General features: G+C 67.4%; 62 protein-coding genes, 1 tRNA gene and 1 pseudogene (2 of these 64 cut by a window edge). 38 read left to right on the top strand and 26 right to left on the bottom strand.

Annotated elements, in window-relative coordinates; genetic code table 11:
- Positions 1-777, bottom strand: partial view of an ABC transporter ATP-binding protein/permease gene (locus AC52GN_RS09450; RefSeq protein ID WP_496526864.1) — the 5' portion only. 378 nt of this gene lie to the left of the window's left edge; 777 of the gene's 1,155 nt are visible here — the first part of the coding sequence; the start codon lies at positions 775-777; its stop codon lies beyond the left edge, outside the window.
- Between AC52GN_RS09450 and AC52GN_RS09445 the strand changes: the two genes are divergently transcribed.
- The 5 genes from AC52GN_RS09445 to AC52GN_RS09425 all read left to right on the top strand — a co-directional run bounded on the left by AC52GN_RS09445 (position 761) and on the right by AC52GN_RS09425 (position 5,231).
- Positions 761-1,336 carry a hypothetical protein gene (locus tag AC52GN_RS09445; protein ID WP_496526863.1) on the top strand — a complete coding sequence of 192 codons (576 nt, stop codon included), beginning with the start codon at positions 761-763 and terminating at the stop codon, positions 1,334-1,336. The two genes, AC52GN_RS09450 and AC52GN_RS09445, sit on opposite strands and share 17 nt — an antisense overlap.
- Before the next feature lie 169 nt (positions 1,337-1,505).
- Positions 1,506-3,071: a cytochrome ubiquinol oxidase subunit I gene (locus AC52GN_RS09440; RefSeq protein WP_346521888.1), complete on the top strand. Its 1,566-nt coding sequence runs from the start codon at positions 1,506-1,508 to the stop codon at positions 3,069-3,071.
- A gap of 25 nt (positions 3,072-3,096) precedes the next feature.
- Positions 3,097-4,245 (top strand): cytochrome d ubiquinol oxidase subunit II, encoded by a 1,149-nt coding sequence (gene cydB, locus AC52GN_RS09435; RefSeq protein ID WP_496526862.1) that lies wholly within the window; start codon positions 3,097-3,099, stop codon positions 4,243-4,245.
- Positions 4,246-4,267: 22 nt separating this feature from the next.
- A complete protein-coding gene (gene cydX / locus AC52GN_RS09430; protein ID WP_024355286.1) occupies positions 4,268-4,387 on the top strand; it encodes a cytochrome bd-I oxidase subunit CydX in 120 nt (39 codons plus the stop codon).
- 190 nt (positions 4,388-4,577) lie between these two features.
- Complete coding sequence (locus AC52GN_RS09425; protein WP_496526861.1) at positions 4,578-5,231, top strand: OmpW/AlkL family protein; 654 nt, start codon at positions 4,578-4,580, stop codon at positions 5,229-5,231.
- Positions 5,232-5,295: 64 nt separating this feature from the next.
- Here the strand turns inward: AC52GN_RS09425 and AC52GN_RS09420 are convergent, their stop codons facing one another.
- Both AC52GN_RS09420 and AC52GN_RS09415 read right to left on the bottom strand, forming a co-directional pair.
- Entirely contained in the window at positions 5,296-6,036 is a 741-nt protein-coding gene (locus AC52GN_RS09420; protein WP_312219158.1) for a Crp/Fnr family transcriptional regulator, read from the bottom strand.
- 59 nt (positions 6,037-6,095) lie between these two features.
- Positions 6,096-6,521 carry a hypothetical protein gene (locus AC52GN_RS09415; protein WP_343829478.1) on the bottom strand — a complete coding sequence of 142 codons (426 nt, stop codon included), beginning with the start codon at positions 6,519-6,521 and terminating at the stop codon, positions 6,096-6,098.
- Between the two features lie 115 nt (positions 6,522-6,636).
- Here AC52GN_RS09415 and AC52GN_RS09410 point away from each other — a divergent pair, with 115 nt between their 5' ends.
- The 6 genes from AC52GN_RS09410 to rplA all read left to right on the top strand — a co-directional run bounded on the left by AC52GN_RS09410 (position 6,637) and on the right by rplA (position 9,661).
- Positions 6,637-7,167 (top strand): pyridoxamine 5'-phosphate oxidase family protein, encoded by a 531-nt coding sequence (locus AC52GN_RS09410; RefSeq protein WP_496526860.1) that lies wholly within the window; start codon positions 6,637-6,639, stop codon positions 7,165-7,167.
- Between the two features lie 137 nt (positions 7,168-7,304).
- Positions 7,305-7,380: transfer RNA gene (locus AC52GN_RS09405), tRNA-Trp, on the top strand.
- Positions 7,381-7,450: 70 nt separating this feature from the next.
- Positions 7,451-7,750, top strand: a complete 300-nt coding sequence (gene secE / locus AC52GN_RS09400; protein WP_291774119.1) for a preprotein translocase subunit SecE — start codon at positions 7,451-7,453, stop codon at positions 7,748-7,750.
- Between the two features lie 13 nt (positions 7,751-7,763).
- A complete protein-coding gene (gene nusG, locus AC52GN_RS09395) occupies positions 7,764-8,339 on the top strand; it encodes a transcription termination/antitermination protein NusG (protein WP_003168512.1) in 576 nt (191 codons plus the stop codon).
- 197 nt (positions 8,340-8,536) lie between these two features.
- Positions 8,537-8,968, top strand: a complete 432-nt coding sequence (gene rplK, locus AC52GN_RS09390) for a 50S ribosomal protein L11 (RefSeq protein WP_312219155.1) — start codon at positions 8,537-8,539, stop codon at positions 8,966-8,968.
- Positions 8,969-8,971: 3 nt separating this feature from the next.
- Positions 8,972-9,661, top strand: a complete 690-nt coding sequence (rplA, locus tag AC52GN_RS09385) for a 50S ribosomal protein L1 (RefSeq protein ID WP_312219154.1) — start codon at positions 8,972-8,974, stop codon at positions 9,659-9,661.
- Between the two features lie 96 nt (positions 9,662-9,757).
- Here the strand turns inward: rplA and AC52GN_RS09380 are convergent, their stop codons facing one another.
- Positions 9,758-10,369 (bottom strand): NAD(P)-dependent oxidoreductase, encoded by a 612-nt coding sequence (locus AC52GN_RS09380; protein ID WP_496526859.1) that lies wholly within the window; start codon positions 10,367-10,369, stop codon positions 9,758-9,760.
- Between the two features lie 90 nt (positions 10,370-10,459).
- Between AC52GN_RS09380 and AC52GN_RS09375 the strand changes: the two genes are divergently transcribed.
- Entirely contained in the window at positions 10,460-10,846 is a 387-nt protein-coding gene (locus tag AC52GN_RS09375) for a winged helix-turn-helix transcriptional regulator (protein WP_453988427.1), read from the top strand.
- Here AC52GN_RS09375 and AC52GN_RS09370 read toward each other — a convergent pair.
- Positions 10,828-12,006: an aspartyl/asparaginyl beta-hydroxylase domain-containing protein gene (locus AC52GN_RS09370; RefSeq protein WP_496526858.1), complete on the bottom strand. Its 1,179-nt coding sequence runs from the start codon at positions 12,004-12,006 to the stop codon at positions 10,828-10,830. The genes AC52GN_RS09375 and AC52GN_RS09370 overlap by 19 nt on opposite strands.
- Before the next feature lie 191 nt (positions 12,007-12,197).
- Here AC52GN_RS09370 and AC52GN_RS09365 point away from each other — a divergent pair, with 191 nt between their 5' ends.
- From AC52GN_RS09365 to phhA, 7 genes are all read left to right on the top strand, one after another.
- Positions 12,198-12,854: a DUF47 domain-containing protein gene (locus AC52GN_RS09365; RefSeq protein ID WP_312219151.1), complete on the top strand. Its 657-nt coding sequence runs from the start codon at positions 12,198-12,200 to the stop codon at positions 12,852-12,854.
- Positions 12,855-12,861: 7 nt separating this feature from the next.
- Positions 12,862-13,863: an inorganic phosphate transporter gene (locus tag AC52GN_RS09360; RefSeq protein ID WP_291774143.1), complete on the top strand. Its 1,002-nt coding sequence runs from the start codon at positions 12,862-12,864 to the stop codon at positions 13,861-13,863.
- Positions 13,863-14,309 carry an NUDIX hydrolase gene (locus AC52GN_RS09355; RefSeq protein ID WP_346521838.1) on the top strand — a complete coding sequence of 149 codons (447 nt, stop codon included), beginning with the start codon at positions 13,863-13,865 and terminating at the stop codon, positions 14,307-14,309. The genes AC52GN_RS09360 and AC52GN_RS09355 overlap by 1 nt, the downstream gene beginning before the upstream one ends.
- Positions 14,310-14,372: 63 nt before the next feature.
- Complete coding sequence (locus tag AC52GN_RS09350) at positions 14,373-14,927, top strand: DUF2059 domain-containing protein (RefSeq protein WP_496526857.1); 555 nt, start codon at positions 14,373-14,375, stop codon at positions 14,925-14,927.
- A gap of 295 nt (positions 14,928-15,222) precedes the next feature.
- The gene (rplJ, locus tag AC52GN_RS09345) at positions 15,223-15,738 is read left to right on the top strand and encodes a 50S ribosomal protein L10 (RefSeq protein WP_496526856.1); all 516 of its coding nucleotides are present in this window, start codon (positions 15,223-15,225) and stop codon (positions 15,736-15,738) included.
- A 55-nt stretch (positions 15,739-15,793) separates the two neighbouring features.
- Positions 15,794-16,174 carry a 50S ribosomal protein L7/L12 gene (gene rplL / locus AC52GN_RS09340; protein WP_125902220.1) on the top strand — a complete coding sequence of 127 codons (381 nt, stop codon included), beginning with the start codon at positions 15,794-15,796 and terminating at the stop codon, positions 16,172-16,174.
- Positions 16,175-16,363: 189 nt separating this feature from the next.
- Positions 16,364-17,239 carry a phenylalanine 4-monooxygenase gene (gene phhA / locus AC52GN_RS09335; RefSeq protein WP_346486496.1) on the top strand — a complete coding sequence of 292 codons (876 nt, stop codon included), beginning with the start codon at positions 16,364-16,366 and terminating at the stop codon, positions 17,237-17,239.
- A gap of 347 nt (positions 17,240-17,586) precedes the next feature.
- Here the strand turns inward: phhA and AC52GN_RS09330 are convergent, their stop codons facing one another.
- The 5 genes and pseudogenes from AC52GN_RS09330 to AC52GN_RS09310 form a co-directional block, all read right to left on the bottom strand.
- A complete protein-coding gene (locus AC52GN_RS09330) occupies positions 17,587-19,017 on the bottom strand; it encodes an alkaline phosphatase PhoX (RefSeq protein WP_496526855.1) in 1,431 nt (476 codons plus the stop codon).
- Between the two features lie 91 nt (positions 19,018-19,108).
- Positions 19,109-20,440 carry an N-succinylarginine dihydrolase gene (gene astB, locus AC52GN_RS09325; protein WP_496526854.1) on the bottom strand — a complete coding sequence of 444 codons (1,332 nt, stop codon included), beginning with the start codon at positions 20,438-20,440 and terminating at the stop codon, positions 19,109-19,111.
- Positions 20,441-20,611: 171 nt separating this feature from the next.
- Positions 20,612-22,036 (bottom strand): annotated as a pseudogene (gene astD / locus AC52GN_RS09320) (succinylglutamate-semialdehyde dehydrogenase); the annotation flags it as partial.
- Between the two features lie 172 nt (positions 22,037-22,208).
- Positions 22,209-23,216: an arginine N-succinyltransferase gene (locus tag AC52GN_RS09315; protein WP_346486502.1), complete on the bottom strand. Its 1,008-nt coding sequence runs from the start codon at positions 23,214-23,216 to the stop codon at positions 22,209-22,211.
- Between the two features lie 160 nt (positions 23,217-23,376).
- Complete coding sequence (locus AC52GN_RS09310) at positions 23,377-24,636, bottom strand: hydrolase (protein WP_496526853.1); 1,260 nt, start codon at positions 24,634-24,636, stop codon at positions 23,377-23,379.
- Between the two features lie 117 nt (positions 24,637-24,753).
- Between AC52GN_RS09310 and AC52GN_RS09305 the strand changes: the two genes are divergently transcribed.
- From AC52GN_RS09305 to AC52GN_RS09285, 5 genes are all read left to right on the top strand, one after another.
- The gene (locus tag AC52GN_RS09305) at positions 24,754-25,227 is read left to right on the top strand and encodes a hypothetical protein (protein WP_496526852.1); all 474 of its coding nucleotides are present in this window, start codon (positions 24,754-24,756) and stop codon (positions 25,225-25,227) included.
- Between the two features lie 20 nt (positions 25,228-25,247).
- Positions 25,248-25,778, top strand: coding sequence for a hypothetical protein (locus AC52GN_RS09300; protein ID WP_496526851.1), 531 nt, complete (start codon positions 25,248-25,250; stop codon positions 25,776-25,778).
- A 2-nt stretch (positions 25,779-25,780) separates the two neighbouring features.
- Complete coding sequence (locus tag AC52GN_RS09295) at positions 25,781-26,122, top strand: ArsC/Spx/MgsR family protein (RefSeq protein WP_496526850.1); 342 nt, start codon at positions 25,781-25,783, stop codon at positions 26,120-26,122.
- Positions 26,123-26,200: 78 nt separating this feature from the next.
- Entirely contained in the window at positions 26,201-26,632 is a 432-nt protein-coding gene (locus tag AC52GN_RS09290) for a hypothetical protein (RefSeq protein WP_452111696.1), read from the top strand.
- Positions 26,633-26,734: 102 nt separating this feature from the next.
- On the top strand, positions 26,735-27,088 hold the full coding sequence (locus AC52GN_RS09285) for an ArsC family reductase (RefSeq protein WP_496526849.1): 354 nt from the start codon (positions 26,735-26,737) through the stop codon (positions 27,086-27,088).
- 3 nt (positions 27,089-27,091) lie between these two features.
- Here the strand turns inward: AC52GN_RS09285 and AC52GN_RS09280 are convergent, their stop codons facing one another.
- Positions 27,092-27,328: a DUF2188 domain-containing protein gene (locus AC52GN_RS09280; protein ID WP_289647651.1), complete on the bottom strand. Its 237-nt coding sequence runs from the start codon at positions 27,326-27,328 to the stop codon at positions 27,092-27,094.
- A 190-nt stretch (positions 27,329-27,518) separates the two neighbouring features.
- On the opposite strand from AC52GN_RS09280, the gene AC52GN_RS09275 reads away from it, so the two are divergent.
- From AC52GN_RS09275 to AC52GN_RS09235, 9 genes are all read left to right on the top strand, one after another.
- Positions 27,519-27,902: a DUF6249 domain-containing protein gene (locus AC52GN_RS09275; RefSeq protein WP_291774177.1), complete on the top strand. Its 384-nt coding sequence runs from the start codon at positions 27,519-27,521 to the stop codon at positions 27,900-27,902.
- A 23-nt stretch (positions 27,903-27,925) separates the two neighbouring features.
- On the top strand, positions 27,926-28,483 hold the full coding sequence (locus AC52GN_RS09270) for an RNA polymerase sigma factor (RefSeq protein ID WP_496526848.1): 558 nt from the start codon (positions 27,926-27,928) through the stop codon (positions 28,481-28,483).
- A gap of 266 nt (positions 28,484-28,749) precedes the next feature.
- A complete protein-coding gene (locus AC52GN_RS09265; RefSeq protein ID WP_496526847.1) occupies positions 28,750-28,905 on the top strand; it encodes a hypothetical protein in 156 nt (51 codons plus the stop codon).
- 144 nt (positions 28,906-29,049) lie between these two features.
- The gene (locus AC52GN_RS09260) at positions 29,050-29,823 is read left to right on the top strand and encodes a tetratricopeptide repeat protein (RefSeq protein ID WP_291774183.1); all 774 of its coding nucleotides are present in this window, start codon (positions 29,050-29,052) and stop codon (positions 29,821-29,823) included.
- A gap of 24 nt (positions 29,824-29,847) precedes the next feature.
- On the top strand, positions 29,848-31,269 hold the full coding sequence (locus AC52GN_RS09255) for a PQQ-like beta-propeller repeat protein (RefSeq protein ID WP_343829500.1): 1,422 nt from the start codon (positions 29,848-29,850) through the stop codon (positions 31,267-31,269).
- A gap of 31 nt (positions 31,270-31,300) precedes the next feature.
- Positions 31,301-32,926: a ribosome biogenesis GTPase Der gene (gene der, locus AC52GN_RS09250; RefSeq protein ID WP_346486514.1), complete on the top strand. Its 1,626-nt coding sequence runs from the start codon at positions 31,301-31,303 to the stop codon at positions 32,924-32,926.
- Positions 32,927-32,992: 66 nt separating this feature from the next.
- Positions 32,993-33,715 carry an RNA polymerase sigma factor gene (locus tag AC52GN_RS09245; protein WP_496526846.1) on the top strand — a complete coding sequence of 241 codons (723 nt, stop codon included), beginning with the start codon at positions 32,993-32,995 and terminating at the stop codon, positions 33,713-33,715.
- A 54-nt stretch (positions 33,716-33,769) separates the two neighbouring features.
- Positions 33,770-34,315 (top strand): DUF4142 domain-containing protein, encoded by a 546-nt coding sequence (locus AC52GN_RS09240; protein WP_496526845.1) that lies wholly within the window; start codon positions 33,770-33,772, stop codon positions 34,313-34,315.
- Complete coding sequence (locus AC52GN_RS09235; RefSeq protein WP_496526844.1) at positions 34,305-34,655, top strand: cupredoxin domain-containing protein; 351 nt, start codon at positions 34,305-34,307, stop codon at positions 34,653-34,655. The genes AC52GN_RS09240 and AC52GN_RS09235 overlap by 11 nt, the downstream gene beginning before the upstream one ends.
- On the opposite strand, the gene AC52GN_RS09230 is transcribed toward AC52GN_RS09235, so the two are convergent.
- From AC52GN_RS09230 to radA, 6 genes are all read right to left on the bottom strand, one after another.
- The gene (locus tag AC52GN_RS09230) at positions 34,639-35,952 is read right to left on the bottom strand and encodes an O-antigen ligase family protein (RefSeq protein WP_496526843.1); all 1,314 of its coding nucleotides are present in this window, start codon (positions 35,950-35,952) and stop codon (positions 34,639-34,641) included. The two genes, AC52GN_RS09235 and AC52GN_RS09230, sit on opposite strands and share 17 nt — an antisense overlap.
- A 6-nt stretch (positions 35,953-35,958) precedes the next feature.
- Positions 35,959-36,720 (bottom strand): SDR family NAD(P)-dependent oxidoreductase, encoded by a 762-nt coding sequence (locus tag AC52GN_RS09225; RefSeq protein WP_496526842.1) that lies wholly within the window; start codon positions 36,718-36,720, stop codon positions 35,959-35,961.
- Between the two features lie 84 nt (positions 36,721-36,804).
- The gene (locus AC52GN_RS09220) at positions 36,805-37,146 is read right to left on the bottom strand and encodes a VOC family protein (protein ID WP_496526841.1); all 342 of its coding nucleotides are present in this window, start codon (positions 37,144-37,146) and stop codon (positions 36,805-36,807) included.
- A 6-nt stretch (positions 37,147-37,152) separates the two neighbouring features.
- Positions 37,153-38,658, bottom strand: a complete 1,506-nt coding sequence (gene purF, locus AC52GN_RS09215; RefSeq protein ID WP_346486522.1) for an amidophosphoribosyltransferase — start codon at positions 38,656-38,658, stop codon at positions 37,153-37,155.
- Between the two features lie 81 nt (positions 38,659-38,739).
- Positions 38,740-39,276 (bottom strand): CvpA family protein, encoded by a 537-nt coding sequence (locus AC52GN_RS09210; protein WP_496526840.1) that lies wholly within the window; start codon positions 39,274-39,276, stop codon positions 38,740-38,742.
- 35 nt (positions 39,277-39,311) lie between these two features.
- Positions 39,312-40,685, bottom strand: a complete 1,374-nt coding sequence (radA, locus tag AC52GN_RS09205; protein ID WP_496526839.1) for a DNA repair protein RadA — start codon at positions 40,683-40,685, stop codon at positions 39,312-39,314.
- A 161-nt stretch (positions 40,686-40,846) separates the two neighbouring features.
- Here radA and AC52GN_RS09200 point away from each other — a divergent pair, with 161 nt between their 5' ends.
- Positions 40,847-41,464 (top strand): Yip1 family protein, encoded by a 618-nt coding sequence (locus tag AC52GN_RS09200; protein WP_496526838.1) that lies wholly within the window; start codon positions 40,847-40,849, stop codon positions 41,462-41,464.
- Between the two features lie 46 nt (positions 41,465-41,510).
- On the opposite strand, the gene alr is transcribed toward AC52GN_RS09200, so the two are convergent.
- From alr to rpsF, 9 genes are all read right to left on the bottom strand, one after another.
- Complete coding sequence (alr, locus tag AC52GN_RS09195) at positions 41,511-42,551, bottom strand: alanine racemase (protein WP_496526837.1); 1,041 nt, start codon at positions 42,549-42,551, stop codon at positions 41,511-41,513.
- Positions 42,552-42,598: 47 nt separating this feature from the next.
- Positions 42,599-43,468 carry a DUF5694 domain-containing protein gene (locus tag AC52GN_RS09190; RefSeq protein WP_496526836.1) on the bottom strand — a complete coding sequence of 290 codons (870 nt, stop codon included), beginning with the start codon at positions 43,466-43,468 and terminating at the stop codon, positions 42,599-42,601.
- Between the two features lie 129 nt (positions 43,469-43,597).
- A complete protein-coding gene (locus AC52GN_RS09185) occupies positions 43,598-45,109 on the bottom strand; it encodes a replicative DNA helicase (protein ID WP_422388325.1) in 1,512 nt (503 codons plus the stop codon).
- A 93-nt stretch (positions 45,110-45,202) separates the two neighbouring features.
- Positions 45,203-45,604 (bottom strand): hypothetical protein, encoded by a 402-nt coding sequence (locus AC52GN_RS09180; protein WP_312219654.1) that lies wholly within the window; start codon positions 45,602-45,604, stop codon positions 45,203-45,205.
- 53 nt (positions 45,605-45,657) lie between these two features.
- A complete protein-coding gene (locus AC52GN_RS09175) occupies positions 45,658-46,023 on the bottom strand; it encodes a hypothetical protein (RefSeq protein ID WP_312219655.1) in 366 nt (121 codons plus the stop codon).
- A 185-nt stretch (positions 46,024-46,208) separates the two neighbouring features.
- The gene (locus tag AC52GN_RS09170; RefSeq protein WP_496526835.1) at positions 46,209-48,617 is read right to left on the bottom strand and encodes a TonB-dependent receptor plug domain-containing protein; all 2,409 of its coding nucleotides are present in this window, start codon (positions 48,615-48,617) and stop codon (positions 46,209-46,211) included.
- A 398-nt stretch (positions 48,618-49,015) separates the two neighbouring features.
- Positions 49,016-49,600 (bottom strand): 50S ribosomal protein L9, encoded by a 585-nt coding sequence (gene rplI / locus AC52GN_RS09165; RefSeq protein WP_291774221.1) that lies wholly within the window; start codon positions 49,598-49,600, stop codon positions 49,016-49,018.
- Between the two features lies 1 nt (position 49,601).
- Positions 49,602-49,877 (bottom strand): 30S ribosomal protein S18, encoded by a 276-nt coding sequence (gene rpsR, locus AC52GN_RS09160; protein ID WP_003167100.1) that lies wholly within the window; start codon positions 49,875-49,877, stop codon positions 49,602-49,604.
- A gap of 11 nt (positions 49,878-49,888) precedes the next feature.
- Positions 49,889-50,266 (bottom strand): 30S ribosomal protein S6, encoded by a 378-nt coding sequence (gene rpsF, locus AC52GN_RS09155; RefSeq protein WP_291776060.1) that lies wholly within the window; start codon positions 50,264-50,266, stop codon positions 49,889-49,891.
- Between the two features lie 244 nt (positions 50,267-50,510).
- On the opposite strand from rpsF, the gene AC52GN_RS09150 reads away from it, so the two are divergent.
- The 4 genes from AC52GN_RS09150 to fabD all read left to right on the top strand — a co-directional run.
- Positions 50,511-51,779 carry an Nramp family divalent metal transporter gene (locus AC52GN_RS09150; protein WP_346521792.1) on the top strand — a complete coding sequence of 423 codons (1,269 nt, stop codon included), beginning with the start codon at positions 50,511-50,513 and terminating at the stop codon, positions 51,777-51,779.
- Between the two features lie 101 nt (positions 51,780-51,880).
- A complete protein-coding gene (locus AC52GN_RS09145) occupies positions 51,881-52,867 on the top strand; it encodes a purple acid phosphatase family protein (protein ID WP_496526834.1) in 987 nt (328 codons plus the stop codon).
- The gene (locus tag AC52GN_RS09140; protein ID WP_496526833.1) at positions 52,777-53,310 is read left to right on the top strand and encodes a metallophosphoesterase family protein; all 534 of its coding nucleotides are present in this window, start codon (positions 52,777-52,779) and stop codon (positions 53,308-53,310) included. The genes AC52GN_RS09145 and AC52GN_RS09140 overlap by 91 nt, the downstream gene beginning before the upstream one ends.
- A gap of 226 nt (positions 53,311-53,536) precedes the next feature.
- Positions 53,537-53,859 carry the 5' portion of an ACP S-malonyltransferase gene (gene fabD / locus AC52GN_RS09135; protein ID WP_496526832.1) on the top strand. 622 nt of this gene lie beyond the right edge of the window, so 323 of the gene's 945 nt are visible here — the first part of the coding sequence; it begins with the start codon at positions 53,537-53,539; its stop codon lies beyond the right edge, outside the window.

Here is a 53,859-nt window from a genome sequence, read left to right as displayed (position 1 = left end):
CCAGGCGGTCAGGTCGGGGGCGTCCGACAGGCGCGCGTCGCCGACCTCGACCTCGCCGCCTGACAGAGGTGCCAGGCCCAGGAAGAGGTTCAGCAGGCTGGTCTTGCCCGCGCCGCTGAGGCCGGTCAGGGCGACGATGGAGCCGGGCGCGACCGTCAGATCGAAGCCGCTGAGCACCGGCGCGCCGTCATAGGCGATCGCCACGTCTTTGAAACGCACGGCGGGCGCCGAGGCGGGCGGAGAGAGACGCGCGCGGGGCGTCTCGTCGGCCTGATCCAGGCGGCTGAGGCTGGGGACGGCGGACTCGGCGGCCTGACGGTCGTGATAGGCGGCGGCGAGGCGGCGCATGGGCTGATAGACCTCGGGCGCCAGGGCCAGCACGAAGAAGGCCTGTGCCAGGCTCAGTTCGTCGGGCGCGGGGAAGGGCAGCAGCTTCAGCAGGTTGAAGCCGCAGTAGACGGCGACCAATGCGACGGCCAGGGCCGAGAAGAACTCCAGCACCGCCGAGGACAGGAAGGCGACCTTCAGCACCTTGCCGGTGCGGCGGGCCAGATCGTCCGAGGCGCGGGCGATGACGCGGGTCTGTTGGGCTTCGGCCTGGAAGGACAGGATGGGGGGCAGGGCGCGCACTCGGTCCAGGAACAGGCCAGACAGACGCTCTAGCGCCAGGAACTGACGGCGGCTCTCGGCGCCCGCCGCCATGCCGGTCAGGGCCATGCCCAGGACGAAGGGCAGCAGGGTGAAGATCAGGATGCCGGCGGTGAAGGGGCTGACCACCCCTGCCGCCAGGATCAGGATCAGGGGAGACGGCGGCGGCCGTTCGGGCGGGGGTGAAGCGGGCGACGTGGCCGTCCAGCGCCTCGACGCCCTCGGCGGCGGCGGTCATGGCGGCGGCGTCCGACAAACGGCCGGCGAGGGCGCCCTTGAGGGCGCGGCGACGCAGACCGTTCTTGGCGGCGCGGGCGGCGCGGGTGTTGACGAAGACCGCGCCCTGACTGAGCGCGGCGCGTACGATCAGGGCGGCGACCGCCAGAACCAGGCCGGGGACGGCCTCGGCCAGGCCGCGCGGCAAGGCGCCGACGGCCAGGGCCAATCCGGCGGCGAAGCCGACGGCCGGGACCGTGTCCGCGATCACCAGGGCTCCGCCCAGGTTCATCAGGCGACGCCAGGGGGACAGGGCGGCCTTCAGCCAGGCCGCAGGCGCAGCCGTCTCTGCGATTCTCGGGGAACTCGCCTGCTGAGGGGCGACCGGCTGGGCCGTCATCATGTCTCCAGGTGCGCCATTTTGAGAATAAGGGTCCGATCCGCCCTCATCCAGCGTGATCGACGACAATAGAGGATGGGGCAAAAAGCCTATGTGGCGAAAGGTCTTTGGGCGAAACGCCCTCTAGTTCAAGTCGCTGCCTCTGGCTTTGATCAGGATCAAGGCGCGCCAAACGACGCGGCTTTAGGTTAGAGTAGAACGCCGGTCGATGGGGGCTGGCGGTCAGGAGCCTGGAACGATGATCGACCTGGCGGTCGTAGACCTTTCACGCCTTCAGTTCGCACTGACGGCGCTATACCACTTTCTGTTCGTGCCCCTCACATTGGGCCTCTCCTTCATGCTGGTCATCATGGAGAGCATCTATGTGATGACCCGTCGGCCGATCTGGCGGACGATCACCCGTTTCTGGGGCGTGATCTTCGGCATCAACTTCGTGCTGGGCGTCGCCACCGGCCTGACGATGGAATTCCAGTTCGGCATGAACTGGAGCTACTATTCCCACTATGTCGGGGACATCTTCGGGGCGCCGCTGGCGATCGAGGGCCTGATGGCCTTCTTCCTGGAGGCGACCTTCGTCGGCCTGATGTTCTTCGGCTGGGACAAGCTGAAGCCGCACGCCCACCTGTTCGTCACCTTCATGGTGGCCCTGGGCACCAATCTGTCGGCCCTGTGGATCCTGATCGCCAACGGCTGGATGCAGAATCCGGTCGGCGCCGCCTTCAACCCCGACACCATGCGTATGGAAATCACCGACTTCATGGCGGTGATCTTCAACCCGGTGGCCCAGGCCAAATTCGTCCACACCGTGTCGGCCGGCTACGTCTGCGCCGCCGTGGTCGTGCTGGGCATCTCGGCCTTCTATCTGTTGAAGGGCAAGCACAAGGGCTTCGCCAAGCGGTCGATGACGGTCGCCGCCGCCTTCGGCCTTCTGTCGTCGCTGTCGGTGGTCGTTCTGGGCGATGAGTCGGGCTACGCCCTGACCGACAACCAGAAGATGAAGCTGGCCGCTCTGGAAGCCATGTGGCGCACCGAAGAGGCGCCGGCCGGTCTGACCCTGTTCGGCCTGCCGAACCTTGAGGACCGTCACACCCACTTCGAGGTCAAGGTGCCCTATGTTCTGGGCCTGATCTCGACGCGCAGCATCGACAAGCCGGTTGAGGGCATTCTGGAGCTGGTCGCCGTCGCCGAGGACCGCATCGAACGCGGCGTCGTCGCCTATGACGCGCTTGAGAAGGTCAAGGCCGATCCGACCGACATGGCCGCCCGCGGCCAGTTCGAGACGGTGCGCAACGACCTGGGCTACGGCCTGCTGTTGAAGCGTTATGTCGAGGATCCGCGCGCCGCGACGCCGGAACAGATCAAGCAGGCCGCCTGGTCGACGGTTCCGAACGTGCCGCTGATGTTCTGGGTGTTCCGTTTCATGGCCGGCATCGGCTTCCTGATGATCGGCCTGTTCGGAACGGCCTTCATCCTCTGCACCCTGCGCAAGCATGAGACGAAGTGGTTCCTGCGCCTGGCCGTCCTGGCCATCCCGCTACCGTGGATCGCTATCGAGTCCGGCTGGCTGCTGGCCGAGGTGGGGCGTCAGCCCTGGGCCGTGGAAGGCGTGCTGCCGACCTTCCTGGGCGCGTCCAGCCTGACGGTGGCCCACCTGTGGACCACGATCATCTGCTTCACCCTGCTGTACGGCGTGCTCGCCGTCGTCGAGGTCGGCCTGATCCTGCGCGCGGTCAAGAAGGGGCCGTTCGCCGAACAGGAAGCCCGCGAAGAAGACGCCGCTGCTGAAGGCGAGCCCGCGGTCGCCTGACCCGGTCGTTGAAGGAAAAAGAGAGATGGAACTTCCCCTCGACTACACCACCCTCCGCCTGATCTGGTGGGGACTGCTGGGCGTGCTGCTGATCGGCTTCGCCCTGACCGACGGGTTCGACATGGGCGTCGGCGCCCTGCTGCCCTTCGTCGCCAAGAAGGATGAAGAGCGCCGCATGGTGATCAACACCATCGGCGCGACCTGGGAAGGCAACCAGGTCTGGTTCATCGTCGGCGGAGCGGCGATCTTCGCCGCCTGGCCGCAGGTCTACGCCGTCAGCTTCTCGGGCTTCTACCTGGCCATGTTCGTGGTCTTGTCCGCGCTGATCCTTCGGCCCGTGTCGTTCAAGTATCGCTCGAAGCGGCCCGAGGCGCGCTGGCGCTCCATGTGGGACTGGGGTCTGTTCATCGGCAGCTTCGTCCCGGCCCTGGTGTTCGGCGTGGCCGTCGGCAACGTCCTTCTGGGCGCGCCCTTCCGCCTGACCAGCGACCTGCGCAGCTTCTATGAAGGCGGTCTGCTGGGTCTGTTCACCCCCTTCACCCTGCTGTGCGGCCTGCTGTCGGTGTCCATGCTGGTGCTGCACGGCGCGGCCTGGCTGGCGATCAAGGGCGAAGAAGGTCCGGTGCTGAAGCGCGCCCGCGCCATCGGCACCGTCGCCGGCGTGGCCAGCCTGGTGCTGTTCGCGATCGGCGGCGCCATGGCGGCCTTCGGCGACATGGGCTTCCGTATCACCGGCGTGGTGGACACGGCGGGCGCCTCCAACCCGCTGCGCACGGCGGTCGAGGCGGCGCCGGGCGCCTGGATGGACAACTACGGTCGCTATCCGTGGATGATCATCGCTCCGGTTCTGGGTTTCATCGGCGCCGCGATCGGTCTGCTGGGTATGTGGCGCAAGTCGGCGGCGCTGGCCTTCGGCGGATCGTCGGCCTCGGCGGTCGGGATCATCTCGACGGTCGGCCTGTCGATGTTCCCCTTCATCCTGCCCAGTTCGATCGACGCCCAGTCCAGCCTGACGGTGTGGAACGCCTCGTCCAGCCATACGACCCTGTTCATCATGCTGATCGTGGTGGCGGTCTTCCTGCCCTTCGTCCTGCTCTACACCGCCTGGGTCTACAAGGTGCTGTGGGGCCGCTCGACGACCGAGGCGCTGAAGACCAACCCCGACCTCTACTGATCCCGCGAAAGGAGATCATCCCATGTGGTATTTCGCCTGGATCCTGGGCCTCGGCCTGGCGGTGGCCTTCGGCGTCCTGAACGGCCTGTGGCACGAGTTCCGCCTGTTCGATGAAGGCGACGAGGGTCACTCGGAACCCTGATCCCCGTCATCTGACGGACAGACGAAAGATCCCCTTCGGCGTTGGCCGGAGGGGATTTTTCTTGGATGAAATCGACGAAATTTCTGTAGCTTGCGCTGGATCAAGGCGGAGTGAGGCGAGCAGGCGCAAGGTCATGATGACATCGAAGCCGGGCCCTCTCCCGACCCGGCGAATGTCGGGGATTGCACCGATGAAAACCACCGCCGCATTGATCGCTTCCGTCAGCCTTCTGGCCGTCGCGGGCGCCGCCTCGGCCCAGAACGCCGCGCCTGAGCCGGTGGGCAAGGGCTCGCTGATCGTCACCGCCCGTATGACCGGCGTCCTGCCTCAGGCCGATGACGCCATCGTCACCGCCGCCGGGGCCGACAGCGGCCTGAAGGTCGACGTGGGCGACGACTGGATGCCGACGCTGGGCTTCACCTATTCCGTCGCCGACCACTGGGCCGTCGAGGCCATCCTGGGCGCCACCCAGCACGAGGTCCGCGCCAAGGGCGGCGCGACCGATGTGGCCGTGCATGAGACATGGGTTCTGCCCCCGGTGGTGACGCTGCAATACCGGCCGACGCCGAACGCGACGGTCAGCCCCTATGTCGGCGCGGGCGTCAGCTACATGGCCTTCTTCAGCGGCAAGGATAAGAACGGCTTCGAGGTCGATCTGGATGACGGCTTCGGCGTCGCGCTGCAGGCCGGCGCCGACTGGAACATTTCCGGCCCGTGGACGCTGAATGTGGACGCCAAGAAGGTGTGGTTCGACACGGACGCCAGGATCAACGGCGGCGCGCTGAAGAGCAGCGTCAGCCTGGCCCCCTGGGTCGTGTCGGTCGGCGTCGGCCGCAAGTTCTAGAGCTGATACGGGGAGGGGCGCGGAACGTCAGGCCGCGTCCCCTTATCCCTTCAACGAGAATAGGTCAGGCGGCGCCTTCGCCCAGGGCCTTCAGCGCGGCCGGATCGGGCAGGGCGACGTCATTGCCCGGCAGCAGCCGGATCAGGCCCGAGGTCTTGAATTGGGTGAAGACCCGGCTGACCGTCTCGATCGTCAGGCCAAGGTAGTCGGCGATGTCCAGCCGCGTCATCGGCAGGTGGACCTGCCCCTCCGGGCCGCCCAACTGCACCTGGCGCTCCGACAGGCGGGTCAGGAAGCTGGCCAGCCGCTCGCGCGCCGTCTTGCGGCCCAGAAGAACGATCTGCTCCTGCGCCGCCATCAGCTCATCCCCGGCCAGGGCCACCAGTCGGTGCTCCAGCGCCGGCAGGGCGTTCAACAGTTGATCGAAGTCGCCGCGCCGAAAACGGCAGGCGTTCAGCGGGGTCAGCGCCTCGGCGGTGAAGCTGGAGGCCCCGCGCCCGCCCAGACCCAGAAAGTCGCCCTGGAACAGGAAGCCGGTGATCTGGCGCCGTCCGTCGGGCAGCAGGCGGTACAGCTTCACCGCCCCGTCCACCACGTTGAAGACGTAAGGGTTCGGATCGCCTTCATGGAACAGGGCCTGTCCCGGCTGGGCCGAGACGCTCTCGCTGGCGCAGGCCATGCTCTGAAGCTCGTGCCCCTTGAGGTCCGCGCAGACACCTAGCGGACGGGCGCCGCAGCTGGCGCAGGGATGGACGTCTTCCAGACGCACCTTTTCGAGTTCGGCCTGAGCCGCGGCGGTGTTCACGAACGTCGTCTCCCGGATGACGCGGCAGTCTAGGCGATAAGAGGCTGAATCCGAATAGGTCAGCCTGTCCTAGCCGCCAGTTCCGCGGCGCAGTCCGGCGCAGCGGCTTCCTCGGCATAGCGCAGCCGCGCGCCCAGCTGGCGGGCGAGGGCGGTCAGCTCGACCGCCAGGCTCTGACGCACCAGGGGGCGCACGCCCATTTCGCGCACCACGAAGGGACCGGCCCACAGGGTCTCGCCGTACTCCAGGTCAGGCTGGCGCCACCAACTGACGAAGCCCAGCACGCCGCCGCGCCGATTGCGCGCGCTGAGGATGCCCCGGCTTTCCGGGGCGGCGCGCCAGGCCGACAGGAAGGCGTCCCACTGGGCCGGCTCCAGATTGGGCCGCCACAGACGCGCCAGGGCGAAGGCGGCCGGCGCCTCCGCTTCGCTGAGGGGGGCCACCTCCAGACGAGGCGTATCGGACGCGAAGCGGGACTCTGTCATGAGAGTATTGGAACCGAAGCGGCGTCCAGTCGCCTTGATCTGCGTCAAGGCTGCGTCGAAGCTGCCAAGCCAGTCTGTCGGACCCGTCCGCTCTCGTATCCTCTGGAGAAACGCCATGAGCTCGACCTCGCGCATCACCCCGATCCACGGCGGCGCGGTGGCCGCCATTCTCAAGCTGCTGGACAGCCAGAAGCTGATGACTCTGGCGGTCAACCGGGCCGACGGGCGGCCGCAGGCGGCGACTCTGGGCTATCTGAACGATGGGCTGAACCTCTACTTCGTCACCGCCCGTGACAGTGAGAAGCTGAAGAATCTGACCGCCGACCCGCGTGTCGGCGTCGCCGTGCGCGGCGTGGGCCAGGAGGGGGAGGCGGTCGGCGTCTCCATCGACGGTCGCGCCGAAGAGGTCACGGACGGCGACGAGGTGAAGCGGCTGAACGACCTGATCATCGCCCGCTCGCCGGACATCAGCCCCTGGGCGCCGGGCGGCGACGCCGTCGCGGTGGTCAAGGTGATGCCCGAGGAGATCGAGGCGGTGGCCGTGATCGACGGCCGCAGTCGGGCTCAGACCTTCTCGGTCGGCGATTCCGACGCCCTGGTGAAAGGGCTGAGCTATGAGCCCAGCGCCGTGGCCCGTCTGTTCTGAGGAAAATCCGCGACTTCGCGCGCCTGCGGCGCAGATGGCCCTTGAAATGACCGTGGCCCTCGGGCATACGCCCCCTCTGGCGAGGGTCGCGCCGCTGGGTGAATATCCACGGCGCGCTGATCTTTGTCCGGGACACTAGGAGTGTAGCTCAGCTGGTAGAGCATCGGTCTCCAAAACCGAGGGCCGGGGGTTCGAGTCCCTCCACTCCTGCCATTCCCCCTGTTGCGATCGCCTGGGACTTCCCATGTGGGGCAGCAGGATCCAGAGGTTGAAGAGACGTCAAATGGCCAAGGCGAAGACCCCGGGCGGCCGCCGCTCCACGGGGACCAAGACCGCAGCAGCCGCGCAAGGCGCAGCGACCGTGGCCGTCGACGCGCCCGCGCCGAAGAAAAAGACGTCCATCCCGCAGTTCATCAACGAGGTTCGCGCCGAGGCGCGGAAGATCGTGTGGCCCAGCCGCAAGGAGACTTGGATCACTTCGGTGATGGTCTTCATCATGGTGCTGATCGCGGCCGCCTTCTTCTGGATCGTCGACACGGGTCTCGGCTTCGCGTCCCGCATCATCCTCAGCCTTGGCCAATAAAGGAGACGCGCACATGACCGATGCAGCGCCCAAGCCGGCGGCCAACCCCCGCCACAAGTGGTATATCGTCCACGCCTATTCGAACTTCGAAAAGAAGGTCGCCGAGCAGCTGCGCGACCAGGCCAAGCAACAGGGCCTGGAAGACGCCTTCTCCGAAATCCTGGTTCCGACCGAGGACGTCGTTGAGATCCGCCGCGGCAAGAAGGTCAACGCCGAGCGCAAATTCTTCCCCGGCTATGTGCTGGTGAAGATGGAGATGACCGACGAAGCCTATCACCTGGTCAAGAACACGCCGAAGGTCACGGGCTTCCTGGGCGCCGCGGGCGGCACCAAGCCGCTGCCGGTCTCGGAGCGTGAAGTCCAGAACATCATCGGCCAGGTGGAAGAGGGCGTCGAGCGTCCGAAGCCCACCATCCGCTTCGACATCGGCGAGAACGTCAAGGTCACCGACGGCCCGTTCGCCAGCTTCGACGGTCAGGTCGAGAGCGTCGACGAAGAGAACGCCCGCCTGCGCGTGGCCGTCTCCATCTTCGGCCGCCCGACCCCGGTCGACCTGGAATACAATCAGGTGGAGAAGGTCAGCGCCTGATCGGCCGCTGACGCCACGCAGAGATCGGGACCGTCTCCGGGCGGTCCCGTTTGCGTTTTCAGGGCCTGCCTGCTAAACGCGCGCCTTCGCTGGACGGCCTTGGAGTCGCCCGGCGTCAAATCCGTGGAAGGCAGCCATGCCGCACCACGGCTCACCGGCCCGACGCATCGTCATCGGGTCATTCATAGGAGAGACCAATGGCCAAGAAGATTCTCGGCTATATCAAGCTGCAAGTGCCGGCCGGTTCGGCCACGCCTTCGCCCCCGATCGGCCCGGCTCTGGGTCAGCGCGGCGTGAACATCATGGGCTTCTGCAAAGAGTTCAACGCGCGGACCGAGAAGGAAGCCAAGGGCACCCCGCTTCCGACCGTCATCACCGTCTATCAGGACAAGTCGTTCACTTTCATCACCAAGACGCCGCCGGCGACTTGGTATCTGAAGCAGGCCGCTGGCATCAAGTCGGGCTCCAAGCTCGTCGGCCGCGAGTTCGCCGGCAAGGTCACGCAGACGCAACTGCGCGAAATCGCCGAGAAGAAGATGAAGGACCTGAACGCGAACGACCTGGACGCCGCGTCGCGCATCATCGAGGGCTCGGCCCGCGCCATCGGCATTCAAGTGGTGGAGGGCTAAGACATGGCTAAGCTGACCAAAGCCCATAAGGCCCGCACGGGCGTCACCGAAGACCTGCTGGCCTTCAACGAAGCCATCAAGTTGGTGAAGGACAACGCCAAGGCCAAGTTCGACGAGTCGATCGAAATCGCCGTCAACCTGGGCGTCGACCCGCGTCACGCCGACCAACAGGTCCGCGGCGTGGTGAACCTGCCCTCGGGCACCGGCCGTGACGTCCGCGTCGCCGTCTTCGCCAAGGACGCCAAGGCTGATGAAGCCAAGGCCGCCGGAGCCGAGCACGTCGGCGCTGAAGACCTGTACGAGAAGATCGCCGGCGGCTTCATGGACTTCGACCGCGTGATCGCGTCGCCGGACATGATGGCCCTGGTCGGTCGTCTGGGTAAGGTGCTGGGCCCGCGCGGCCTGATGCCGAACCCGAAGGTCGGCACCGTGACCCCGAACGTCGCTCAGGCCGTCAAGGACGCCAAGGGCGGCGCCGTCGAGTTCCGCGTCGAGAAGGCGGGCATCGTCCACGCCGGCATCGGCAAGGCCTCCTTCACCCAGGACGCCCTGGAAGCCAACGTCAAGGCCATCGTGGACGCCCTCGTCCGCGCCAAGCCGTCGGGCGCCAAGGGCACCTATGTGAAGCGCATCGCCCTGTCCTCGACGATGGGCCCCGGCTTCAAGATCGACCCGGCTTCGCTGGGCGCCTGATCCGGCTTCACGGCTAAGAACGACGACGGCCCCGGAGAGACATCTCCGGGGCCGTTTTCCTTGGTCGCGGCCTATCGTGCTTCGAGGCCTGACTGTTCAGTAGCCGACGGTGAAGCGGGCGCGCGGATGACGGGGCGTCTCGATCTCGTCGGCCATGGCGATGGCGTAGTCGGGGAAGGAGATGCGGCTGTTGCCCTGAGCATCCGTCAGCAGGGCGTCGCCGCCCAGCCGGAAGACGCCGGTGCGCTCCGACCCGTCGAACAGGGCCGAAGGGGACAGGAAGGTCCAGTTCAACTCGGGCTCCGCGCGCAAGGCGTTCAGAAAGCGGCCGCCCGCCAGGGCTTCGGCCTTGTAGGCTTCGGGGAAGGCGGGCGTGTCGACCAGGCGCTGGCCCGGCGCGATCTCCAGGCTACCGGCGCCGCCAACCACCAGGTAGCGCGGAACGTCCGCATCCTTGATCGCCTGGATCAGCAGGACCGGATCGCTGTCCACGAACATGACGGCGCTGACCACGGCGTCGGCGCCGACCAGGGCCGGGGCGAGGGTTGCGGGCTGGTTCACATCCCCGGCTACCGCCGTCACGCCAGCCCCCGCAGGGACCCGTTCAGGCCGACGGGCCACGCCCGTCACCTGATGTCCGCGTCGGGCCAGTTCCTTGACGATTTCCGATCCGACGCGGCCGCTGGCGCCCAGGACAGTCACTTTCATGAATATGCTCCTTGTGGTTACCAATGGGAACCAGGTGTGTTAAAGGAAGCGGTCATGCAAGAAGGCACTTTTCTCTCACCAGGTTCCCCGATGGTGACCGCCTCCAGCGGGGGCGAGCGCGGAAACGTCTACGCCGCCGACTGCCCGACCCGCCTGTTGCTGGACCGGATCGCCGACAAGTGGACGGTGCTGCTGCTGACGACCCTGTCGGACGGCCCGATGCGCTTCAACGCGCTGAAGCGTCGAATAGAGGGCGTGTCGCAGAAGATGCTGAGCCAGACTCTGCGCCAGATCGAACGCGACGGCCTGGTCACGCGCCGGGTCGAGCCGAGCGTGCCGGTATCGGTGACCTATACGATCACGCCCTTGGGCCAGGGACTGGTTCAGGCCCTGAGGCCGATGATCGACTGGGCCGAGACCCGGATGAGCGAGGTGGCGGTCGCCCAGTTAGCCTATGATCAGGCGCGCGGCGACTGATCCATGGTGAAGTCCCTCTGTGCTTTCATCATCTCGGTGATCAGCCGTTTCTCGCCGTCGTCGAGATAGGGGTTCCAGACGTCGAAAATCAGGATGACGCGCATGGCGTCGGCGTCGTTCCAGGCTTCATGCTCGATGGTGTCGTCAAAGACCCAGGCGCGACCCATCTCCCAGTCGCGAACCGTATTGCCCACGCGGAAGCGGGCCGGTCCCGGCAGGATCAGCGGCAGGTGAGTCAGCAGACGCACGTTTGATGAGCCGGTGTGCGGCGGAATATGCGTCTTCGGCTGAAGCGCCGAGAACATGGCGGTGGGAGAAAAGCCCTCCTGGTCCGCCATGGGCAGACTTTCCAGCAGGGCGGCCGTCTGGGGGGCTCGCGCGCAGATTTCGTCCTGGCGGCGCCCATCCTTCCATAAGAAGAGGGAGCTCCACTTGCGCGAGTGGTTCAGCTCTCCCCACTGATTGACCGGCGCCCCCTTGGGATAGGCGATGTAGGGCGAGAACTCGTCGAATGCCGTCTCAAGCAGGGTCGCCAGCTCGGCCTGGATGACGGGAGTCGCTTCTTCCAGCCGCGCCAGCCACGGAAACAGCGCGCGGTCGTAGAAGGGGATGGCGGGCAGGCGCGGATAGTTGAGCAGCAGCGGTTGCTGCCTGGGCGGCTGTTTGAGGCCGGCGTAGATCTCCAGGCCTTCCTCGAAACGTTCGCGGCTGGCCTCGCCCAGTTCAGCCTTCAGCGGCGCGATGCGGTCCTTCATGAAGTCGGCCAGGGCTTGGGCGTGCCGGTCGATCAGGCGGCTGGCGTAATCCATCTGGCTGACGACGCCGGGCGGACAGGACGCGCGCGGCGGGGCGATTTTCAGGGCGTTGCGATACACCTCAACCGCCGCCTTGGTCTGATTGACCTTCTCCAGCATGGCGCCCTTGGCCAGCAAGGCCATGAAGTCATAGGGACGCATCTCCAGGGCGTCGTCCAGAACGCTCAGGGAGGCGTGGTAGTCGCCCAGAAGGCGCAAGGCGACGGCGCGGTTCAAGGTGGCGTTGTGCGTCTTGCCGAACTGATCCGCCTGATCCAGCAACTGAAGGGCCGCGCGAGGGTCGCGACGAGCCAGGGCCTGGCCGGCTTCGACAAGCAGGCGTTCCTGCTCTGCAGGGTAGGTCATGACGATTTACGCCGTTATTCAGACACAAAGATGACACTTTCCTCATGCGCCTGAGCGGACCTCCGCGTCAATGGGCAGGGGAGAAATCCGAGAATCCGTATGCGGATGACTTGACGGGAGCGTCGGAAGCCGGGAGTTGGTGCCCCGGTCCGGTTCTCGATGTGCGCGACACGGCCTTGCGGGAGATGCCCATGCTCAGCTGGTTTCAGGCGCTGCTGCCTAAGGAAGACAACTTCTTCCGCCTGTTCGACGCCCATGCCCAATCTCTGGTTCATGGTGCGAGCGCGCTGCGTCAGATGATGAACGGGGGGCCGGCGACCGGCGAATGGTGCGCCAAGGTGGTCGCCCATGAAGAAGAGGCCGATGAGATCGCGCGCGAGGTGCTGTTCGCCGTGCGCCGCAGCTTCATCACTCCGTTCGACCGCGCGGATATTCGGGGTCTGACGAACTCTCTGGATGACACCATCGATCAGATGCAGAAGGCGGCCAAGGTCGTCACCCTGTACGAGATGCGCGACTTCTCGCCCAAGATGCAGGAGCTGGCGGACATCGCCGTCGAATGCGGGGCGCTGACGCAGGAGGCCTTCACCCTGCTGCCGGCCATGCGCAAGAACCATGAGCGGCTGGCGATCCTGACGGAGCAGATCACCAATCTGGAAGCCCGCAGCGACGACCTCTATGACGCGGGCATGAAGGCCCTGTACGAGGCGCACCGTCACGACATGACGGGCGGCAACACCCTGGGCTTCATCATCGGCAGCCAGTTGCTGGACCACCTGGAGAAGGTGATCGACCGGTTCGAGGACGTCGCCAACCGTATCAACGGCGTTCTGGTCGAGCACCTGTAGGACGGTCATGGACCACGCCCTCCTGATCCTGGCCTTCCTGATCGGCGTCGCCCTGCTGTTCGACTTCCTGAACGGTCTGCACGACGCCGCCAACTCGATCGCCACCATCGTCGCCACGCGCGTCCTGCCGCCGATCTATGCGGTGGGCTGGGCGGCCTTCTTCAACTTCATCGCCTTCCTGTTCTTCGGCCTGCACGTCGCCGACACCATCGGCCGGGGCATCATCTCGCCGGACATCATTTCGGATCAGGTGATCTTCGGCGCGCTGATGGGCGCCATCAGTTGGAACGTCATCACCTGGATTGCGGGCATTCCCTCATCCAGTTCCCACGCCCTGGTCGGCGGCCTGCTGGGCGCGGGCGTGGCCAAGGCGGGCGGCGGGGCCATCGTGCTCAGCGGCGTGCTGAAGACGGTCGGCGCCATCTTCATGTCGCCCGCGATCGGCTTCCTGCTGGCCCTGTTGCTGGTGCTGATCGTGTCCTGGCTGTTCGCCAAGGCCAATCCCAACTTCGCCGACCGGGTCTTCCGCGGTTTGCAGTTCGTGTCGGCCTCGGCCTATTCCCTTGGGCATGGGGGCAACGACGCCCAGAAGACGATGGGGATCATCGCCATCCTGCTCTATTCGCGCGGCATGCTGGGCGGCGAGTTCCACGTGCCCTTCTGGGTGGTCATCACCTGTCAGGCGGCCATCGCCCTGGGCACCCTCTTCGGCGGCTGGAAGATCGTGCATACCATGGGATCCCGGATCACGCGCCTTTCTCCCCAGCAGGGGTTCTGCGCCGAGACCGGCGGGGCCATCACCCTGTTCGCTGCGACCAGCCTGGGCATTCCGGTGTCGACCACCCACACCATCACCGGCGCCATCATCGGCGTGGGCGCGGCCAAGCGCGTTTCGGCCGTGCGCTGGAGCGTGGCGCGCAGCATCGTCACCGCCTGGTTCATCACCATGCCGGCCGCCGCCGCCATCGGCGCCCTGTTCTACGCCCTGGGCGGGCTGTTCCTGACCTGATGTCGAACAAGCCTCGCACCCTGTCGTCGGAGACCCGCCAGGTCGCAGCCCTGCCCTGGCGGCACGGCGCCGACGGCGTGGAGATCATGATGATCACCTCGCGCGAGACGCGGCGCTGGGTCATCCCCAAGGGCAACCGCATGGCGGGCAAGACCGACGCCGAGGCCGCCGTGATCGAGGCCTACGAGGAGGCCGGGGTCCAGGGCGACGTCATGGGCGCGCCGATAGGCTGGTTCCGCTATGGCAAGCGGCTGAAGTCGGGACGGGTCCAGGCCACCATCGCCAGCGTCTATCCGCTGGAGGTCTTCATCCAACTGGGCGCCTGGCCCGAAGACGCCCAGCGCGAGCGCCGCTGGATGTCCACCGAAGACGCCGCCGTCGCCGTGGACGAGGTCGAACTGGCCGAACTGATCCGCGACTTCAAGCCGAGCCGCGGGGCGGAGTAGGGCGTTTCGCTTTCAATAGAGAACCTTGTTCACTATGAATGCGGCGTCACTATGGAGAATCCGATGTCGCCCGTTCTGTCCGCCGCCTGTCTCGCTCTTGTCGTGACGGGGATGGCCTTCTCGGCGCCCGCCCAGGCTCATGCGTCGCTCGAGGAGCAGTCCAAGGCCTTGGTGCAGGTTTCCGATAATCGCGCAGCCCTGACCCGTCGCTATCTGGAGTTGACCACGGGCGGCGTCGACAAGCTTGTACAGCAGTTGATCAGCGAGGAGCTCACGGCTTTGGCCGACCAGATGCCGGCCGAACAACTGGCGTGGTTCCGCGCCAACGCCGTCATCATCATGCGGCCCCATATGGACGGGTTGATCCGGAGCTTGAGCGACGACATCCAGACCCGCTTCACCGAGGCTGAACTGGAAGCCCTGGTCGGCTTTTACGACACGCCGCAGGGGCGTGCGATCGCGACCAAGCAGATGGAGATGGGCGGCGCCATGGGCCAGGCCATTCAGAGCTTCCAGATGGCCTATCTGCAGGATCTGATGACCAAGTTCTGCGGCGCCTTCGACTGCGAGGCCATGGCGCGTGAAGCGGGAGGCGTCGCCAAGCCCTCCAAGCGTTGATTTTCCCGCCCGGCCGTGTATAGAGCCCGCATCTCGTCGGGGTCTCGGCCTCGACGATGCCTGTCCGAGAACTTCGGGATGCGGGGGTCGCCCGCGTCATAATCGTCAGAAGGCCTTCTGACGCCGTGGGGAGATGGGGATGCAAAGACCTTTTGCCTGCCGGAATCCGGCGGGCGGGCCACGCTTCCTTCGGACAATAAGACCGGCCTGAACGCTGTGCAGCGATGCATGGCGCTTAAGCCAAATCCGTCGTCGGGAATAAGCCCGGCGGCGAATACCAAAACTGGAGACCACAATGGACCGCGCACAAAAAGCCGAGTCGATCGAATCGCTGAAGAGCGTGTTCGCCGACGCGGGCGCCGTGGTCGTGACCCACAACCTGGGTCTGACCGTTGTGGAGATGGAAGACCTGCGTGGTCGTCTTCGTAAAGAAGGCGCCGCGTTCAAGGTGGTGAAGAACCGTCTGGCGCTCAAGGCGCTGGGCGTCGAGGAAGGCAGCGAGTACCACAGCCTGTTCACGGGCCCCGTGGGCATCGCATACGCCGCCGATCCCGTCACCGCCGCCAAGGTCACGGCCGAATTCGCCAAGGGCAACGACAAGTTCGTCATCCAGGGCGGTTTCATGGGCGACAAGGTTCTGGACGCCAAGGGCGTCGAGGCCCTGTCCAAGCTGCCGTCGCTGGACCAACTGCGCGGCAAGCTCATCGGCCTGCTGCAAGCCCCGGCGACCAAGGTTGCCGGCGTCCTGCAGGCGCCTGCCGGCCAACTGGCTCGCGTCTTCAACGCGTACGCGACCAAAGACGCCGCCTAAGCCCCGTCATCTCTGCATATCTCTCTGAACCTCATCCTACCGAAGGAAGACTAACATGGCTGATCTCGCCAAAATCGTTGAAGAACTGTCGGCTCTGACCGTCCTGGAAGCCGCTGAACTGTCGAAGCTGCTGGAAGACAAGTGGGGCGTCTCGGCCGCCGCTCCGGTCGCCGTCGCCGCTGTCGCCGGCGCTGCTGAAGCCGCTCCGGCTGGCGAAGAGCAAACCGAGTTCACCGTTGTCCTGGTTGACGGCGGCGACAAGAAGATCAACGTCATCAAGGAAGTCCGCGGCGTCCGCACCGACCTGGGTCTGAAGGAAGCCAAGGACCTGGTCGAAGGTGCTCCGCAGCCGGTCGTCGAGAACGTCTCGAAGCAAGCTGCTGAAGAGCTGAAGAAGAAGCTGGAAGAAGCCGGCGCCAAGGTCGAAATCAAGTAAGATTTCGGAACTGGCCTCTGGATCTCCAGAGACAGCTTTCAAAGCGAAGCGGGTCGGAGGGAAACCTCCGGCCCGTTTTCTTTTGCGTCGAGCCGTGTCGCGCAAGCGCGGCAACAGGCGTGCGTGACGCGGGCGAGTTGGCGCGCTAATCTGCCCCGAAAGGCCATCAGAGCCGTGAGGAGCGTTCCCATGTCCGACTTCGAGCACGTTTTCGAGCAGCCGCCGGAAGGTGCCGCCGCCGACTGGACCATCCCGCAGAACTGGTCCGGCTATACCGAGGTCGAACACCAGACCTGGAACACCCTGTACGAGCGGCAGATGAAGATCCTGCCGGGCCGCGCCTGCGAGGCCTTCATGCGCGGCCTGGACGCGCTGGACCTGAACGCGGGCGGCATTCCCGACTTCGAGATCATCAACCCCAAGCTTCAGGCCCTGACCGGCTGGACCGTGGTCTGCGTGCCGGGGCTGGTGCCGGACGAGGTCTTCTTCGACCACCTGGCCAACCGTCGCTTCGTCTCGGGCCAGTTCATCCGCAAGCCGGACCAACTGGATTACTTGCAGGAGCCGGACATCTTCCACGACGTGTTCGGCCACGTTCCGATGCTGACCGACCCCGACTTCGCCGCCTATATGGAGGCCTACGGCAAGGGCGGGCAGCGGGCGGCGTCGCTAGGGATGCTGCCGAATCTGGCGCGCCTGTACTGGTACACGGTCGAGTTCGGCCTGATGCAGGAAACGGGCGAGCTTCGCATCTATGGCGCGGGCATCGTGTCGTCGGCGACCGAGAGCGTCTTCAGCCTGGAAGACCCCTCGCCGAACCGCCTGGGCTTCGACCTGGAGCGGGTGATGAAGACGCTGTACCGCATCGATGACTTCCAGCAGGTCTATTTCGTCATCGACAGCATCGAGGCGCTGAAGACGGTGACATTGCAGGACTTCGGCCCCGTCTATGAGCGGCTGAAGGGCGCCGAGGCCTTGCCGATCGAAGCCGTCCTGCCGACGGACAAGGTGTTCACGCACGGCACCCAGGCCTACGCCGCCAAGGGCGGGCGCTTCGCGGCATAGACGGCGCATCTTCTCCCTCCCCATGAAGGGGAGGGAGAAAAACAGAGTCCAATTCGTCTGAATCGTCTGAATCTCTCCTCTGCGGTGGCGCGGGGGAGAGATCATCTCATGGGTGCAGGCGACAGTGTGAAAGCGCGGGTCTGCGAGCGCCGACGCCGGGAATTTCCTGCGTTTGAACGGTGAGGATGCGCTGACGCTCCCTTCTTTCCGTCACCCTCGGGCTTGTCCCGAGGGCCCAGGTTCGGCTCACGCTCCCGAGCACGGAGTCCAATCGCCGCGCCTAACCGCTAACCGTAGCGGGTTTGTCCCGATGGGCCCTCGGGACAAACCCGAGGGTGACGGTGTGCTCAGGCCCTGAACCGCTCCCACGGGCCGGTGACGGCCAGGGTCATGCCGGGCGAGTACAGGTTCACGAACATGGTCCGGCCGTCCGGCGCCCAGCAGACGCCGGCGAACTCGGTGTTCGACTCGTCGGCGTCGTGGCGCATGGCGTTGCGGGCGATGGCGTAGACGCGGCCGTCGGGGGTGACGCCCTTCACGTGTTGAGTCCCGACCTGCTTATCCTCGCAGCCGATGACGTGGCCGTTCGGGGCGATGGCGATGTTGTCGACATAGTCCAGCACGGCGCGGTCGCCCGCCTCGACGAACAGCTCCAGCATGCCGGGTTGGGCGGCCTCGTCCGACTGGCCCTCGCGCGGGCTGGGGACGTAGCGCATGATCTGGCCGTGGCGGCCGACGCCGCCCGAGGTGCAGGTGAAATAGAGGTGATCGCCCGCCCAGTGGACGCCTTCGCCGCGCGCGAAGATCGCCGCGCCCGAGGCGTGGCCGCGCAGGGACAGGTCGCCGTCGGGGCTTTCGACGTGATCCAGATCGACCCAGCGCACGGCCAGGCGCTGGCCCTGATGCCAAAGGACGTGGTTCCAGTTGCGGGTGTCGCCGCGCGCCTGATCGACCAGGGCCAGAGCCTGAAGGCGGCCGCCCGCGTGCAGGCGGCGCGGGTCGGTCGGCAGGTAGCGGTAGAAGAGGCTCTCGGCCGTGTCCTCGGTCATGTAGACGACGCTGGTGCGCGGATCGATGCAGGCGGCCTCGTGCTTGAAGCGGCCCATGGCGCGGATCGGGGTGGGATCGACCAGGCCGGTGGCGCGCGACGGCACCTCGAACACCCAGCCATGGTCCTGGGGCAGGCCGTCCTTGGTCCCGGCCACGATCTCTTCGCAGCTCAGCCACGAGCCCCAGGGGGTGACGCCCCCGGCGCAGTTGACCGCCGTGCCGCCCAGGCTGAGGTGCTGGCGCTCGGTGCGGCCGGTCTTGAGGTTGTAGACGACGGTGGTCGTGCCGCCGCCCAGCGGAGCGACCGCGCCGTTCTCATCGGAATAGACGCCATAGACGCGGGCGCGGTCCAGATCGCCGACCAGACGGTGGTTGGCGCCCCAGGCGCTGGCGTTGAACTCCAGCGGATTGACCTCGTGGTTGCGGACCAGGATCACCCGGTCCTCGTCCAGCCCGAAGCAGCCCATGCCGTCGAACTTGTCGGGGGTCAGCAGGCCGTCGGCCATGGTCTCGCCCGCCTGGGACACCACGCGGTAGGAGAAGCCCTCGGGCAGGTCCAGCAGGCCGTAGGGATCGGCCTTCATCGGGCCGTAGCCGAACACCTCGTTGCGCGAAGGGCCATCGATGAATCCGTCCGGTTCGGCGGCCATGGCTTGGGCGCGTTTGGCGTAGCCCGACAGGGCGAGGGCGGCGGCGGAGGCCATGAAGGCGCGGCGTGAAGCGATCATGCCTCGTGCTTACGAGCGGTGCATTACGGTCCGATGACGACGGCTTGACCGCAGAGTGACGCGGGCTGCGGCCGATGGTCCTGTCTGAGGGTCAGACCCGTTGGAACGGATAGAAGCCGCCGCCCAGGTTCAGGACCTGCGTCAGCTCGTCCAGCGCGCCGCGCGTTTCGTCCAGCAGGGCGGGATCGGCCAGGTCGTGCGCCGTCAGGCTGTCGCGATACCAGCGGCGGCCCCAGTCCGACAGACGGGCGTGCAGGGCGTCGGTCAGGCGCATGGCCGGGTTGGTCGCCGCCAGCTCGGCCTCGGTCAGGACGACCCTGAGACGGAGACAGGCGGGGCCACCGCCGTTGCGCATCGACTGACGCACGTCGACGTATTCGACATGGCCGATCGGGCCGTTGGAGGCGGCGAGCCCTTGCGCGACCGCATGGCTGCGCGGGTTGTCGCGCGTCTCGGTCGGGCAGATCAGGGTCAGACGGTCCTGGCCAGGAACCCGGATCAGCATGGAGTTGAACAGATAGGAGCTGATGGCGTCGGCCAGCGGCAGGTCGGCGGCCGAGACCTCGACGAACTGCGGCTCGAAACCGCGGGCGGCGGCGCGGATGGCGGCCTTGGTCCCGTCCGTGTCCTCGAACGCCAGCTCATGGAAGAAGAGGGTGTCCAGGGCGCCGACGCAGACCACGTCGTTGTGGAAGGTGCCGCCCGCGATGGCGACCTTGCCCTGACGGGCCAGGACGGCGCCGGACGCTTCGTGGCGGCGCATGATCGCCTCGGACGCCTCGCGTGTCTGGCGGGCGGGGTAGGGGCCGTCCCAATGCTCCCAGGCCTCACGACCCCAGACCATCAGATTGACGCCCGCCTCGCCGTGATCGCGGCACAGGCGGACGTGGTTGGCCGCGCCCTCGTCGGCCAGATGGGCGACCGAGGGCAGGGCGTCGTGGACGACGAAGCGGCGGGCGTCGGGGAAGAGGGCGTCCAGGGCGCGCTTGGTCTGATCGTGCTCCAGGCTGCGGTGCAGGTTGGTGATCAGATTGGCGGGGGTGAAGTGGACGCGGTCGTCACGTGCGTCGGCGCTGGGCGTCACCGTGGCGGCGTTGGCGGCCCACATGGGCGAGGCCGAACAGGCGGCGGCGGCGAAGGAGGGCGCGTCCTTCCATGCGCGTTCCAGCACCTGGGCGTCGGAGCCCGAGAAGCCGAGGTCGCGCAGGAAGGGGATGTTCGGTCGCTCATGCGGGGGCAGGACGAACTGGGGCAAACCCAGGTCGGCCAGGGTCTTCATCTTGTCGAGGCCTTGCAGCACGGCCGCGCGCGGGTTCGACGCCTCGCCCCTGTTCAGGCTGGACGCCAGATTGCCCGGCGACAGCCCGGCGTAGGAGTGGGTCGGCCCGATCAGACCGTCGGCGTTGGCTTCTATGGCGCTCATGCGTCCTTCTCCCCTGTGGGAGAAGGTGAGCGCCGGAGGCGCTCGGATGAGGGGTGACGGCGGCGCCGTTTCCGATCATCCGGGACCTTGAGTTCGAACTATCCAACATGGCGCTGATACCCCTCATCCGTCTCGCTCTGCGAGCCACCTTCTCCCACAGGGGAGAAGGGATTAGCGAAGGCCCTTGATCTCGCTCTCGATGTTCTTGACCGAACCGGCCTCAAAGCTGGCGACCGGATAGGCGCAGTAGTCGGCGGCATAGTAGGCGCTGGGACGGTGGTTGCCGCTGGCTCCCAGCCCGCCGAAGGGCATGTCGCCCGCCGCGCCCGTGGTCGGACGGTTGAAGTTCACCACGCCCGCGCGGATGCGGTTGATGAAGCGATCCCAGTTCTTCGCGTCGTCGCTGACCAGACCGGCCGACAGGCCGTATTTGGTGGCGTTGGCGGCGGCGATGGCGGCGTCGAAGGTCGGGACGCGCAGCACCTGCAGGAAGGGGGCGAACATTTCCTCATCCTCGACCGCGACGCTGGTGACGTCGATGATCGCAGGCTTCACGAAGGCGCCGGGCAGGTTGTCGACCGGGCCTGAGGCGCGGATGACCTTGGCGCCCGCGTCGATGCGTTGTTGCAGGGCGGCGAGAGCGGCGCTGGCGGCCTTCTCCGAGATCAGCGGCCCGGCGTAGGGCTCGGGGTCGCTGTCCCACGGGGCGAAGTTCAGGCGGTCGGACAGGGCCGCCACGGCCTCGACGATGGCGTCGCCCGCTGCGCCTTGCGGCACGATCAGGCGGCGCGCGCAGGAGCAGCGCTGACCGGTGGTGACGAAGGCGGACTGGACCACGATGCCCGCGACCGCTTCAGCATCGGCGGCGTCCCAGACGACCAGCGGGTTATTGCCGCCCAGCTCCAGAGCCAGGATGACGTGGGGATCGTCGGCGAACTTGCGGCGGAAGTGGGCGCCCGCCGCGCCCGAGCCGGTGAACATCAGCGCGTCGATCGGCTGATCCAGCAGGGCCGCGCCGGTGTCGCGCCCGCCCTGCACTAGGTTGAACACGCCCTTGGGCAGATCGGCGGCCTCAAGGCATTCGGCCATCAACTGGCCGGTCAGGGGCGTTTCTTCGGAGGGCTTGAACACGACGGTGTCGCCCGCCAGTAGGGCCGGGACGATGTGGCCGTTGGGCAGGTGGCCGGGGAAGTTGAACGGGCCGAGCACCGCCGAGACGCCGTGCGGACGGTGACGCAGGACGGCGCGGCCGAAGGCGGTGTCGTTCGACCGTTCGCCGGTGCGCTCATCATAGGCGCGGATCGAGATGTCGACCTTGCCCGCCATCGAGGCCAGTTCGGTCTTCGTCTCCCACAGGGCCTTGCCGGTCTCGCGGCTGATGGCCTCGGCCATTTCGGGGGCGCGGTCCTTGAGCACGGCCTGATAGCGTTTGACCGCGTCGATGCGGTCCTGACGCGGGCGGTCGGCCCAGTCGGGGAAGGCGGCGCGGGCGGCCTCGACGGCGGCCCCGACCTGTTCGACGGAAGCGGCTTCGCCTTCCCAGACGGTTTCGCCGGTGGCGGGGTTGGTCGAAGTGAAACGGGTCATTTGAGTTCTCCCCTTCTCCCCTTGTGGGAGAAGGTGGTCGCGGCAGCGACCGGATGAGGGGTTGCGGCGACGTCTGACAGGGCGGCGCTGGAGCTAAGATAAGAGGCGGACGTCGCGGCGACACCTCTCATCCGACCTGCTTCGCAGGCCACCTTCTCCCACAAGGGGAGAAGGGTGCTCATCACGACTTCACCCGTACCGTGGCGCCGTCCTTGATCTTCAGGGCGGCGGCGACGTCGGGGGTCATGCGGGCCAGGTCGCCGTCGACCAGGACGCGGGCGCGGACGGCGCGGAAGGCGGCGACGCTGTCGGTCGAGACGAGGGAGGGCAGGTCGACCTCGACCTCCTTCTCGATGCGGGCGGTCAGGACGCGGGCGTCGCGCACGGTGCGGATGTTGTCGCGGCCGCAGGCCACGGTCGGACCGGCGTCGAAGATGTCGACCAGGCCGTTGGGGCGGAAGCCTTCGCTCTCCAGCAGGGCCATGGCGGGCACGCCCTGGGGGTGGACCTTGCCGATCACGGCGCGGGCCGGTTCGGGCAGCAGGTCGATGTAGATGGGATGGCGCGGGGCCAGGTCCAGGATGAACTGCTTGTCGGTCGAGCCGGTCATGCGGTCGGCGTCGTCGAAGTCCATCGGGAAGAATTTGTGCGCCACATGGTCCCAGAAGGGGCAGTAGCCGTCGGGCGTGAAGACGCCACGCAGCTCGGCCAGCACATTGTCGGCGAACAGGTCCGGCTGGGCGCCGATCAGCATGTAGCGCGACTGGCTGAGCAGGCGCCCCGCGCCGCCCTTGCGCCGGTCGGCCTTGAGGAACAGGGAGCCGACCTCGGTCCAGCCGGTGCATTCGTTGACCAGCACCAGCGTCTGATGGTTCAGCTTCACGCTCAACGACGGCGACTGGACGGTGTTGTTCACCACGCGGAAGCTGAAGAAGGGCCGCTTCAGCCCGACCGTCGCCTTGACCGAGCCGATGCCGTCGATGTCGCCTGTATCGCCGTCTTCCAGCATCAGGGTGTACCAGGCTTCTTCGGGCGCGATCCTGCCTTCAAAGCTGGCCTTGCTGAGCTCCAGTCGCTCGCTCAGAACATCGGCGTCCTCGGGCAGGCTGGTGAAGCCGGGGCCGGACAGGATGGCCAGTTCGAGCAGGTGATGAAGGTCGGCGGGACCGGCGGGGCGAACAACGAGCACTAAATTCCTCCGTCACTCTCGGGCTTGTCCCGAGAGCCTATCGTTGGGCCGGACGCGAGGGTCGGCTTGGTGTTTGGCGACCGGAACAGCCGCGAACGGCTCGCCCGTTGAACCATGGGCCCTCGGGACAGGCCCGAGGGTGACGATGAGGGCGTTACGCTCACATGGTCTCCAGTCGGAGCTGTTTCAGTTTGAGGGCGTCGATCTCGCCCGAGGCGATCTTGCACAGGATCAGGGCGGACAACTGCGCGCGCTCGACGAAGCTGGCGGGCCAGGCGAACTCCTGATCCGAGTGGATCTCGCCGCCGACCACGCCGAGGGTGTCGACGTTGGGCAGGCCTGCGGCGTGCAGGTTATTGCCCTCGCAGACGCCGCCCGACGGCTTCCAGGCGATGGTCTGGCCCAGCAGGTCGCCCGCGTCGCGCACGGCGTGGAACAGGGCGGTCTGGCTGGCGTCCATCGGCTTGGGCGCGCGGGTCATGCCGCCGTGCAGGTCCAGCGTCAGGCCGGGGAAGGGCGGCTCGGCGGCGATGGCGCGCACCGTTTCGTCGATCCACGTCGCGCTCTGGGCGTCCGGCACGCGGACGTTGAAGCGGATGACGGCGTTGTCGGCGACGACGTTGAGCGGCCCGCCGCCGGCGATCTTGGCGACATTGACGGTGACGCCCTCGCGCTGGCCGTTCAGACCATGCAGGCGGGCGGCGATGATGGCGGCGCCCGCGACGGCGTTGGCGCCCTCGTGGAAGGCGCGGCCCGCGTGGGCGGCCTTGCCGGTGACGATCAGGTGGAAGTTGCCGCTGCCCTTGCGCTCGCCCGCCAGCGTGCCGTCGGACAGGGCGGGTTCATAGGTCAGGCCGACATGGCCGCGCGCGCCCAGTTCCGCCAGCAGGGGGGCCGAGGCGGGCGAGCCGATCTCTTCGTCAGGGGACAGCAGGACGGTCCAGCCGGCGCGGGCCCTGTCGGGGTGCGTCTCAAAGGCTTCCAGCGCGGCCAGCATGACGCTGATCCCGCCCTTCATGTCGGCGATGCCGGGGCCGTTCAGGGCGCCGTCGTCGCGCGTGACGACGCGCTGGAAGGCGCTGTCGGCGGGGAAGACGGTGTCGTAGTGGCCGGTCAGCACGACCTGAAGCGGCGCCTCGGGCCGGGCGGTGATCTTCAGGCAGTCGGCGTAGCTTTCGGCGATCACCGCGCCGCTGTCGGCGACGGTGGTGGAGCCTTGCGTCGGCACGCGCTCGACCGTCGCCGCCGCACCAAAAGCGGCGCGCGCCGTGGCGTCCAGAACGTCGAGAACCCGCGCCAGCCCTTCGGCGTGGCGGCTGCCTGAGTTGATGTCGGACCAGTCGATGGCGCGTTGAACAATGGCGTCGCCACGGGCCGCGACGTGGTCCAGCACGGCCTGATCCTGAGGTTCGATCCGCATGGCCGCGACCCTAGACGGGGCGAGGAAAAAGGTGAAGGCGGGGCGGTTTCTCTCTCACGCCCTTGGGATTTCGGCGTCAGGCGGGATAGTTTCGCCGCCTCAGTCAGGGAGTCGCGCATGAACCGTCGGATCGCACCGCCTCAACCCTTCGCTCCGGTCGATTCGGCCGAGACGGCGATGGCGCTGGCGCGGGGCAGCGCCTGGGCGTTCTGGATCTGGGCGGCCGTGGGCCTTCTGCAGGCGGGACTGGTCTGGTTTCAGGGCGATGCGGCGCATCAGGATGTGCGCGGCGCCACCACGGGCTTCATGATCTTCTTCTCAGGCTTCGCCGCCGTGCTGGGATGGATGCAGCGCCGCAAGCCCAACCGCGTCCTGCCGGTGTTCGGCCTGGCCTGGGCTCTTTATGAGTTGAGCGCCCTGTCCGTCGGCCTGCTGGTCGGCGCGCCGCTGGCGGCGCCGGGGCTGCCGGAATGGAGCATCGCCCTGGGGGCGGCGGTCATGGTGCTGTGCCTGCTGCTGCACATCGGCGGCCTGCGCGGGGCGGCCGCCATGGGGCGGCTCGCCTCGGCCCCATCCGGCGACCAGGCCTGAACGATATCCGGGGGAAATAGATGAAACATGAGCTCAAGCTGTGGTTGCGCGCGGCCAATCCCTTTGCGCCGCCGCGCGGCATGGCGGAGGCGCAGCGGTCCGCGCGTGTGGGGGCTGTCGCCCTGGCCGTGTCCGCCGTTCAGAGTGTGGCGAGGCTGCCGATGATGTCGGACAAGCTGGCGCAGTCCATGATCGAGGTCACCAAAGCCCAGGGCGGATCGGCGGCGGATCAGGCGATGATGGAGGGCTTCATGACCGTCCTGGCGCCGATCATGATGGTCACCACGATCAGCGTCGCCATCGTCTTTCTGGTCCTGGCCGTGCTGCAGTGGCGCTGGATGACGTGGGCGTTCCCGGCCATCATGCTGGCCCTGCTAGGCTACGGTCTCTTGAGCAGGGTGATCGGGCTGGTGATGATGGGGCCGGTGATGGCCCAGTGGCTGACGCCCGTTTCCTTCGCCCTGCAGATCATCAACCTGCTCATGGGTTTGGTCTATGTGGCGGCGTATCGTGGCGGCCGTATGCTTGAACAGTTGAAACGGAGCGTCTGACCATGAGCGTCACCCTTTACCACAACCCGAAATGCTCGACCTCGCGCAAGGCGCTGGAGCTGCTGCGCGAGCGGGGACTCGAGCCGACGGTGGTCGAGTATCTGAAGACCGGCTGGGACGCCGAGACGCTGAACCGTCTGGCGCGCGCGACGGGCGGCGGGCTGAAGGGCTTGCTGCGCAAGAAGGAGGCTAAGGCCGCCGAGCTTCTGGCCGCTGATGCGGATGACGCGACGGTTCTGGCAGCCATGATCGAGAGCCCGGTCCTGGTCGAGCGTCCCATTGTCGAGACGCCGAAGGGTGCGGCGATCGGGCGACCTCTGGAGGCGGTGTTGGGAGTGCTGTGAAGGCGTAGGTCGCCGAATGTCAGCTATGGGTGGGAGGCGGGCATTTCACTCGCACCCAACTGGGTGCAGGAATCGAGCATGCAGGTTCAACCTGAAGAATACGAGGCATTGAGGGGTTGGCTCTCGCATATGGTGCGATTGATGATGCATGACGTGGTGTCGGGCTCTGACATCGATCCGATTGTCGTGCTCGACCGCATTGCAGAAACCTCCCCCGTGAAAGCGCGAAAGAGCCTGTCTATGGCGATAGGCGACATCGTGGAGATGAGCAGCAACTGGCCCCTCGATAAAATCCTAGAAGCTGATCGCCAACTTTCGGAAGCTGAACTACCTTCGCTTTCCGCTGTTTGTGCGAAGTTCAGCAAGGCCGTTGCAAAGATTGTCCGCAAGGGCGTCATCGCAAACGACGCTGAGTTCTATCTGGTGAGCAGCGCGGCTGAAATGACCGGTGATAATCAGCAAGTTCTCTTGAACTTGGTTGCGGCCTACGAAGGCAAGGCGGTCGACTAACGTCCGCAACGGGTCGAAAGCCGACCTGTTCACGCGCTCCAAATTGACCCTTCCGCGCTTCGATGCCAGACCCCGGCTGTTCGTCACGCTTGGAGTTCGCCCATGACCCGCACCCTGTATGGCATCAAGGCCTGCGACACGATGAAGAAGGCGCGCGTCTGGCTGGATCAGAACGGCGTGGCCTATGACTTCCATGACTATAAGGCCGCAGGCGCGAACCGCGCCGAGGTGGAGCGCTGGGTCGCCGAACATGGCTGGGAGAAGGTGCTGAACCGCGCGGGCACGACCTTTCGCAAGCTGCCCGACGCCGACAAGGCCGACATCGACCCCGCCAAGGCAGTGGATCTGATGCTAGCCCAGCCGTCGATGATCAAGCGGCCCGTGCTGGATCTGGGCGACGGGCGGACGCTGCTGGGCTTCAAGCCGGAGGTCTACGCCGAGGCCCTGAAGGGCTGAGGCTCAGTCCTCGACGGCGGTGGTGGGGCGGTCGTGGCCGTCGGCGCGTTCTGTGACCCACTGGCCCGAAGCGTCTTCATACTCGATCCAGGAGGTGCGGTCCGGCACGCGTTGTTCGCGCGCCGCCGCCGAGGCCGCCGCCAGCGCCGCTGCGTGGCTGGGGAAGGTCTCGGAATAGCTGTCGCCCAACTGGTAGGCCCAGCCGCCGTCGTGCTGGACGATGCGATAGGTGATGTTCATACGCGCCTCCGAGGGATCGGCGGTCACCGTCGAACGGCGACCGAAGCCTGTCGAGTCACGCTGTGGTGACGCATTACGAAGAGTTCATGCGCCGAACTGCATCCATCGGCCATCATCGCCGCCTCTTGTGATCAGAAGGCCGCCGCATCAGGCTGAGCCGGAACACGTTTCACACTAGGGGCGACAACCCATGAACGGCTTTGAAATCCTCATCCCCCTGGCGCCCTTCCTCATGGTGGTCGCCATCGTCGCCATCCCCGCCTGGCTGAAGAGCCGGGACAGGCGCGAGATGCAGGCCACCCTGCGGGCGGCCATCGAAAAGGGCCAGCCCCTGCCGCCTGAAGTGATCGAGAGCATCAGCAAGGAAAACGCCAAGCCGCCGGCGACGGCCGCGCGCGACCTGCGCACCGGGGTCATCCTGCTGGCGGTGGCCGTCGGCATCGGCATCTTCGGCTATGCGGTCAGCTTCGCCGAGATGGACGCCTACTATCCCATCGTCGGGATCGCCGCGATCCCCGGCATGATCGGCCTGGCCTTCATCATCCTGAGCTTCTTCAACAAGAACAAAGGGTAAGCGGCCGAACAGGGAAGACCGTCATGGCCCAACCCTTACGCGATATGCACGACGTCGAACTGGCCGGGCTTGCGGCCGGCGGCGGCCGCCGAGAGTTCGGCGAGCTGGTCCGTCGGCACGGCTCGGCGGTGCGGGGCCTGTTGCGCCGCATGGGCGCCCAGCCCGCCCTGGCCGACGACGTGGCCCAGGACGCCTTTCTTCTGGCGTTCGAGAAATGCGCCGAGTTCCGGGGCGAGGGCACCTTCGCCGCCTGGATCAAGCGCATCGCCGCGCGTCTTTATCTGAAGCGCATCTCCAAGGAGGCGCGCTATGTGGCGGAAACCGAAACGGAAGACGCCGCACCCGCCGTCGACAGCATCGGCCGCGTCGATCTGGACGAAGCCCTGCGAGGCCTCAGCGAGGCCGAACGCCTGTGCGTCTCCCTGTGTCATGGCGCGGGGCTGTCGCACCCGGAAATCGCCGCGGCCATGGATTTGCCGCTTGGAACGGTGAAATCTCATGTCAAGCGTGGTCTGGATAAACTTCGGGCCCGGCTCCAGCCGGGGCCGGTTGCAATCGGGAGCGCATCCCATGTCGGCTGACGAATTCGATCCGGCGATCGAGCGCCTGTTCGCCCAGACGTCGCACTTCGCTGATTCGGCCTTCTTTGAAGCGGACGTGGCCGCGCGTCTGAACAAGGCCTCGCGCGTGCGGTCCATCGCCCTGTCGGCGGCGGGGCTGGCCGGGGGGCTGATCGCCGTGCGCGAACTGCTGGGCGTCAACTTCCAGCTGGGGCCGGACGGCTTCACGGCCCACGCGGGCGGCGGCGTCGATTCTGGCCGGAGCCCAGGCCGGGATCCAGGGCGGAATGGCGGTTCAGTCCCTGCTGGAGCGGTCCGGATTGGGCGATGCGGCCCTCAGCGCCATGGGCTCCATGGGCGGGATGCAGATGTTCTGGGCCACGGCCGGGGTGCTGGTGGCCCTGCTGGCGGCGGGCGTGGTGAAGCTGTCGCAACAGATCTGAGCGCCGTTTTCCCGCCCCAGTCGCGGCTTAGGGCTGGAAAAAGCCGTTTCGCGCCCAACGCCTGCGTTGCGGGCGTGACGCCGAACCTCTAGGGTCGCGGCGTTTTTATGATCGGCCTTGGCTGCATTTTTGGGGCGACGTTTCGTGGTTGATGTCTTCGAACAGGTCGAGGAGGAGCTTCGCTCCGAACGCTATAAGCGTCTGGCTCGCACCTGGCTGCCGGTTCTGGGCGGCCTGCTGGCCGTGGCTCTGGTCGCCGCCCTCGCCTGGTGGGGCTGGCAGTCCTATGTGAGTTCGCAGGCCGACAAGGCCTCGGCCGCCTATCAGCAGGGCATCGACGCCCTGCAGGAAGGCAAGACCGCCGAAGCCCGGACCGCCTTCGCCGAGTCGGCCAAGGCCGGCGGCGGCTACAAGGCCCTGGCCCTGATGCAGGAAGCCGGTCTGGCCCAGGCCGAGAACAAGACGGCCGACGCCGTCGCCCTGCTGGATGAAGCGGCCAAGGCGACGCGGGACCCCATCCTGTCGGACATCGCGGCGCTGAAGGCGGTCTTCCTGGTGATGGACACGGCCTCGCTGGAGGACGTCCAGAAGCGCCTGGAGCCGCTGACCGGCGAGAAACGCCCGATGTCGGCCTTCGCCCAGGAGGCTCTCGCCATGGCCCAGCTGCAGCACGGCAAGACCGCCGAGGCGCGCCAGACGTTCGTGCAACTGCAACTCGGCCAGGACGTGCCGGACCCGGTGCGCCAGCGCGCCCAGGCCGCCGTTCAGGCGGTCGACACGGGCACGGCCGCCAATCTGGCCGCCATCGTCAAGGCCGCTGCGGCCTTGCCGACGCCGACGCCCGGCCAGGCCGCCGCCGCTGCTCCGGCCGAGGCTGCGGCCCCGGCTCAAGCGCCGGCCGCGACGCCTGCTCCCTGATTTGACTCCCTCGGGACGCCAACCATGACCAAAACCCTTAAAGTCGCCCTGTTGAGCGGTCTGGCCCTGACCGTCGCCTCGTGCGGGACGGTGCGCAACGCCCTGCCGTTCGGTCTGGGCGGAGACAAGGAGCCGGTTGCGACGGCGACCGAAGGGCAGCGCATCTCCATTCTGGAGTTCGAGCAGCAGCTGGCGCCGTCGGCGGCCCTGTCCGGCCGTGACTTCTTCCTGCCGGGTCCGCAGGCGGCGACGGCCTGGAGCCAGCCCGGCGGCAACGCCGAGAACGCCGTCGAGCACGTCATCGCCGCGCCGGACTTCGCCGTCGCCTGGCGTCGCGATATCGGCGCCGGATCGGCGAAGGACCGTCAGGTCATGTCCCCGGTGGTGGCCGAGGACGGCAAGATCTTCGTCATGGACGGCGAGGCGGGCGTGACCGCCGTGGACGCCGGCACGGGCGCCGTGCTGTGGAAGGCCAGCGTCAAGGTCGACGAGGCCGATCGCGGCCGCCGCTTCCTGGGCATCGGCCTGGGCGGCGGTTCGGGCGGCGGCGGCTTCGGCGGCGGCATCGCCGTCAGCGGCGGCAAGGTCTTCGTCTCGTCCGGCTATCGCGTCATGACGGCGTTCGACGCCAATACGGGCGCCGAGCTGTGGCGCACGCCGGTCGATCTGCCGATTCACGGCGCGCCGACGGTGTCGGGCCAGCGGGTCTATGTCGTCGACGTCGACAACCAGTTGATGGCCTTCAACGTGGCCAACGGCCAGCAGGACTGGTCCTATCGCGGCATCACCGAGCCGGCCCGCATCATGCGCGCCTCCAGCCCGGCGGTCAGCGGCGGCACGGTGGTGGCGCCCTTCTCTTCGGGTCAGATCGTGGCCCTGCAGGCGACCAACGGCCAGCCGGTGTGGGAGCAGGTGCTGTCGCGCACCAGCCGCACCAGCGCCCTGTCGGAACTGCGCGACATCGCCGGTCGTCCGGTCGTCAGCCGCGGTCAGGTCTACGCCATCAGCCAGTCGGGCGTGCTGCAGGTCATGGACCTGCGCAGCGGCCAGCCGAAGTGGTCCCTGCCCATCGTCGGGGTGAACCAGCCCCTGCCGGTCGGCGACGTCGTCTATGTCGTGTCCCAGGCAGGCGAGCTGACCGTGGTCAACCGCGAGACGGGCCAGGTCTACTGGACCCGCGACCTGAACGAGGGCCGCGTCCGCAAGGAAGGCGGCTTCCTGGGCTTCGGCAAGCGCACCGTGCGTCCGGTCTGGTCGGGCCCGATCCTGGCGTCGAACCGTCTGGTGCTGGTCAACTCGGACGGAGAGGCCGTGGCCTTTGATCCGAAGACGGGCGCGCAGACCGGCAGTCTGAAGCTGGGTTCGGCCGCCTATATCGCCCCGGCCGCCTACAACGGCGCCCTCTATGTCCTGACCGACAAGGGCCAGCTGGTCAGCATCCGCTGACCTTTTCACCGATTTAAGCTAGAAGGCCGACATGGCTCTGAAGGTCGCCATCGTCGGCCGCCCCAACGTGGGCAAGTCGACACTGTTCAATCGTCTCGTCGGCAAGCGCCTTGCGCTGGTCGATGATCGCCCCGGCGTGACCCGCGACCGCCGCTACGCCGACGGCGTGATCGGCGACATGGATCTGACCCTGATCGACACCGCGGGGTATGAGGACGTCACCGACGAGAGCCTGGAAGCCCGGATGCGCGAGCAGACCGAGGCGGCGATCGAGGACGCGGACCTGATCCTGTTCATGATGGACGCGCGCGAAGGCGTGACCTCGCTGGACCGCATCTTCGCTGACCGCCTGCGCAAGGTGCACAAGCCTGTCGTCCTGCTGGCCAACAAGTCCGAAAGCCGCGAGAGCGGCGGCGGCGTGGGTGAGGCGCACGGCCTGGGCTTCGGCGAACCGGTGCCGATCTCGGCCGAGCACGGCGAGGGCATGGCCGACCTGTATCAGGCGATCCTGGCCGCGTCGGAAGACATCTTCGTCGAGGAAGTCGACGAGCCGGAAAAACCGATCCGCATTGCGGTCATCGGCCGTCCGAACGCCGGAAAGTCGACCCTGATCAACCGCCTGATCGGCGATGATCGCCTGCTGACCGGACCCGAAGCCGGGATCACGCGCGACTCCATCTCGGTGGACTGGGTCTGGGAAGGCCGCAATATCCGCCTGATCGACACCGCCGGGATGCGCCGCAAGGCTCGCGTCCAGGAGAAGCTGGAGAAGCTGTCGGTCGCCGACACCATCCGCGCCATCACCTTCGCCGAGGTGGTGATCATGGTGATGGACAAGGACGACGCCTTCGACACCCAGGACCTGCAACTGGCCGACCTGGTCGAGCGGGAAGGGCGGGCGCTGGTCTATGTCGCCGCCAAATGGGACCTGGAGGAAGAGCCGCAGTCGCGTCTGGCCGAGCTGAAGCGCCTGGCTGACGACAAGCTGCCGCAGCTGCGCGGTTCGCCCTTCGTGGCCCTGTCCTCGTTCAACGGACGGGGCGTCGAGCGTCTGATGCCCGCCGTGCTTCAGGCCTATGACACCTGGTCGGTGAAGGTGAAGACCCGCGACCTGAACGACTGGCTGTCGCTGGCGACCCAGAGGCACCCGCCGCCCGCCGTGGACGGCAAGCGCATCAAGCCGAAGTATGTGGCCCAGACCAAGGCGCGTCCTCCGACGTTCGTGCTGTTCGCCAGCCGCGCCTCGGCCATGCCGGACCACTACAAGCGCTATCTGATCAACTCGATCCGCGAGAGCTTCGACCTGCCGGGCACGCCGATCCGCCTGACGGTCAAGTCGGGCTCGGCCAACCCCTATGCCGACGGCGGGGCCAAGTCGGGGCCGGAGCGCTTCAAGGGCGACGCCAAGACCGCGCCGCGCCGCGTGCTGAAGGCCGAGAAGGAAGAGAAGCTGTCCAACCTGCCCGGCAAGGCGCTGGAGCAGAAGGCCAAGGCCGGCATCAAGCCCAAGGTGAAGCCTCTGGGCGGGCTGAAGGCCAGCGCGTCGAAGAAGTCGGGGACCAACGCCTTCGTCGGCAAGGGCGCGCGCGGCGGCGCCCGCCAGGTGTCGCGCTCGGGCCGCGTCCGCACGGGACAGAAGGGCGGCGCCAAGCGCTGATTCCCTGACGGGAACCTTTGCCCGGCTTTTGGCGTCAGTTGAGGCGCAGGAGGCGGATGAAGGGTCATGAAGCACGCGCGCATCGACTATGTCGCCCTGACGACGCCCGACCTGGTCGGACGGGCGCAGGGCGGCGACCCCGAGGCCTTCCGCGCCATCATGCAGCGGGCCAACCAGCGGCTGTTCCGCGTCGCCCGGGCGGTCCTGCACGATGAGAGCGAGGCCGAGGACGCGCTGCAGGACGCCTATGTGCGCGCCTTCCTGGGCATCGGCCGATTTCGCGGCGAAGCAGACATCGTCACCTGGCTGACCCGGATCGTGCTGAACGAGGCGCGCGGCCGCCTGCGCCGACGCCGCCCCTTTGCGGCGCTGGAGGCGGTGGAGACGGCGCAGACGACGACGGGCGAGATCATCCTGTTTCCCGGCGCGGCGTTCGACCCTGGGCCGGAGAGCGATGCGGCCCGCAGCCAGATCCGCAGTCTGATCGAACAGGCGGTGGACGACCTGCCGCCCGCCTTTCGCGCCGTCTTCATCATGCGCGACATCGAGGGGTGCTCGATCGAGGAGACGGCGGCGGGCCTGGGACTCAAGCCCGAGACGGTGAAGACTCGACTGCATCGCGCGCGTCGCCTGTTGCGTCAGGCGCTGGATGAGCGGGTGTCGGCCTGTTTGATCGGCGCCTTCCCGTTTCTGGGCGCCCGTTGCCGCCGAATGTCGGATCGAGTGCTGACCCGGCTGGCGCGCGTGCAGCCGGCGAAACCGGAAACGGGAACTTTATCCGGGGGCTGATGCTCCAATGTCCCGACGGCGGCGCAGGGCCGCTGCGACAGAGGAGACCGAGCCATGTTCAAGTATCTTTTGGTGGTTGGAGCCCTGGCGTTGGCGCCGTTATCGGCGGCTCAGGCCCAAAGCCATCCGCAGGCGTCGGCGCCCGCCGCCCAGCCCAGCGATCCCCAGATCGCGCACATCGCCTATACGGCGGGGCAGTTGGACATAGAGGCGGCGGATCAGGCGCTGGCCAAATCGACCAATGCCGAGGTCCGGGCCTTCGCGGAGACCATGAAGCGCGACCACGCGGCGGTGAACGAGCAGGCCGTGGCCCTGGTGAAGAAGCTGAACGTGACGCCCGAGGCCAATGCGACCTCGACCGCCCTGACCGAAGCGGCGGCGCGCGAACGGGAAAGGCTGTCGGGGCTGTCAGGTATGGCCTTCGACAGGGCCTATATCGACAATGAGGTCTCTTTTCACCGCACGGTCAACGAGGCGCTGCGCGGGACGCTGATCCCCGGCGCGCGCAACGCTGAACTGAAGGCCTTGCTGGAACGCGGTCTGGCGCTGTTCCAGGAGCATCAGGCCCACGCCGAGCAGTTGGCCCGTCATGTCCGTTGATCAGGGGAAGGGCGAGCGCTCTCGGCGCGAGGTTCTGGCGTCGGCCGCAATCCTGACCCTCGCAGCAGCCTGGCCGGCCCGCGCCGCCGGGCGGCGGCATGTCGTCGTGATCGACAAGATGGCCTTCGGAGCGCCGCCGTCGGGCGTGAAGGTCGGCGATACGATCACCTGGACCAACCGGGACATCGTTCGACATACGGCGACGGCGCGGAACGGGGCTTTCAACCTGGATCTTCCGCCGGGGGCTTCGGCGTCGGCGGTGATGAGTCGGGCCGGCGCCGTTCCCTACTACTGCCGCTATCACCCGGCGATGCGCGGCGAGATCAGCGTGGGGGTCTAGCCTTTTCCGGCTCGTCGCCCAGCACGAGTTTCAGCGCCAGGGCGACCACGATGACCCAGCGCAGTTCGTGCCAGTTCATGGCGATGCTTTCGCTGAGCATGGTGAAGGTGAAGGACACCATCATCGGCAGGGCCAGCCAGCCGCCGGGACTGGCGTAGGCGGCCCACAGGGACTGCGCCCAGATCTGCACCAGCCACAGGGCGAACAGGATCACGCCGCCCAGGCCCAGGGCGATGTAGATCTCGAGCCAGCCGCTGTGGGCGTTGGCCGGCAGGAAGTGGGCCTGATGCCCGATCCAGGCCTTGGGGCCGGTGAAGCTGGGGTCGTCCCATACGGCGCCGTAGCCGAAGCCGCGCCAGGGGTGGTCGGACATCTGCTCCATGATGCCGGACCAGATCTCGGTGCGCCCGGTCAGGGTGGCGTCCTTGCCCAGAAGCTCCAGCACCACGTCCGTCTCGGTCGCGATCAGCAGGCCTGCGCCGATGACGACCACGACCGCCAGCCAGGTGGCGATAATGGCGCGTAACGGGCCGGACTTCACCACGGCCACGAAGCCCATGGCGCTGAGCGACAGCAGCAGCACCAGCAAGGCGGTCTTCGAGGTCGACAGAATGACCAGGGCCATCGATACGACCGCCAGGCCGAACCAGAGCTTGCGCCGTTCGGGAACCATGATTCCGGCGGCCAGCAGGAAGATGGTGGTCTGGACCATGACATGGCCGAGGCCGTTCTTCTCGAGCCAGAGACCGCGCCAGGCGCCGGGGAAGATCTCCTGCATCCGGCCGAAGTCGGGCAGCAGCGCGCCGAGCAGGAAGGAAATGACGGCCAGGGCGCCGAGCGTTCCGGCCACGATTTCCGTCAAGGTCCGCCAACTCCACCGGGAAGCCAGGGCGACGCCGCCCAGGGTGGTGAACAGCAGGGCCGGAATCCGCCGCGCCGTCAGATCTGGCATGATCGACCAGAAATAGGTCGCCGCCGTCAGCAGCAGAAGGGCGATCAGCAGGGGAGAGCGCGCCATGCCCCGGACCGCGCGGTCGGGCCTCATGCAGACCAGCACGAGGGCCATCAGATAGGCGGGGTAGTAGAAGTTCCTGAGGAAGTCGGCCGACCGCGCGCCGTAGTTGGTCAGCGGGGCGCCCCAGAAACTGACATAGGTCAGGATCAGGCCGACCGAGGTCGCGAACGCCACGATGTCGGCCAGCGGCGCCGCGCGGATAAGGGGGCGGCCCGAGAGGCGGCCGGAGAAACGGGCAGGGGCGCCCGGCTCCGCATCGCTGACGCCTGATCCCCCCTGCATGGCGGGTTAGACGAGGGCGTCCGCCGACAGGCCGTGCTTCCATTCCTTGAAGCTGACCGTCAGAGGCGGTGTGAAATCAGGGCGGGCCAGTTCGACGATCAGGGGGCCGATCTCGGAAGGATGTGGCAGAACGCCGGGATCTTCACCCGGAAAGGCCTGGGCGCGCAACTGCGTCCGCATCCGGCCGGGATCGACGATGGAGACGCGCACCGGCGTGCTCTCGATCTCGTCGGCCCAGCATTTGACCAGGGCCTCGGCGCCGGCCTTGGTCGCGGCGTACATGCCCCAGAAGGCGCGCGGCTGGCTGACCACGCTGGTGGTCAGGTGGATGGCGCGACCGGCGTCAGAGGCGCGCAGCAGCGGCTCCAGCGAGCGGATTAGGCGGTAGACGCCGGTGAAGTTGATCTTCTCGACCTTGGCGAACTCGCGCGGCTCGGCGTGGGCGACCGGGGTCAGGCCCGACGGGCCCATGGTCGCGGCCGCCTGAACCCAGATGTCCAGCTTGCCGTAGCGCTGGAACAGGGCGCCGCCCAGGCGATCGATGGCGCCGCCGTCCACCAGATCGAACGGGACCAGGCTGGCGTGCTGGCCGGTGGCGGCGAAGATCTCGTCGTCCAACTCTTCCAGGGCGCCTTGGGTGCGCGCGGCGGCGATGACGTGGGCGCCGGCCTTGGCCAGGGCCAGGGCGGCCTCGCGGCCGATGCCGCGCGAGGCGCCGACGACCAGGGCGACGCGGTTGGCGAGGGGGAGGGAAGCGTGTTCGGACATGGCCCGCTGATAGCGCGGCATGGCGTGGGGTGGAAGGGCGCGACAGCTTCCCTCTCCCGCCGCCGGCAGAGGGAAGCCTGATCTTCAGTAGCCCGGCGCGGGCTGCCACAGGCTGAAGCTGACGCCCTGGTCGTCGCTGACGACGGCGGACAGGCCCGACGGGCTTTCCGCCGGGACGGCGCAGCGACCGCCGAGTTCATTCATACGGGCGCAGGCGGCGTGGATGTCGTCCACGCGGAAGTAGAGGTTGGGAAAGGCCTTTTGCTCGCCCTTGGTGATGCCGAAGGCGGGATCGGAGCCGACCACATGGGCGTAGGTCGGGCTGGACGAGGCATCGTCGAAGCGCCAGCCGAACAGGCCCGCGTAGAAGGCGCGGGCCTTGTCGACGTCAGGGGTGTCGAGCGTGAAGTAGCCGAGCTGGATCATCCAGCCTTAAGCGGTCACCAGCAAAGAAAGTTGCTTCCCGCGCGGATCGCGGCCGCCTTCCTCGATCTCACGGTCCAGCAGGCGGGTCGGATAGTCGCCGGTGAAGTAGTGGTCGGTGTACTGCGGATTGGCGGCGTTGCGCGGTCCGGCGCCCAGGGCGTCGTACAGGCCGTCGATGGACAGGAAGCCGAGGGAATCGACCTCCAGCACGGCGCGCATCTCTTCCATGCTGTGGGTGGCGGCCATCAACTGCGACCGTTCGGGCATGTCGATGCCGTAGAAGTCGGGATAGAGGATCTGCGGGCTGGCCGAGCGTAGGTGAACCTCCTTGGCGCCCGCCGCGCGCACGGCGCGGACCAGCTTCAGCGAGGTGGTGCCGCGCACGATGGAATCGTCGATCAGCACGACGCGCTTGCCTTCCAGGGCGGCGCGGTTGGGGCTGTGCTTCATCCGCACGCCCTTCTGACGGGCGCCCTGGCTGGGCTGGATGAAGGTGCGGCCGAGGTAGTGGCTGCGGATGATGCCCATTTCATAGGGCAGGCCGCTTTCCTGGGCGTAGCCGAGGGCGGCGGGGACGCCCGAGTCGGGCACCGGCACCACGACGTCGGCCTCGACCACGTGCTCGCGCGCCAGGCGGCGGCCCATCTCCTTGCGGACGTCGTAGACCGACAGGCCGTTCACGACCGAGTCGGGGCGGGCGAAGTAGACGTATTCGAACAGGCAGGGACGGGCAGCGCGGGCGGCAAAAGGCTTGATCGAGGTCAGGCCTTCGTCGTCGATGACCACGACCTCGCCGTGCTCGACGTCGCGCACGAAGGTGGCGCCGATCAGGTCAAGCGCGCAGGTCTCGGACGCCAGCACCCAGGCCTCGCCGACCTTGCCCAGCACCAGGGGGCGGATGCCCAGCGGATCGCGCGCGCCGATCATCTTGAAACGGGTCTGGGCCACCAGGGCGTAGCCGCCCTCGATGCGGCTCAGGGCGTCGATGAAGCGGTCGACGATCTTGGCCTTACGGCTGCGGGCGATCAGGTGAAGGATGGCCTCGGAGTCCGAAGTGGACTGGAAGATCGCGCCTTCCGAGACAAGTTGCGCGTGCAGGTATTTGAAATTGGTCAGGTTGCCGTTGTGGGCGATGGCGATGCCGCCCTGGTCCAGATCGGCGAACATCGGCTGGATGTTGCGCAGGAAGCTGCCGCCGGCGGTGGAGTAGCGGGTGTGGCCGATGGCGGCCCGGCCCGGCAGCCGCTCGTTCAGCGCCGCGTTGCCGAAGGCCTCGCCGACCAGGCCCTGGTGCCGTTCCGTGTAGAAACGCTCGTCGTGGACGCTGGCGATGCCGCAGGCTTCTTGGCCGCGATGCTGCAGGGCGTGCAGGCCAAGCGCGACGATGGAGGAGGCTTCGTTCTCGGGCGCGCCCCAGACGCCGCAGACGCCGCACTCCAGGCGCAGCTGATCGTCCTCCGGCTCACGCCAGTGCTCACGGTGAACGACGGGTTCGGCGATATGGTGGCGCATCGTCAGGCTCCGATGACCGGGAAAGGATAACTCAAAGGACGGCGCCGCGCACGTAGTCCGCGAATGCGTCGGGGGCAAGGCTCATTGGTCGGAAAACCCTTCGCGGACGGAAGAACCGACCACGGGAGTCAGGGCGTCGGCGCCCTTTCCAAGCGTGGGCAGCACGATCTGGATGGCCCGAGCGGCGCCTTCGCTGACCGGCGCGGTGGCGGCTTCGGACAGCCAGCGCGGCGGGTTGTCCTGCATGGCGCCCATGATGACCAGATGCACCGCCCCGATCAGGGCCAGGGCGCGGATCAGGCCGACCGCCAGGCCCAGAGTCCGATCCAGCACGCCCAGCGCATGGCCGCGCGCGCCCTGTGAAATGGCCGAGCCGATAAAGCGCAGGCCGAAGTAGAGGATGACGAAGACCAGCCCTACGGCCAGCACCGAACCGGCCCAGTCCGGATCGACCAGATCGCGCCCGATCGGCGCCGTCCACGGCAGGGTGATCAGGGCCAGCAGCGCCGCCAGCAGGAAGCTGAACAGGGCCGTGATCTCGCGCATGCCGCCCCGGAACCATCCGGCGGCGCCCGAGGCCAGCAGGGCCAGGATCACGAAGACGTCGTAGCCGGTCACGCGCGCTGCGGCCTCAATGCGTTGGGGAACGCGCCTTAGTAGCGGTTCTGGGAGATCTGCTCGACCGCGTCGGTCAGGCGGGTGACGACGGTCAGGGCGACATCGCCCTTCTTTACCTTGCCATTGGCTTGTGGCGGCGCGAGGGCGCGCTCGAAGCCCAGCTTCTTGGCCTCGCGCAGACGGGCCTCGGCGCGGCCGACGGCGCGGACCTCGCCCGACAGGCCGATCTCGCCGAAGACGACGCAGCCCTGCGGCAGGGGCATGTCCAGCGCCGAGGAGATCAGGGCGGCGGCGGCGGCCAGATCGGCGGCGGGTTCATTGATCCGCATCCCGCCCGCGACGTTCAGATAGACATCCTTGTCGCCAAACCCCAGACCGCAGCGCGCCTCCAGCACAGCCAGCAGCATGGCTAGGCGGCCGGAGTCCCAGCCGACGACGGCTCGTCTTGGCGTGCCGTATGCAGAAGGCGCGACAAGAGCCTGTATTTCCACCAGAACGGGGCGCGATCCCTCGATCCCGGCGAAGACGGCGGCGCCGGGCGCCCGGTCCTTGCCCTCGCCCAGGAACAGGGCCGAGGGGTTGGGCACTTCGCGCAGGCCGGAATCGCCCATCTCGAACACGCCGATCTCGTCGGTGGCGCCGAAGCGGTTCTTGCCCGCGCGCAGGATGCGGAAGGGATAGCCGCGCTCGCCCTCGAAGCTGAGGACGGCGTCGACCATATGCTCGACCACGCGCGGCCCGGCGATCTGGCCGTCCTTGGTGACGTGGCCGACCAGGACGATGGCCGGGCCGCCGTTCTTGGCCAGCCGCACCAGTTCGGCGGCGCAGGCGCGCACCTGAGTGATGGAGCCGGGGCCGGCGTCGTGTGCGTCGCTCCACAGCGTCTGGATGGAGTCGATGATGACGATGTCGAACGGGTCGCGCTTCAGCGTCGTCAGGATGTCGCGCAGGGCGGTGGCGGAGGCCAGCGACACGTCGGCGTCGGCCACGCCCATGCGTTTGGCGCGGGCGCGGATCTGCTCGATCGCCTCTTCGCCCGAGATATAGGCGACCTTGGCGCCGTTGCGGGCCGCCTTGGCCGTGACCTCCAGCAGCAGGGTCGACTTGCCGACGCCGGGGTCGCCGCCCAGCAGGATGGCCGAGCCGGGCACCACGCCGCCGCCGCAGACGCGGTCGAACTCGGTCACGCCGGTGACGATCCGCGGCGGTTCAGGCGTGTCGGACTGCAGCGTCTCGAACTGGACCCCGCGCCCGCGCGCGGTCGAGGCGGGCTTCATGGCGCCCGGCGGGGCGGCCTTGGATTCCTCGACCAGGGCGTTCCACTCGCCGCAGGCCGAACACTGCCCGGCCCATTTGGAATGAACCGCTCCGCAGGATTTGCAGACGAAGAGAAGAGAGTCGCGCGCCATGGTCCAGACCTAGCAGATCAGACGGGCGAGGGCAGGCGGGATGAAATGAGGTGCGTCCGAAATTGTCATAGGGAGACTGCGGGGTTGCGTCAGCATCCACACAGCCGTCATTCTGACATGATAAGGCCGTGATCCGACTCAATCGCCCAGAAGGCTAACGAATGACCCTGGAAAATCCCCCCGCCGTCGACCCCTCGCTCGTCTCGCGGGTCAAATACATCCTGACCCGGCCGAAGTTTGAATGGCCGGTGATCGACGCCGAAAGCGCCAGCATCAAGGGGCTGTTCACCAGCTATGCCGTCGTTCTAGCGGCCATTCCGGCGGTGGCGACCATTGTGGGCCAGATCGCCTTCGGTCATCGCGGCCTGATCGGGCCGCTGCTGGGCGGGGCGCTCAGCTATGTGCTGAGCCTGGTCAGCGTCTATGTGCTGGGCCTGATCATCGACGCACTGGCGCCGACCTTCGGCGGGACCAAGAACCCGGTGAAGGCGATGCAGGTCGCCGTCTATTCCATGACCCCGATGTGGGTCGCGGGCGTGCTGAACATTATTCCGACGCTGGGTTGGCTGGCCGGGCTGATCGGCCTCTATGGCTTCTATCTGATGTATCTGGGCCTGCCGACGCTGATGAAGACCGCCGCCGCCAAGGCGCTGGGCTACACCATCGTCGTGGTGGTCGCGGCCATCATCCTGAACGCCATCGTCTTCGCCATCGTCGGCGCGGTGATCGCCAGCTTCGTTATCGTCGGCGCAGGCGCGGCGGCGTTCGCCCTGAGCTAAGTCTCAAAGAGAAGGGCTGAGGCCGAGCGCCTCAGCCCTTTGTCTTTCAGCCATTGTAGACGCGCGGCACGCGCGGCGTGATCGAGGTCAGCAACTCATAGCTGATGGTGCCCGCCGCCGCCGCCGCGTCGTCGATCAGGCGGTTGGCGCCGAAGATCTCCACCGGATCGCCCGCCTTGACGTCCAGGCCGGTCACATCGACCGCCAGCACGTCCATCGACACCCGGCCGATGATCGGCCGCATCTCGCCCGCGATGAAGACCTGTCCCTTGGGGCTGTAGGAGCGCAGCACGCCGTCGGCGTAGCCCGCGCCAACGGTCGCCACGCGCATCGGCCGCTCTGCCTTGTAGCCCTGCGAATAGCCGACGGTTTCGCCTGCGGGCACGTCGCGCACCTGCACCGCCTGGGCGATCAGGCTGGCGACAGGCGCGATCTTCTCGTGCGGACGGCCTTCCGGCCCGCCGCCGTACAGGCAGATGCCCGGCCGCACCACGTCGAAGGCGAAGTCCGGCCCCAGGAAGCAGCCACCCGAGTTGGCGAAGGAGCGCGTCACGCCCGGATAGCGTTGGACCGCCGCCGCATAGGCGTCGCGCTGGGCGCGGTTCAGCGGGTTGGACGGTTCGTCGGCGCAGGCCAGGTGAGTCATCACCAGTTCGAGGCCCTCGAACGGTTCGGGCGCGTCCTCGACGCGGAAGCCCAGCCGGTTCATGCCGGTGTCGATCTGCAGTCCGCAGGCGCCGCCGCCCGCCGCCTGCCAGGTCTGAAGCTGGGTCGGGTGGTTGATGACGGGCCGCAGGTTCGAGGCCTTGAGCATGGCGGCGCCGTCGCCGTGGCACCCGTCCAGAATATAGATGACCGCCTCGGACCCGATCGCCTCGCGCAGACGCACGCCCTCGGCCGCGCGGGCGACGAAGAAGGTGCGCGCGCCCTCGGCCATCAGACGCTTGGTCACGGCGGCGGCGCCGAGGCCGTAGCCGTCAGCCTTCACGACCGGATTGACCGGACGGCCGGTCAGGGTCTCGAGCGTATGATAATTTCGGGCGAGAGCGCCCAAGTCGACGGCAAGGGTGGCGGGCGGGGAGGACATGCTCCGTTCTATGCCGCAAGTTTGTTCGTCCCGACAGTCCTCAGCCGTCAATGCGGGCCGGGATTCTCCTGGCTCAGCCAATCGCTGGCGTCTTGAACTGCAAAGGCTCCGCTCTCCGAAGCAAAGCGATTCAGGAGGAAGGCGTGGCCGCTGCCATAGATCACCAGCACCCGTTCGTCCGGGCTGGCGGCCAGGCGGGTGATGTTGGCGAAGATTTTCAGGTTGCGGCCGTGCCAGGCGCCGACCCAGTTGGCGCCCTCCAGCCCCAGCAGGGCGTAGTCGTGATAGACGCGGTGCTGGCGCAAGAGATAGTCGGGCGTATTGATGGCGGCCAGCCAGTCGCCGATCGCCATGCCATCAACCATCTGCTGGGCGTCGCGCGCGCGGTCAGGCGAACGCAGGGCCCGAAAGCGGGCGAGATTGTCGCCCTCGTACGGTTGGCTGTTCCAGTCATAGTCGGCGATCTCGCCGGGCGGCATGTCGTTCCAATCCACGGCGTACAGGCGATCGTGGCCGAGGCGCGCGGCGAGGCGCAGGCCGAATTGGTCGATCTCATTGGCGGTCAGCTCGAGACGGCCGGCGCGATAGTCTGCGTAGCGTTGATCCAGCTCGGCCTGATCGCCGCTCTTGACCTCTACGGCGATCCGAGTGGGACGCCACGCGGCAAGGGCGGCCACGACCTCTTCGATCTGCGCCTGACGATCCGGCCCCAGAATGTCACGGTGCTGGATGTTGACGACGTCACGGTTGTTGTTGGCCAGGTGACCAGAGCCCATGACCATCAGGGCGGGTCGGACCTCGGCCGGCCGCTGGCTCAGCAGGACGGCGTCGCCCTCGAAAATCTGAGCGACCGCCGGCGCGGCGCACAAGCAGGCGATGATGATCGATGCCGATGAAAGGAAAGTGGTGCGAGACATGGCCATTCCTCCATTGAAGGTTGGCGGCTACCTTGCCCAGCCTCTTTCGTCGCGTTGCTTAATTATTTGAAACTCAGATTAAATATAAGCAATGAAAGGCGGTGTCGAAGGTGAGATCAGAGTAGAAATTTACTCCGGAATATCCGCATAGGCGCCGCCGTAGCGGCCGTCGTGGGCCAGGTTGCCGAAGCGGGTGGTGTTGGAATCGAACGCCAGCTTGACGATGCCGATGGGGCCGTGACGCTGCTTGCCGATGACCACTTCGGCCTGGTGCTGCAGGCGGTCCATGTCTTCCTGCCACTTCAGGTGTTCTTCGGTGCCTTCGCGCGGCTCGGCGCGGCCGAGGTAGTAGCTTTCGCGATAGACGAACATGACGCAGTCGGCGTCCTGCTCGATCGAGCCGGATTCCCGCAGGTCGGACAGTTGCGGCCGCTTGTCATCGCGCTGCTCGACCTGACGCGACAGCTGCGACAGGGCGATGATGGGGACGTTCAGTTCCTTGGCCAGGGCCTTTAGGCCGCCGGTGATCTCGGAGACCTCCTGCACCCGGTTCTTCTGGCTGTTCTCGCCGGTCGTCACGAGCTGCAGGTAGTCGACCACGATCAGGTCGAGGCCGTGCTCCATCCGCTTCAGCCTTCGTGCGCGCGCCGCCAGCTTGGAGATGGATAGGCCGCCGGTGGCGTCGATGTAGAGGGGGCTTTCGCCGATCTCGATGGCTGCGTCGCGGATCTTGCCGAAGTCCGAGGCGTCGATTTCGCCCTTGCGCAGCTTGTCCGAGGACACGCCCGACGCATCGGCCAGGATACGCATGGCCAGCTGTTCGGCGCTCATTTCCAGCGAGTAGAAGGCGACGACGCCGCCGTCGACGGTCTTGCGTCCGCCGTCCGGCGTCGGCTCCCAGCGGTAGTTGCGCGCGACGTTGAAGGCGATGTTGGTCGCCAGCGCTGTCTTGCCCATCGAGGGACGGCCCGCGAGGATCAGAAGGTCGGAGGGGTGCAGGCCGCCCAGCTTCTGGTCCAGGTCGTCCAGACGGGTGGCCAGACCGGCCAGCTTGCCCTCGCGCTGATAGGCCTCGCCCGCCATCTCGACCGCGCCGGACAGGGCGTGGGAGAAGCTGACGAAGCCCGACGACGGCTTTCCCGTCTCGGCCAGGGAATAGAGCGTCTGCTCGGCCTGTTCGATCTGTTCGTCGGCGGGCGTCTCGGGGTTGGGCGCCTCCTTGATGATCTCGCCGCCGATGCGGATCAGGTCGCGGCGCAGGGCCAGGTCATAGACGACGCGGGCGTAGTCGGGGGCGTTGGCGGCGGGCGGCGCCCGGTCCACCAGATCGGCGAGGTAACGCAGACCGCCGAACTCCTGAAACGCCGGATCCTGCTTGAACCGCTCCATCAGGATGGTCGGCTCGGCCAGCAGGCCCTGGCGGATGTGGTCCTCGACCGCATCGAACAGGCGCTGGTGGAAGGGTTCGTAGAAATGGCTGCCGCGCAGTCGGTCCGACAGGCGCTCGAACACGGCGTTGTCGAACATCAGCGAGCCCAGAAGGGCCTGCTCCGCCTCCAGATTGTGGGGCATGGACGACACCTGCACGGCGTCGTTGGCGTCAAAGGGCATCGGAGCGAAGGCGGCGTTCATCGTGGCCATGGTGAAACATCCGCGCGCGCTGCGTCAGGGGCGGACGCTCATAGGGGTGGACAAGTGGCCGTTGGGCCTGTGGATTCTCTGGGGAGGCCCGCCTCAGCCGCGGCAGGGATAGCGCTCGACCATCCAGTCGCGCACAGCCTGGGTCACGGTGATGCGGCGTCGCGCCTCGGGCATGGTCTCGAAGCGCGCCACCAGGGTCTCGGGCGTGATGCCGGTGCCGGAGGCGGGAATGCAGTGCGCCGGGGTGCGGCCGGCGGAGACGGCCGAGGCCTGCTCGGCCTTGACCGTGCTGACGGCGCCCGTGACTTCGCGGATCAGACGGCGCGTGTCAGGGCGCATCATGGCCACGGCGCGGTTGCGCGGGATGTTCTGGCCGATCGTCAGGAACTGCTGGACGGTCATCTCGGCCGACTGGGCCTGGGCCAGCGGCGCCGAGGCGAGCAGCGTCAGGGCGCCCAGCGGCGCGGCGAAAAGAGCATGAACGGAACGCGACATGGGGGACTAGATGCTCTCGTGAAGCCGGCTTCGCAAGGTCTGGCGGTTCAGGTTCATGCGGGACACGGATGCGCCTCGGCCATCCATTCGCGCACCGCCTGGGTCACGGAGATGCCGCGCCGCTGGGGCGGGATGCTGCTGAAGCGGCCCAGAATCTCGCCGGTGTTCACGCTGACCTTGTCCGGCACGCAGGTGGCCGGGCGACGACCGGCGGCGCGGGCGGCCGCTTGCTCGTCTCGGATTGTCTTGAACGCCGCCTTCATCTCGTTCATCAGCCGGCGCGTGTCCGAGCGCAAAAGGGCGGTCGGATTGCGAGGTATGCCGTCGGCCGTGGTCAGGAACTCCTGAACCGTCATGGCGCTCGCGCTTGACGCCAGCAGGCTGGCGGCAAGCGCGAGGATGAGCGTGGGCTTGTTCATGCGAACTCTCCGAACGACAGAGCCAGCTTGGCCGCATCGTGGATGAATGCTCGCTGAACGCCGTCAGGTCGTCAGCGTGGCGGCCGCGGCGGTCGCCGCCGCAGCCGCCACGCCGCCCCGAGCAGCAGACCCCGACGCGAGGAGGAGGGGGAGGAGCTCCTTTCACGCCGGGTCTGACGCCGCTGTCACCACCTCACGTTCAGTCGGGCGTAGCCGTAGCGGCCGTTGAACCCGAACGGCGAGTAGTAGGGGAAGCCCAGCACGCCGTTGTTGTTCAGGTTGGCGGGCACGAAGTCGGGGTATTCGTCGAAGACGTTGTCGACGCCGATCGCCAGGCCGACCCGGTCGGTGATCTGGAAGCGGCCTTCCAGGTCGATGGTGGTCTTGTCGCCGGTCGAATAGTCGTTGGCGGGGACCGAACCGGGTTGCAGCACGCTGGCGTAATAGGTCGCTCGCGCCGTCGCGCCCCAGCGGCCCAGGCTCCAGTCGGCGGAGGCGGAGACCTTGGTGTCAGGCGTGCCCTCCTCGATGGTCAGGATGCGCTGGCGGGAGAACAGGGTCGGCGCCGGGTTCAGCACCGAGGTCGAGGTCGGGAATTTCGTCACGCTGACGTCATTGACGTTGGCGGCGACGGTGAAGTCCCAGTCGCCGGCCGTCTCGGTCCGCAGGCGATAGCGGCCGACGATGTCGACGCCTTCGGTCTCGGTCGTCACGCCGTTGAGGAAGAAGCGCGCGGCCTGGACCCCCAGCGGGTCCAGCAGGCCGGCGACCTGGGGCGAGAAGCTGCGGTTGATCAGCTCCGACAGGACGATCTGGTTCTCGATCTCGATGCGATAGGCGTCGATCGTCAGGTCGAAATTCCCCAGGCGGACCACGGCGCCCAGCGTGTAGTTGGTCGAGGTTTCGGCCTTCAGCGGGCGGGCGCCCAGGACCGAGGCGACCTCGCTGGTGGCGGGGAAGGTGCCGGTTTCGACGAAGCCGCCGTCCTGGACGACCGAGGAGGTCGAGGTGAAGAAGCTCTGCTGCAGCGACGGGGCGCGGAAGCCGGTCGACACCGAACCGCGCAGGGCGAAGTTCGGGCTGAAGTCGTAGCGGGCGGCGAACTTGCCCGTCTGGGCGTCGCCGAAGTCGGAATAGTCTTCGACGCGCAGCGCGCCCTCGACCGTCAGTTTCTCGGTCAGCGGGATTTCGACGTCGGCGTACAGAGCGACGGCGTCGCGGTCTTCATCCACCTCGTTCGAGGGCTGGAAGCCGGGGAATCCCTGGGCGCCGCCGGCCAGGGCTGTGTTCGTCCCCAGCGGGCCGCGGTTCCACGATTCCGGCTGACCGGCGTCGATCTTGTAGGTCTCCTTGCGGGCCTCCAGGCCCCAGGCGAAGTTCAGCGGACCGCCGTCCAGGCCGACCTCGAACTGGCGCGTAAAGTCGGCGCCGAAGACGAGTTGGTCATAGGTCAGTCCGCCGGAATCGAAGCTGGTCGGGGAGTCGGCGCCGTAGGTGGCGTTCAGCGAATCCTCGGTGCGGAAGTCCAGGGCGTTGCGGCCGTAGACCAGGCTGAAGTCGGCGTCCCATCCGGCCAGCGTCCCGCGCACGCCGCCGGCGGCGGACAGGTCCTGGGAGTTGATGGCGATCTTGGGCAGGAAGCCGTTCGGATAGATGGACGGCACATTGTTGGGGTTGTCAGAGAGGCGCGGGAAGGCGGCCGAGGAGCTGTCACGCTCCTGATAGCCGGCCCAGCCATAGGCCTCCCAGTCGGCGTTCAGCGGCTTGCCCGCATTGGCGAAGACGCTCCACTGTTCGACCTTGGGGTCGCCGAAGCGGCCGGTGATCGCGCCGTTGGCGGCGGGGCGCGGATCATAGTCCGAACGGCTGGTGGGATCGCGGTCGGAATATTCCGCCGACAGGGTCAGGAAGCCGTCCGGGCCCAGTCCGAAGCCCTGCCAGGCCGAGACGGTGACGGCGCGGCCGTCCTCCTCGTCCCGCTTGCCGCGCGCGGTCTCCACATTGGTGAAGTACTGGCCGTAGGTGACGCTGGCGCCGCCGCCCTCACGGGCCTCCTTGAGGCGCAGGTTGACGACCCCGGCGATGGCGTCCGAGCCGTATTGCGCCGAGGCGCCGTCGCGCAGCACCTCCACTCGATCCAGGGCGCCGCTGGGGATGGCGTTCAGGTCGACGGCGGCGGAGCCGCGCCCGACCGTGCCGTTGACGTTGACCAGGGCCGAGGCGTGGCGGCGCGTGCCGTTGACCAGCACCAGGGTCTGGTCCGGCGACAGGCCGCGCAGGGTGGCGGGGCGTATCGAGTCTGTCCCGTCGTTGGCCGAGGGGCGCTGGAAGGTCAGCGACGGCACGGTCTGGGCCAGGGCGGCGGCGAACTCGGTCGTGCCGCGGTTCTGCAGGGTTTCGGCCGTCACCACGTCGACGGGGGCCAGGGTGTCCAGGCGCGAGCGGGCCGGGGCGCGGGTGCCCGTCACCACGATGTCGTCGACCGAGGTGGCGTCGTCAGGGATCGTCTGGGCGCCGGCGGCGCCCGCGATCAGCAGGGCGGCGCCGGATACGGCGGCCAGAAGGGCGGGGCGGCGGGGGAAGCGGGAGGTCATCTCGAGAGGTCGTCTTTTCTGATTGGACGCGCGTCAGGGATCGCCGCCGCGTGAGGGCGGGCGTCGGGCGCGTCGGGAAGCGGAATTCTTAAGGCGAACGCAAACCGCAGACCGGCGGCGGACCGGTCAGGGAGGGCGGTCTCAGGGTCGCGGGCACGGACATCGCGCCGGTCGGATCACCGGGCGATGCAGTCGGGCGTAAAGGCCGGGGCGCATCGTCATCTCCTGGCCCGTCAAGGGCGACGGGCGATGGCGATATTGCGGTGCGAAAGCGGCGACGGCTATCGAGATTATGTGTGGTTAGCGTGAGAAAAACTAAACGGCGGGCGTGAAGGCGGAAAAGAAAAGGGCGCTTCCTTGCGGAAGCGCCCCTCGATCATCTCGCCGAAGCGACAGGATCAGGCTTCGTCGCCGAAGCCTTCCTGTTGGCCGGCGCCGCCTTCCAGCAGCTCCTGAGCGGCCTGATCAGCAGCTTGACGCTCGTCGTCGAACTGGCTGCGGATCACGTCCTCGCCCTTCGCCTGACGCTCGGCTTCGTCGGCCGAACGGGCGATGTTGATCTTGACCGTGGCCGAGACCTCGGGGTGCAGGCGGACCAGCACCTCGTGGACGCCCAGCGTCTTGATCGCCGTGTTCAGGACGACCTGCGAGCGCTCGACCTTGCCGCCTTCGGCGCGGACGGCCTCAGCGACGTCGCGACCGGCGACCGAACCGTACAGCTGGCCGGTTTCGCCGGCCTGACGGATCATGACGTAGCTCTGACCGTCGATCTTGTCGGCGATCTTCTGCGACTCGGCCTTGTTCTTCTCGTTGCGGGCCTCGATGGCGGCGCGCTCGATTTCGAAGGCCTTCAGGTTGGCTTCCGTGGCGCGACGAGCCTTGTCGCGCGGCAGAAGGAAGTTACGGGCGAAACCGTCCTTGACAGTGACGACGTCGCCGATGGCGCCGAGGTTCTCGACGCGTTCCAGCAGAACGACCTTCATCTTACTTCACCACGTACGGCAGCAGGGCCAGGTAGCGGGCGCGCTTGATGGCCTTGGCCAGTTCGCGTTGCTTCTTGGCGGAAACGGCGGTGATGCGCGAAGGCACGATCTTGCCGCGTTCGGAGACGTAACGCTGCAGCAGCTTCACGTCCTTGTAGTCGATCTTCGGCGCGTTGGCGCCCGAGAACGGGCAAACCTTGCGGCGACGATAGAAGGGGCGACGGGCCGGGCCGGAGCCGGCCGGAGCGCCCGGGATGGGGGCAGTCGTATCGGTCATGATCCGGTTCCTTATTCCGAAGCCGCGGCGTCGTCGCCGCGCGGGCCGCTGCGGTCACGCTCGCGTTCGCGGCGGGCCAGCAGGGGCGACAGCTCCAGGTCGAGTTCCTCGACGCGGATGGTCAGCCAACGCAGCACGTCTTCGTTGATCGACAGCTGACGCTCGACTTCGGCCATGGCGGCCGGCGGGCAATCAACGGCCATCAGCGAATAGTGAGCCTTGCGGTTCTTCTTGACCCGGTAGGTCAGGTTGCGCAGACCCCAGTACTCGATCTTGGCGACGGAGCCGCCGTTTTCTTCGATCAGAGCCTTGATGGTGTCGTTCAGCGCTTCGGCCTGTTGCGCCGAGATATCCTGGCGCGTCATGACCGTGTGCTCGTAAAGAGCCATGCGGCATTCTCCCTTGGCGGACATCGGCGCGGGCGAACCGGGTAGTTCGTCCACGATGGCTCCTGACGCGGCGGACGGGAGTTTCCCGGCCCTTTGACGTTCCGCAGCAGGACCGAAGCCCTGGAAAGGGCGCGCCTATACGGGAAAAACCCCGGCAGGGCAAGGCGCGGCGGCCTTTGCGCCCGCGATTGGCAGAGGCGGCGAAGCGCGGCACGGTGCGCATCAAGCAGCCGGAGCGCTCAGGATGACGCAAACGCCGACGCCGAGGAACCGCTGGTCGCTGATCGGGCCGGGCATCGTGGTGGCCGCGACCGGCGTGGGCGCCGGGGATCTGGTCGCCACCCTGATCGCCGGATCGCGCTTCGGCTACGCCCTGCTGTGGGCCGCCGTGATCGGGACCGTGCTGAAGATCGCCCTGGCCGAGGCCGTGGGGCGGTGGACCCTGTCCAGCGAGCGGACGATGTTCGAGGGCTGGTCAAGTCTGGGAGGCGGATGGCTGGACGGTCGGCTGAACTGGGCCGGGCTCTATTTCGGCGTCTATGTGGTGGTCTGGGGCTTCGTCTATGGCGCGGCGGCCATGACCTCGACGGCCCTGCCGCTGGCGGCGCTGTTCCCCGTGCTGGACCTGAAGGCCTGGGGAATGCTGAGCGGCGTCGCCGGGCTGATCTTCGTCTGGTTCGGCGGTTACGGCCTGTTCGAGAAGGTGATGACGGCCTGCGTCGGGGTGATGTTTGTCACCGTCGTCGGCCTGGCCGTGATCGTCACCCCGAACCTGCCGGAACTGCTGACCGGCCTGTGGCCGAGCCTGCCGGAGGGGGCGGCCTTCTACACCCTGGGCCTGATCGGCGGGGTGGGGGGCACCATCACCATGGCGGCCTATGGCTATTGGCTGAACGCCAAGGGCTGGAAGGGGCCGGGCTGGATGGCGGTGATGCGGCTGGACAATCGAGTCGCCTATATCGTCACCGGGGTCTTCGTCGTCGCCATGCTGATCGTCGGGGCCGAACTGCTCTATAGTGCGGGCATCGCCCTGCAGGGCGGGGACCGCGGGCTGCTGGATCTGGACCAGGTGCTGCGCGAGCGGTTCGGGCGGCCGATCTCCATCCTGTTCCTGGTCGGCTTCTGGGCCACCAGCTTCTCAAGCCTGCTGGGCGTGTGGCAGGGCGTCAGCCTGATGTTCGCCGACTTCACCGCCCATGTGCGCGGCCGGTCCGACGACCCTAAGGCGCGCGGCGACAAGAGCCGGGCGTTCCGCGCCTACGCCCTGTGGCTGACCTTCCCGCCGATGCTGCTGCTGTTCATGGATCGGCCGTTCGGGCTGATTGTCGCATATGGGGTGTTGGGCAGCCTGTTCATGCCCTTCCTGGCGGGGACGCTTCTGTGGTTGCTGAACAGCGCCCGAACGCCGCAGAAATGGCGCAGCGGCTGGGTTTCCAACCTGATGCTGGGGGCGGCGGCCCTGCTGTTCGCCGTGCTGGCGGGCAAGGAGCTGCTGGGCCTGATCCCGTCGTAGGCGGCCTATTCCTCGCAGGAGTTTCACAAAAGCCCCGGCGAACCGTCGCATTGGGCCGTTAGGCCTCGCCCTCGACCATATCGGTTCGGGGAAACATCGTCATGAAGCTGTCCGTCGCCTGTTTGGCCGCGTCTATTCTGCTGGCCGCCGCGCCCTCCATGGCGCAGGTCGTCGCGCCGCCGGACCCCGATCCGCTGCCGCCGCCGCTGCACGCGCCGAACGGCCGCTGGGCGGCCAAGGGCTGGGCCGACCGCATCGTGCTGAGCCCGGCCGCTGACGCTGCGCGCGGCGCCGCCGTGGCCTGGCGCACCGACACGCGCCAGAGCGCCGCCGAGGCCCAGATCGCCGAGGAGATCGACGGCCCCCTGCTGGGCTTCGCCGCCCGGACCGTGGCCGGGACCACGGCGCCGATCGAGAACGAGAACGGCCGCGCCCTCTATCATCAGGCGCGCTTTGACGGGCTGAAGCCGGACACGCGCTATGTCTATCGCGTGCGCGCCGCCGACGGCTGGAGCGAATGGCTGCCGTTCCGCACGGCCAAGGCGGAGTTCGCGCCGTTCCGCTTCATCTATCTGGGGGACACCCAGAACGACATTCTCGAGGTCGCGTCGCGCGTGATCCGCTCGGCCTTCAAGGAGGCGGGACCGGCGGCCCTGGTCGTCCATGCGGGCGATCTGGTGGCCCAGCGCGAGGTCAAGGTTCACGACGACGAATGGGGCGAATGGACCGAGGCCGGCGGCCGCGCCTTCGCCATGACGCCGCAACTGCCCGCCAGCGGCAATCACGAATACGTCGACCACATTCTGCCGAACGGCGAGGAATCGCGCCTTCTGGGGCCGCACTGGCCGCTGCAGTTCGCCCTGCCGGACAACGGGGCAGAGGGGGCCGAGGCGACCAGCTATTACGTCGACTATCAGGGCGTGCGCTTCATCGTGCTGGACGGCACGGCGGCGATCGACCTGGGCGCTGGGGGAGCCAGACGCGCTGGCTGGACCGTGTGCTGGCCGAAAGCCCGGCGCGCTGGAACGTCGCCCTGTTCCACCAGCCGATCTACACCTGCGCCCGGCCCGAGGACACCGAAGAGCTGAAGGCCGCCTGGAAGCCGATCTTCGACGCTCGCAACATCGATCTGGTGCTGCAGGGGCACGATCATTGCTACGGCCGCGTTTCCAATCCTGCGGGGGCCGAAGCCTCGCGCGCCGACAGCGCAGCGGGCCGTCCGCAGGGGCCGGTTTATGTCGTCTCCGTCACCGGCTCGAAGATGTACGGGCTGAACGACCGGGCGGACACGCAGCCGGTGCGCGCGGCCGAGAACACGGAGCTGTATCAGCTGATCGACGTCGAGGCGGACCGCCTGTCGTTCCGCGCCTTCACGGCGACGGGCGGACTGTATGACGCCTTCACGCTGGAGCGGCAGGCCGATGGGACAAAGCGGCTGATCGAGACGCAGGACACCCTGCTGGCCCTGCGTCGTTGCGACGGCGCGGCCGGGCCGGACGACCGCCCCTGCACGGCGGAAATCAAGGACTGAGGGCAAAGCCATCAAATTCCGCTCATCCCGGCGGACGCCGGAATCCAGTGCTCTGGCTTCAAAGCTCTGCGGCTGACAGGACGGGCTTTGGACTGGCGCTCTCACTGGGTCCCCGCTTCCGCGGGGATGAGCGGAGGAGGGGTAAAGCTGCGGCGTCCTTCTTGCCGTAGGGGAGGGATTCGCCTACCCCTCGCGGCTTGATTCAACGGATGACGGACGATCCCGGATGAGCCTCGCGCTTCTCTTTCCCGGTCAGGGCAGCCAGTCGGTGGGCATGGGCGTAGCCCTGTCGGAGGCCTTCGCCAGCGCGCGCGAAGTCTTCGCCGAGGTGGACGACGCCCTGAACCAGAAGCTGTTCGAGCTGATGCGTGAAGGGCCCGAGGATCAGTTGACCCTGACCGAGAACGCTCAGCCGGCCCTGATGGCCGTGTCCGTCGCCACGGCGCGGGTGCTGAAGGTCGAGTTCGGCGTCGACGTGGCGCGGGCGGCCTTCGTCGCCGGTCACTCGCTGGGCGAATATTCGGCTCTGGCCGCGGCGGGCGCGATTAG

This window comes from Brevundimonas sp. SS2672 (assembly GCF_059579685.1).
Note: the sequence above shows the minus strand (reverse complement) of the source record. Positions and strands in the feature narration are given on the sequence as shown.

Coding starts and splice junctions, on each gene's coding strand:
- astB (WP_496526854.1), bottom strand. CDS start 20,440: ATGAGCGCCATAGAAGCCAACGCCGACGGTCTGATCGGGCCGACCCAC.
- rpsF (WP_291776060.1), bottom strand. CDS start 50,266: ATGGCTCTTTACGAGCACACGGTCATGACGCGCCAGGATATCTCGGCG.
- AC52GN_RS09150 (WP_346521792.1), top strand. CDS start 50,511: ATGACGCAAACGCCGACGCCGAGGAACCGCTGGTCGCTGATCGGGCCG.
- AC52GN_RS09255 (WP_343829500.1), top strand. CDS start 29,848: ATGACCAAAACCCTTAAAGTCGCCCTGTTGAGCGGTCTGGCCCTGACC.
- cydB (WP_496526862.1), top strand. CDS start 3,097: ATGGAACTTCCCCTCGACTACACCACCCTCCGCCTGATCTGGTGGGGA.
- AC52GN_RS09370 (WP_496526858.1), bottom strand. CDS start 12,006: ATGACCTACCCTGCAGAGCAGGAACGCCTGCTTGTCGAAGCCGGCCAG.
- AC52GN_RS09280 (WP_289647651.1), bottom strand. CDS start 27,328: ATGAACATCACCTATCGCATCGTCCAGCACGACGGCGGCTGGGCCTAC.
- AC52GN_RS09230 (WP_496526843.1), bottom strand. CDS start 35,952: ATGCAGGGGGGATCAGGCGTCAGCGATGCGGAGCCGGGCGCCCCTGCC.
- phhA (WP_346486496.1), top strand. CDS start 16,364: ATGTCCGACTTCGAGCACGTTTTCGAGCAGCCGCCGGAAGGTGCCGCC.
- nusG (WP_003168512.1), top strand. CDS start 7,764: ATGACCGATGCAGCGCCCAAGCCGGCGGCCAACCCCCGCCACAAGTGG.
- AC52GN_RS09275 (WP_291774177.1), top strand. CDS start 27,519: ATGAACGGCTTTGAAATCCTCATCCCCCTGGCGCCCTTCCTCATGGTG.
- AC52GN_RS09240 (WP_496526845.1), top strand. CDS start 33,770: ATGTTCAAGTATCTTTTGGTGGTTGGAGCCCTGGCGTTGGCGCCGTTA.
- AC52GN_RS09285 (WP_496526849.1), top strand. CDS start 26,735: ATGACCCGCACCCTGTATGGCATCAAGGCCTGCGACACGATGAAGAAG.
- purF (WP_346486522.1), bottom strand. CDS start 38,658: ATGCGCCACCATATCGCCGAACCCGTCGTTCACCGTGAGCACTGGCGT.
- rplJ (WP_496526856.1), top strand. CDS start 15,223: ATGGACCGCGCACAAAAAGCCGAGTCGATCGAATCGCTGAAGAGCGTG.
- AC52GN_RS09180 (WP_312219654.1), bottom strand. CDS start 45,604: ATGTCGCGTTCCGTTCATGCTCTTTTCGCCGCGCCGCTGGGCGCCCTG.
- AC52GN_RS09245 (WP_496526846.1), top strand. CDS start 32,993: ATGAAGCACGCGCGCATCGACTATGTCGCCCTGACGACGCCCGACCTG.
- cydX (WP_024355286.1), top strand. CDS start 4,268: ATGTGGTATTTCGCCTGGATCCTGGGCCTCGGCCTGGCGGTGGCCTTC.
- AC52GN_RS09220 (WP_496526841.1), bottom strand. CDS start 37,146: ATGATCCAGCTCGGCTACTTCACGCTCGACACCCCTGACGTCGACAAG.
- AC52GN_RS09425 (WP_496526861.1), top strand. CDS start 4,578: ATGAAAACCACCGCCGCATTGATCGCTTCCGTCAGCCTTCTGGCCGTC.
- AC52GN_RS09330 (WP_496526855.1), bottom strand. CDS start 19,017: ATGATCGCTTCACGCCGCGCCTTCATGGCCTCCGCCGCCGCCCTCGCC.
- rpsR (WP_003167100.1), bottom strand. CDS start 49,877: ATGACCGATACGACTGCCCCCATCCCGGGCGCTCCGGCCGGCTCCGGC.
- AC52GN_RS09380 (WP_496526859.1), bottom strand. CDS start 10,369: ATGAAAGTGACTGTCCTGGGCGCCAGCGGCCGCGTCGGATCGGAAATC.
- AC52GN_RS09170 (WP_496526835.1), bottom strand. CDS start 48,617: ATGACCTCCCGCTTCCCCCGCCGCCCCGCCCTTCTGGCCGCCGTATCC.
- AC52GN_RS09175 (WP_312219655.1), bottom strand. CDS start 46,023: ATGAACAAGCCCACGCTCATCCTCGCGCTTGCCGCCAGCCTGCTGGCG.
- rplI (WP_291774221.1), bottom strand. CDS start 49,600: ATGAAGGTCGTTCTGCTGGAACGCGTCGAGAACCTCGGCGCCATCGGC.
- AC52GN_RS09360 (WP_291774143.1), top strand. CDS start 12,862: ATGGACCACGCCCTCCTGATCCTGGCCTTCCTGATCGGCGTCGCCCTG.
- AC52GN_RS09365 (WP_312219151.1), top strand. CDS start 12,198: ATGCTCAGCTGGTTTCAGGCGCTGCTGCCTAAGGAAGACAACTTCTTC.
- AC52GN_RS09300 (WP_496526851.1), top strand. CDS start 25,248: ATGAAACATGAGCTCAAGCTGTGGTTGCGCGCGGCCAATCCCTTTGCG.
- AC52GN_RS09265 (WP_496526847.1), top strand. CDS start 28,750: ATGGCGGTTCAGTCCCTGCTGGAGCGGTCCGGATTGGGCGATGCGGCC.
- AC52GN_RS09295 (WP_496526850.1), top strand. CDS start 25,781: ATGAGCGTCACCCTTTACCACAACCCGAAATGCTCGACCTCGCGCAAG.
- AC52GN_RS09185 (WP_422388325.1), bottom strand. CDS start 45,109: ATGGCCACGATGAACGCCGCCTTCGCTCCGATGCCCTTTGACGCCAAC.
- der (WP_346486514.1), top strand. CDS start 31,301: ATGGCTCTGAAGGTCGCCATCGTCGGCCGCCCCAACGTGGGCAAGTCG.
- AC52GN_RS09225 (WP_496526842.1), bottom strand. CDS start 36,720: ATGTCCGAACACGCTTCCCTCCCCCTCGCCAACCGCGTCGCCCTGGTC.
- secE (WP_291774119.1), top strand. CDS start 7,451: ATGGCCAAGGCGAAGACCCCGGGCGGCCGCCGCTCCACGGGGACCAAG.
- radA (WP_496526839.1), bottom strand. CDS start 40,685: ATGGCGCGCGACTCTCTTCTCTTCGTCTGCAAATCCTGCGGAGCGGTT.
- AC52GN_RS09145 (WP_496526834.1), top strand. CDS start 51,881: ATGAAGCTGTCCGTCGCCTGTTTGGCCGCGTCTATTCTGCTGGCCGCC.
- rplK (WP_312219155.1), top strand. CDS start 8,537: ATGGCCAAGAAGATTCTCGGCTATATCAAGCTGCAAGTGCCGGCCGGT.
- AC52GN_RS09200 (WP_496526838.1), top strand. CDS start 40,847: ATGACCCTGGAAAATCCCCCCGCCGTCGACCCCTCGCTCGTCTCGCGG.
- AC52GN_RS09415 (WP_343829478.1), bottom strand. CDS start 6,521: ATGACAGAGTCCCGCTTCGCGTCCGATACGCCTCGTCTGGAGGTGGCC.
- rplL (WP_125902220.1), top strand. CDS start 15,794: ATGGCTGATCTCGCCAAAATCGTTGAAGAACTGTCGGCTCTGACCGTC.
- AC52GN_RS09410 (WP_496526860.1), top strand. CDS start 6,637: ATGAGCTCGACCTCGCGCATCACCCCGATCCACGGCGGCGCGGTGGCC.
- AC52GN_RS09310 (WP_496526853.1), bottom strand. CDS start 24,636: ATGCGGATCGAACCTCAGGATCAGGCCGTGCTGGACCACGTCGCGGCC.
- AC52GN_RS09375 (WP_453988427.1), top strand. CDS start 10,460: ATGGTGACCGCCTCCAGCGGGGGCGAGCGCGGAAACGTCTACGCCGCC.
- AC52GN_RS09190 (WP_496526836.1), bottom strand. CDS start 43,468: ATGTCTCGCACCACTTTCCTTTCATCGGCATCGATCATCATCGCCTGC.
- AC52GN_RS09235 (WP_496526844.1), top strand. CDS start 34,305: ATGTCCGTTGATCAGGGGAAGGGCGAGCGCTCTCGGCGCGAGGTTCTG.
- AC52GN_RS09355 (WP_346521838.1), top strand. CDS start 13,863: ATGTCGAACAAGCCTCGCACCCTGTCGTCGGAGACCCGCCAGGTCGCA.
- AC52GN_RS09350 (WP_496526857.1), top strand. CDS start 14,373: ATGTCGCCCGTTCTGTCCGCCGCCTGTCTCGCTCTTGTCGTGACGGGG.
- AC52GN_RS09270 (WP_496526848.1), top strand. CDS start 27,926: ATGGCCCAACCCTTACGCGATATGCACGACGTCGAACTGGCCGGGCTT.
- AC52GN_RS09290 (WP_452111696.1), top strand. CDS start 26,201: ATGCAGGTTCAACCTGAAGAATACGAGGCATTGAGGGGTTGGCTCTCG.
- alr (WP_496526837.1), bottom strand. CDS start 42,551: ATGTCCTCCCCGCCCGCCACCCTTGCCGTCGACTTGGGCGCTCTCGCC.
- AC52GN_RS09305 (WP_496526852.1), top strand. CDS start 24,754: ATGAACCGTCGGATCGCACCGCCTCAACCCTTCGCTCCGGTCGATTCG.
- rplA (WP_312219154.1), top strand. CDS start 8,972: ATGGCTAAGCTGACCAAAGCCCATAAGGCCCGCACGGGCGTCACCGAA.